The sequence below is a fragment of the Curtobacterium sp. MCBD17_030 genome (assembly GCF_003224255.1).
In the GTDB taxonomy this organism is placed as follows: domain Bacteria; phylum Actinomycetota; class Actinomycetes; order Actinomycetales; family Microbacteriaceae; genus Curtobacterium.
Genome location: NZ_QKLI01000017.1, coordinates 1 through 55,054, shown reverse-complemented (window position 1 = coordinate 55,054; position 55,054 = coordinate 1). Strand labels below are relative to the sequence as shown.

Annotated in this window: 62 protein-coding genes and 1 other RNA gene (1 of these 63 cut by a window edge); 39 read left to right on the top strand and 24 right to left on the bottom strand. The window is 70.6% G+C overall.

Features of this window, described 5'->3' with window-relative positions; all coding sequences use genetic code 11:
- From DEI89_RS13615 to DEI89_RS13565, 13 genes are all read left to right on the top strand, one after another.
- Positions 1-276, top strand: the 3' portion of a protein-coding gene (locus DEI89_RS13615; RefSeq protein ID WP_110904601.1) for a GNAT family N-acetyltransferase. Its footprint begins 204 nt before the window's first position; only the last 276 of its 480 coding nucleotides appear in the window; its start codon lies beyond the left edge, outside the window; it ends in the stop codon at positions 274-276.
- A 55-nt stretch (positions 277-331) separates the two neighbouring features.
- Positions 332-562 (top strand): hypothetical protein, encoded by a 231-nt coding sequence (locus DEI89_RS17425; protein ID WP_146236807.1) that lies wholly within the window; start codon positions 332-334, stop codon positions 560-562.
- Positions 555-884 (top strand): hypothetical protein, encoded by a 330-nt coding sequence (locus tag DEI89_RS13610; RefSeq protein WP_110904600.1) that lies wholly within the window; start codon positions 555-557, stop codon positions 882-884. Before DEI89_RS17425 ends, DEI89_RS13610 begins: the two co-directional genes overlap by 8 nt.
- A gap of 121 nt (positions 885-1,005) precedes the next feature.
- A complete protein-coding gene (locus tag DEI89_RS13605) occupies positions 1,006-1,503 on the top strand; it encodes a hypothetical protein (protein WP_110904599.1) in 498 nt (165 codons plus the stop codon).
- 117 nt (positions 1,504-1,620) lie between these two features.
- Positions 1,621-3,021 (top strand): hypothetical protein, encoded by a 1,401-nt coding sequence (locus tag DEI89_RS13600; protein ID WP_110904598.1) that lies wholly within the window; start codon positions 1,621-1,623, stop codon positions 3,019-3,021.
- Positions 3,022-3,388: 367 nt separating this feature from the next.
- On the top strand, positions 3,389-4,120 hold the full coding sequence (locus DEI89_RS13595) for a hypothetical protein (RefSeq protein ID WP_146236806.1): 732 nt from the start codon (positions 3,389-3,391) through the stop codon (positions 4,118-4,120).
- Positions 4,117-4,257: a hypothetical protein gene (locus tag DEI89_RS17810; protein WP_181421665.1), complete on the top strand. Its 141-nt coding sequence runs from the start codon at positions 4,117-4,119 to the stop codon at positions 4,255-4,257. Before DEI89_RS13595 ends, DEI89_RS17810 begins: the two co-directional genes overlap by 4 nt.
- A gap of 208 nt (positions 4,258-4,465) precedes the next feature.
- Positions 4,466-5,011: a hypothetical protein gene (locus DEI89_RS13590; RefSeq protein ID WP_110904596.1), complete on the top strand. Its 546-nt coding sequence runs from the start codon at positions 4,466-4,468 to the stop codon at positions 5,009-5,011.
- Positions 5,011-5,352: a hypothetical protein gene (locus DEI89_RS13585; RefSeq protein ID WP_110904595.1), complete on the top strand. Its 342-nt coding sequence runs from the start codon at positions 5,011-5,013 to the stop codon at positions 5,350-5,352. Before DEI89_RS13590 ends, DEI89_RS13585 begins: the two co-directional genes overlap by 1 nt.
- A gap of 151 nt (positions 5,353-5,503) precedes the next feature.
- Entirely contained in the window at positions 5,504-5,869 is a 366-nt protein-coding gene (locus tag DEI89_RS13580; RefSeq protein WP_110904594.1) for a hypothetical protein, read from the top strand.
- 41 nt (positions 5,870-5,910) lie between these two features.
- Positions 5,911-6,420, top strand: a complete 510-nt coding sequence (locus tag DEI89_RS13575; protein WP_110904593.1) for a hypothetical protein — start codon at positions 5,911-5,913, stop codon at positions 6,418-6,420.
- Between the two features lie 72 nt (positions 6,421-6,492).
- The gene (locus DEI89_RS13570; RefSeq protein ID WP_110904592.1) at positions 6,493-6,912 is read left to right on the top strand and encodes a hypothetical protein; all 420 of its coding nucleotides are present in this window, start codon (positions 6,493-6,495) and stop codon (positions 6,910-6,912) included.
- Positions 6,913-7,240: 328 nt separating this feature from the next.
- On the top strand, positions 7,241-7,753 hold the full coding sequence (locus DEI89_RS13565; RefSeq protein ID WP_110904591.1) for a DUF6998 domain-containing protein: 513 nt from the start codon (positions 7,241-7,243) through the stop codon (positions 7,751-7,753).
- Between the two features lie 18 nt (positions 7,754-7,771).
- Here the strand turns inward: DEI89_RS13565 and DEI89_RS13560 are convergent, their stop codons facing one another.
- Positions 7,772-8,527, bottom strand: coding sequence for a hypothetical protein (locus tag DEI89_RS13560; RefSeq protein WP_110904590.1), 756 nt, complete (start codon positions 8,525-8,527; stop codon positions 7,772-7,774).
- 406 nt (positions 8,528-8,933) lie between these two features.
- Here DEI89_RS13560 and DEI89_RS13555 point away from each other — a divergent pair, with 406 nt between their 5' ends.
- Entirely contained in the window at positions 8,934-9,281 is a 348-nt protein-coding gene (locus DEI89_RS13555) for a hypothetical protein (RefSeq protein WP_110904589.1), read from the top strand.
- Positions 9,282-9,339: 58 nt separating this feature from the next.
- On the opposite strand, the gene DEI89_RS13550 is transcribed toward DEI89_RS13555, so the two are convergent.
- From DEI89_RS13550 to DEI89_RS13540, 3 genes are all read right to left on the bottom strand, one after another.
- Positions 9,340-10,065, bottom strand: a complete 726-nt coding sequence (locus tag DEI89_RS13550) for a hypothetical protein (protein ID WP_110904588.1) — start codon at positions 10,063-10,065, stop codon at positions 9,340-9,342.
- Between the two features lie 325 nt (positions 10,066-10,390).
- Positions 10,391-11,443 (bottom strand): hypothetical protein, encoded by a 1,053-nt coding sequence (locus DEI89_RS13545; protein ID WP_146236805.1) that lies wholly within the window; start codon positions 11,441-11,443, stop codon positions 10,391-10,393.
- Between the two features lie 460 nt (positions 11,444-11,903).
- On the bottom strand, positions 11,904-12,590 hold the full coding sequence (locus DEI89_RS13540; RefSeq protein ID WP_110904586.1) for a hypothetical protein: 687 nt from the start codon (positions 12,588-12,590) through the stop codon (positions 11,904-11,906).
- Positions 12,591-13,402: 812 nt separating this feature from the next.
- On the opposite strand from DEI89_RS13540, the gene DEI89_RS13535 reads away from it, so the two are divergent.
- A complete protein-coding gene (locus tag DEI89_RS13535; RefSeq protein ID WP_110904585.1) occupies positions 13,403-13,900 on the top strand; it encodes a hypothetical protein in 498 nt (165 codons plus the stop codon).
- Positions 13,897-14,313, top strand: coding sequence for a hypothetical protein (locus DEI89_RS17420; RefSeq protein ID WP_146236804.1), 417 nt, complete (start codon positions 13,897-13,899; stop codon positions 14,311-14,313). Before DEI89_RS13535 ends, DEI89_RS17420 begins: the two co-directional genes overlap by 4 nt.
- Positions 14,314-14,371: 58 nt before the next feature.
- Here DEI89_RS17420 and DEI89_RS13525 read toward each other — a convergent pair whose 3' ends face one another.
- The 6 genes from DEI89_RS13525 to DEI89_RS13500 form a co-directional block, all read right to left on the bottom strand.
- Positions 14,372-14,938, bottom strand: a complete 567-nt coding sequence (locus tag DEI89_RS13525; RefSeq protein ID WP_181421664.1) for a DNA N-6-adenine-methyltransferase — start codon at positions 14,936-14,938, stop codon at positions 14,372-14,374.
- 456 nt (positions 14,939-15,394) lie between these two features.
- Positions 15,395-15,676 carry a hypothetical protein gene (locus DEI89_RS13520; protein WP_110904582.1) on the bottom strand — a complete coding sequence of 94 codons (282 nt, stop codon included), beginning with the start codon at positions 15,674-15,676 and terminating at the stop codon, positions 15,395-15,397.
- Positions 15,677-15,726: 50 nt separating this feature from the next.
- Entirely contained in the window at positions 15,727-16,278 is a 552-nt protein-coding gene (locus DEI89_RS13515) for a GNAT family N-acetyltransferase (RefSeq protein WP_181421663.1), read from the bottom strand.
- A 41-nt stretch (positions 16,279-16,319) separates the two neighbouring features.
- Positions 16,320-16,997, bottom strand: coding sequence for a DUF402 domain-containing protein (locus tag DEI89_RS13510; protein WP_146236802.1), 678 nt, complete (start codon positions 16,995-16,997; stop codon positions 16,320-16,322).
- Positions 16,998-17,128: 131 nt separating this feature from the next.
- Entirely contained in the window at positions 17,129-18,154 is a 1,026-nt protein-coding gene (locus tag DEI89_RS13505; protein WP_110904579.1) for an LLM class flavin-dependent oxidoreductase, read from the bottom strand.
- Between the two features lie 49 nt (positions 18,155-18,203).
- Positions 18,204-18,920, bottom strand: coding sequence for an alpha/beta fold hydrolase (locus DEI89_RS13500; RefSeq protein WP_110904578.1), 717 nt, complete (start codon positions 18,918-18,920; stop codon positions 18,204-18,206).
- Positions 18,921-19,083: 163 nt separating this feature from the next.
- Here DEI89_RS13500 and DEI89_RS13495 point away from each other — a divergent pair, with 163 nt between their 5' ends.
- A complete protein-coding gene (locus DEI89_RS13495) occupies positions 19,084-20,190 on the top strand; it encodes a fatty acid desaturase family protein (protein ID WP_375537602.1) in 1,107 nt (368 codons plus the stop codon).
- A gap of 117 nt (positions 20,191-20,307) precedes the next feature.
- Here the strand turns inward: DEI89_RS13495 and DEI89_RS13490 are convergent, their stop codons facing one another.
- Positions 20,308-20,691, bottom strand: a complete 384-nt coding sequence (locus DEI89_RS13490; protein ID WP_110904577.1) for a DUF2267 domain-containing protein — start codon at positions 20,689-20,691, stop codon at positions 20,308-20,310.
- Between the two features lie 238 nt (positions 20,692-20,929).
- Between DEI89_RS13490 and DEI89_RS13485 the strand changes: the two genes are divergently transcribed.
- Together DEI89_RS13485 and DEI89_RS17415 are read left to right on the top strand one after the other, a co-directional pair.
- On the top strand, positions 20,930-21,691 hold the full coding sequence (locus DEI89_RS13485; RefSeq protein WP_110904576.1) for an SDR family NAD(P)-dependent oxidoreductase: 762 nt from the start codon (positions 20,930-20,932) through the stop codon (positions 21,689-21,691).
- A gap of 227 nt (positions 21,692-21,918) precedes the next feature.
- Positions 21,919-22,104: a hypothetical protein gene (locus DEI89_RS17415; protein ID WP_146236801.1), complete on the top strand. Its 186-nt coding sequence runs from the start codon at positions 21,919-21,921 to the stop codon at positions 22,102-22,104.
- 7 nt (positions 22,105-22,111) lie between these two features.
- On the opposite strand, the gene DEI89_RS13475 is transcribed toward DEI89_RS17415, so the two are convergent.
- Both DEI89_RS13475 and DEI89_RS13470 read right to left on the bottom strand, forming a co-directional pair.
- Positions 22,112-23,371: an APC family permease gene (locus DEI89_RS13475; protein ID WP_110904574.1), complete on the bottom strand. Its 1,260-nt coding sequence runs from the start codon at positions 23,369-23,371 to the stop codon at positions 22,112-22,114.
- Positions 23,372-23,443: 72 nt separating this feature from the next.
- Complete coding sequence (locus tag DEI89_RS13470; RefSeq protein WP_110904573.1) at positions 23,444-23,905, bottom strand: BLUF domain-containing protein; 462 nt, start codon at positions 23,903-23,905, stop codon at positions 23,444-23,446.
- Between the two features lie 117 nt (positions 23,906-24,022).
- On the opposite strand from DEI89_RS13470, the gene DEI89_RS13465 reads away from it, so the two are divergent.
- Positions 24,023-26,089 carry an acyltransferase family protein gene (locus tag DEI89_RS13465; protein WP_110904572.1) on the top strand — a complete coding sequence of 689 codons (2,067 nt, stop codon included), beginning with the start codon at positions 24,023-24,025 and terminating at the stop codon, positions 26,087-26,089.
- Between the two features lie 59 nt (positions 26,090-26,148).
- Positions 26,149-27,108 carry an SDR family NAD(P)-dependent oxidoreductase gene (locus DEI89_RS13460; protein WP_110904571.1) on the top strand — a complete coding sequence of 320 codons (960 nt, stop codon included), beginning with the start codon at positions 26,149-26,151 and terminating at the stop codon, positions 27,106-27,108.
- A 155-nt stretch (positions 27,109-27,263) separates the two neighbouring features.
- On the opposite strand, the gene DEI89_RS13455 is transcribed toward DEI89_RS13460, so the two are convergent.
- The 3 genes from DEI89_RS13455 to DEI89_RS13445 are packed head-to-tail and all read right to left on the bottom strand — an operon-like array spanning position 27,264 to position 28,632.
- On the bottom strand, positions 27,264-27,689 hold the full coding sequence (locus DEI89_RS13455; protein WP_110904570.1) for a RidA family protein: 426 nt from the start codon (positions 27,687-27,689) through the stop codon (positions 27,264-27,266).
- The gene (locus DEI89_RS13450) at positions 27,686-28,123 is read right to left on the bottom strand and encodes an HIT family protein (protein ID WP_110904569.1); all 438 of its coding nucleotides are present in this window, start codon (positions 28,121-28,123) and stop codon (positions 27,686-27,688) included. Before DEI89_RS13450 ends, DEI89_RS13455 begins: the two co-directional genes overlap by 4 nt.
- Positions 28,120-28,632: a heme-degrading domain-containing protein gene (locus tag DEI89_RS13445; RefSeq protein ID WP_220033980.1), complete on the bottom strand. Its 513-nt coding sequence runs from the start codon at positions 28,630-28,632 to the stop codon at positions 28,120-28,122. The genes DEI89_RS13450 and DEI89_RS13445 overlap by 4 nt, the downstream gene beginning before the upstream one ends.
- Before the next feature lie 64 nt (positions 28,633-28,696).
- On the opposite strand from DEI89_RS13445, the gene DEI89_RS13440 reads away from it, so the two are divergent.
- The gene (locus DEI89_RS13440) at positions 28,697-30,181 is read left to right on the top strand and encodes a reverse transcriptase family protein (RefSeq protein ID WP_110904568.1); all 1,485 of its coding nucleotides are present in this window, start codon (positions 28,697-28,699) and stop codon (positions 30,179-30,181) included.
- Between the two features lie 49 nt (positions 30,182-30,230).
- Complete coding sequence (locus DEI89_RS13435; protein ID WP_110904567.1) at positions 30,231-30,482, top strand: DUF4287 domain-containing protein; 252 nt, start codon at positions 30,231-30,233, stop codon at positions 30,480-30,482.
- A gap of 18 nt (positions 30,483-30,500) precedes the next feature.
- Here the strand turns inward: DEI89_RS13435 and DEI89_RS18160 are convergent, their stop codons facing one another.
- Positions 30,501-31,469, bottom strand: coding sequence for an acetylxylan esterase (locus DEI89_RS18160; RefSeq protein WP_110904566.1), 969 nt, complete (start codon positions 31,467-31,469; stop codon positions 30,501-30,503).
- Positions 31,470-31,598: 129 nt separating this feature from the next.
- Here DEI89_RS18160 and DEI89_RS18155 point away from each other — a divergent pair, with 129 nt between their 5' ends.
- The 3 genes from DEI89_RS18155 to DEI89_RS13415 all read left to right on the top strand — a co-directional run bounded on the left by DEI89_RS18155 (position 31,599) and on the right by DEI89_RS13415 (position 33,874).
- Entirely contained in the window at positions 31,599-32,156 is a 558-nt protein-coding gene (locus DEI89_RS18155; RefSeq protein ID WP_110904565.1) for a hypothetical protein, read from the top strand.
- Positions 32,143-32,823: an RES family NAD+ phosphorylase gene (locus DEI89_RS13420; protein ID WP_110904564.1), complete on the top strand. Its 681-nt coding sequence runs from the start codon at positions 32,143-32,145 to the stop codon at positions 32,821-32,823. Before DEI89_RS18155 ends, DEI89_RS13420 begins: the two co-directional genes overlap by 14 nt.
- Positions 32,824-32,893: 70 nt before the next feature.
- Positions 32,894-33,874 carry a hypothetical protein gene (locus DEI89_RS13415; protein ID WP_110904563.1) on the top strand — a complete coding sequence of 327 codons (981 nt, stop codon included), beginning with the start codon at positions 32,894-32,896 and terminating at the stop codon, positions 33,872-33,874.
- Between the two features lie 33 nt (positions 33,875-33,907).
- On the opposite strand, the gene DEI89_RS13410 is transcribed toward DEI89_RS13415, so the two are convergent.
- Together DEI89_RS13410 and DEI89_RS13405 are read right to left on the bottom strand one after the other, a co-directional pair.
- On the bottom strand, positions 33,908-34,483 hold the full coding sequence (locus DEI89_RS13410; RefSeq protein WP_110904562.1) for a GIY-YIG nuclease family protein: 576 nt from the start codon (positions 34,481-34,483) through the stop codon (positions 33,908-33,910).
- A 37-nt stretch (positions 34,484-34,520) separates the two neighbouring features.
- Complete coding sequence (locus tag DEI89_RS13405; protein ID WP_110904561.1) at positions 34,521-35,366, bottom strand: siderophore-interacting protein; 846 nt, start codon at positions 35,364-35,366, stop codon at positions 34,521-34,523.
- Positions 35,367-35,442: 76 nt separating this feature from the next.
- Here DEI89_RS13405 and DEI89_RS13400 point away from each other — a divergent pair, with 76 nt between their 5' ends.
- From DEI89_RS13400 to DEI89_RS13365, 8 genes are all read left to right on the top strand, one after another.
- On the top strand, positions 35,443-36,111 hold the full coding sequence (locus DEI89_RS13400; protein WP_110904560.1) for a heme oxygenase (biliverdin-producing): 669 nt from the start codon (positions 35,443-35,445) through the stop codon (positions 36,109-36,111).
- A 110-nt stretch (positions 36,112-36,221) separates the two neighbouring features.
- Positions 36,222-38,879 (top strand): phosphoenolpyruvate carboxylase, encoded by a 2,658-nt coding sequence (locus DEI89_RS13395; protein ID WP_110904559.1) that lies wholly within the window; start codon positions 36,222-36,224, stop codon positions 38,877-38,879.
- A gap of 108 nt (positions 38,880-38,987) precedes the next feature.
- Positions 38,988-39,326 carry an STAS domain-containing protein gene (locus tag DEI89_RS13390; RefSeq protein WP_110904558.1) on the top strand — a complete coding sequence of 113 codons (339 nt, stop codon included), beginning with the start codon at positions 38,988-38,990 and terminating at the stop codon, positions 39,324-39,326.
- Entirely contained in the window at positions 39,317-39,745 is a 429-nt protein-coding gene (locus DEI89_RS13385) for an ATP-binding protein (RefSeq protein WP_110904557.1), read from the top strand. The genes DEI89_RS13390 and DEI89_RS13385 overlap by 10 nt, the downstream gene beginning before the upstream one ends.
- Positions 39,746-39,811: 66 nt before the next feature.
- Positions 39,812-40,771, top strand: coding sequence for a helix-turn-helix domain-containing protein (locus DEI89_RS13380; protein ID WP_181421662.1), 960 nt, complete (start codon positions 39,812-39,814; stop codon positions 40,769-40,771).
- Between the two features lie 131 nt (positions 40,772-40,902).
- Positions 40,903-42,024 (top strand): hypothetical protein, encoded by a 1,122-nt coding sequence (locus DEI89_RS13375; RefSeq protein WP_110904555.1) that lies wholly within the window; start codon positions 40,903-40,905, stop codon positions 42,022-42,024.
- A gap of 38 nt (positions 42,025-42,062) precedes the next feature.
- Entirely contained in the window at positions 42,063-42,896 is an 834-nt protein-coding gene (locus tag DEI89_RS13370; protein WP_110904554.1) for a Nif3-like dinuclear metal center hexameric protein, read from the top strand.
- Between the two features lie 2 nt (positions 42,897-42,898).
- On the top strand, positions 42,899-43,633 hold the full coding sequence (locus DEI89_RS13365) for a zinc ribbon domain-containing protein (protein WP_110904553.1): 735 nt from the start codon (positions 42,899-42,901) through the stop codon (positions 43,631-43,633).
- A gap of 336 nt (positions 43,634-43,969) precedes the next feature.
- Here the strand turns inward: DEI89_RS13365 and rnpB are convergent.
- The 3 genes from rnpB to map form a co-directional block, all read right to left on the bottom strand.
- Positions 43,970-44,326, bottom strand: an RNA gene (gene rnpB / locus DEI89_RS13360) — RNase P RNA component class A.
- A 77-nt stretch (positions 44,327-44,403) separates the two neighbouring features.
- Entirely contained in the window at positions 44,404-45,156 is a 753-nt protein-coding gene (gene ppgK, locus DEI89_RS13355) for a polyphosphate--glucose phosphotransferase (protein ID WP_110904552.1), read from the bottom strand.
- A 70-nt stretch (positions 45,157-45,226) separates the two neighbouring features.
- Positions 45,227-46,090, bottom strand: a complete 864-nt coding sequence (map, locus tag DEI89_RS13350) for a type I methionyl aminopeptidase (RefSeq protein ID WP_110904551.1) — start codon at positions 46,088-46,090, stop codon at positions 45,227-45,229.
- A 194-nt stretch (positions 46,091-46,284) separates the two neighbouring features.
- Between map and DEI89_RS13345 the strand changes: the two genes are divergently transcribed.
- Entirely contained in the window at positions 46,285-46,470 is a 186-nt protein-coding gene (locus tag DEI89_RS13345; protein ID WP_110904550.1) for an SPOR domain-containing protein, read from the top strand.
- Positions 46,471-46,476: 6 nt separating this feature from the next.
- On the opposite strand, the gene DEI89_RS13340 is transcribed toward DEI89_RS13345, so the two are convergent.
- Together DEI89_RS13340 and DEI89_RS13335 are read right to left on the bottom strand one after the other, a co-directional pair.
- Positions 46,477-46,710: a CDGSH iron-sulfur domain-containing protein gene (locus DEI89_RS13340; protein ID WP_258366038.1), complete on the bottom strand. Its 234-nt coding sequence runs from the start codon at positions 46,708-46,710 to the stop codon at positions 46,477-46,479.
- The gene (locus tag DEI89_RS13335) at positions 46,700-47,839 is read right to left on the bottom strand and encodes an iron-containing redox enzyme family protein (protein ID WP_258366039.1); all 1,140 of its coding nucleotides are present in this window, start codon (positions 47,837-47,839) and stop codon (positions 46,700-46,702) included. The genes DEI89_RS13340 and DEI89_RS13335 overlap by 11 nt, the downstream gene beginning before the upstream one ends.
- Before the next feature lie 232 nt (positions 47,840-48,071).
- Here DEI89_RS13335 and glnA point away from each other — a divergent pair, with 232 nt between their 5' ends.
- The 4 genes from glnA to DEI89_RS13315 form a co-directional block, all read left to right on the top strand.
- Positions 48,072-49,409: a type I glutamate--ammonia ligase gene (glnA, locus tag DEI89_RS13330; RefSeq protein ID WP_110904548.1), complete on the top strand. Its 1,338-nt coding sequence runs from the start codon at positions 48,072-48,074 to the stop codon at positions 49,407-49,409.
- Between the two features lie 36 nt (positions 49,410-49,445).
- Positions 49,446-52,430 carry a bifunctional [glutamine synthetase] adenylyltransferase/[glutamine synthetase]-adenylyl-L-tyrosine phosphorylase gene (locus DEI89_RS13325; protein WP_110904547.1) on the top strand — a complete coding sequence of 995 codons (2,985 nt, stop codon included), beginning with the start codon at positions 49,446-49,448 and terminating at the stop codon, positions 52,428-52,430.
- Between the two features lie 525 nt (positions 52,431-52,955).
- On the top strand, positions 52,956-54,539 hold the full coding sequence (locus tag DEI89_RS13320; protein WP_110904546.1) for a glycosyltransferase family 2 protein: 1,584 nt from the start codon (positions 52,956-52,958) through the stop codon (positions 54,537-54,539).
- Positions 54,532-55,054 (top strand): hypothetical protein (locus DEI89_RS13315; protein WP_181421661.1); only part of this gene is annotated, 523 nt, incomplete at its 3' end. The genes DEI89_RS13320 and DEI89_RS13315, both read left to right, overlap by 8 nt.

The following is a 55,054-nucleotide window of genomic DNA, read 5'->3' as shown; positions in this document are numbered from 1 at the left end:
GAAACCGTCGAGGTGCATCTCCTCGTCGTCGATGACACCGTCCACCGCTCCGGCATCGGCTCGTTCCTCCTCCAGGAAGCAGCCGACCGAGCACGGGGCGCCGGCGCGAAGATGCTCACCGTCCGTGTCCTCGGCGAAGGTCGAGGCCACCGCGGCTGGGTCGGCGTCCGCGCGTTCTACGAAGCGAACGGGTTCATCCCACTCGACGACACAGGCCCGACCGTCCTCCTCGCCAAGCACCTCCCCGACGTCGAGGACTGGGAAGACAGCGAGTAGGCGACGTCCGCGGATACCGACAGTGCCCTCGTCCCAACCCTCTGAGGAGTCCCTGATGCGTTTCCGCCAAGCCCGAAGCCTCGCACCGCGGTTGTCGAGTGCCACGCCGTGGGTGCTCATCGCCATGCTCGTCATCTCGCTTGTCATCGCGCTCGTCGTCCAGCCGGAGCATCACTCGCCGCTCGACTGGACCGCACGCGGCATGTTCGTGGCAGCCGTCATCGGTCAGCTGGCCATGATGGTCGACGACCTTGCCCGCCCCATGTCGAAGGAGCGCGATGCCTGACCTTCAGGACCTGCATGCCCGCTACGGCGCCGGCGACATCGACTACGCCGAACTCGCGAACCGTGAACGGGAGCACTTCGACGCGCAACCACCGATCGACGAGCACACGGCCTACAAGATGGGCACCCTCGTCATCGAGAAGGACCGCGATGTGTGGCGGAACGGCCGGACCCGCTGGTCCTGCACGGCAGAAGTCGACAACGAACGCGTGCACAACGTCGCCCGCCTGCCGCAGCACGCGATGATGCGTCAGTACGGCCCGCTGAAGGTCATCGGTGACAAGAACGGGTGGACGTACAAGACCATCCGCGGCCGCCGCTGACACTTGCAGTAACCGGTCGATGGGCTCTGGTTATCGGAAACGTCGTGCCGCCGCATCTGTCAGGATCGGCCCGCCGGAGACACTTCCCAGTGAAGGCCACCACATCACCAGGGGGAACACCATGCGCCGTCTCACCATCACCATCGCCGCCGCTCTGACAGTCGCCGCGACGCTCACCGGTTGCACCGCGAACGACGGCCCGACGGCGAGCCCGACCCCGACGTCGAAGCCGACCGCCACTGCGGCTGCGACCACGCCGACACCGACGGCGACTGCGTCTGAGACAGCGGTCGCCGACCCGAAGGCCGTGCAGCCGACGACTGCACCGGCTCCAGAACCGCCGGCCGCAGCCCCGACCAGTCCAGCAGCTGCACCGGCAGTGTCAGCGGTCGCACAGCACATCTACGACGAGTGCAACAAGGGCGCCGCGGACGCCGGCGTCACGCTGCAGCTCACCGCCAACCCCCACGGGTTCGACAGCAACGGCCGCTACGAGCTCCTCTACCCGTTCACGTTCAACGACGGCCACGATGACCCGTACGCCATCTACAACTGCGTCCTCTCCGACAACACCGTCAACTCGACCTTCATCGGTGGCGGGATGACCGACAGCCACTGACCCAGCTGAAGCGGCTGCCCGGTACCAACACCGCGGCGTAGAACCCTCCACACCAGAAGCGCCCTACCAACCAGGTGGGGCGCTTCGGCGTTCTTGGCCGCCGCATGTACCGGGACCGTGAGACGCATCTGGCGCAATGACCGTGCAGCGACCGACCCGCTGCTGGTCATCGCCGCGATCGCGGTGTCCCTCGTCCTCCTCGTCGGCGGGACGTTCACGGCCCGTGGCCTCATCGCGAACGCTCACCGGGTGAACGCGGTCAACGACCTCGAGCGGGTCGCCACCAGCGAAGCCGCGGCCGCCGCTGACACTGCAGGTGCGTTCTTCGACTACAGCTCGGAGAACCCTGCGGCAGTCACTCCGGTCGGGTTCACTGTCACCGCCGGTTCCACCGTGACCGCACGGTCCTGCACCACCGGGTGGATGGCGGTCGCCGTCGCCGCCGACGGACGCAAATGGGTTCGCACCTCCGCCTTGCCCGCTACCGCGGAAGCTCCCGCCTCGAGCTTGAAACTCCCGGACTGCTTCACCAGCAGCGACCTGCAACGGTTCCTCGCCGCACCCGGACTCCCGGCACCCGCTACCGGACAGTCCGTTGTCCTCGCCGGCAACACCACCGCCGGCTACACCGACGGGTACGGCGACCAGGCCCGTTTCAGCGGCCTCCACGGGTTGAACGCCGACCCGAACGGCACCATCTACGCGGCCGACTGCGGTAACAAAGCCGTCCGGAAGGTCACCACCGGAGGCGTCGTCACCACCATCGCATCCAGCACCGGCCTGAACCCTGCCGGCGACCCCGTCCCCACCCTCCCCAGCGGTGCATGCGTCCGCGGCACCGCAGCGACCACCGACCACGTCTACGCCGCCCAAGCAGCGTGGACCCTCTCAGACATCAGCGGCGGCACCATCCGCCCCATCACGCTGACGAACGTCCCCACCAGCACCAACGGCCTCCAACGCCTGGAACTACTCCCCAACGGCGACATCCTCACCGGCGTCTACAACGCCGTCGTCACCATCAACCCGACCACCGGGAAAGTCACCGTCCTCGCCGGCGCGACCGACAACACCGCCGGCTGCACCCCCGGCACTGGTGGCGCTGCCCGCTTCACCGGAATCACCCACGCAGTGCAAGCGCCAAACGGCAACATCTACGCCGCCGACACCGGATGCCGCGTCATCTGGCAAATCACCCCCGCCGGCACCGCCACCATCTACGCCGGCTCCACCACCGTCACCGGCTCAGCAGACGGACCCATCGCCTCAGCACGGTTCGCAAATCCCGCCTCGCTCGCCATCGCCACCGACGGCACGTTCTACATCAGCGACATCGCCGACCGCACCATCCGACGCATCAGCACCACCGGGACCGTCACCACCGTGTTCTCCGGCACCGACAACCAGGGCAAACTCGTCCGCGCCTCCGCCATCACCCTCAACCCGGCAACCGGAGACCTCATCGCCTCCAACGAAGACGCGAACGCCAACTCCGTCAACGTCATCTCCACCCACTGACCACTGCCAGCTTGCATTGGCCCGGCATGCTCACCGTCATCAGCCGCACCCGAACAGTCACGCACATCGCCGTGCCACATCTGTTCCGCGGTCGGAAGGCAAGTGGCACCGAACCCCGGCACTCCGACGCACCTCGTCGCGTACCCGAGGGCAACGGCGGTCGGCGAATAGCCACGCCAGTCGCATGTTTTTATGCAACAGCGGTTGCATAAAAACGTGCAAGCGGTTCGCCGCATGCTCGGGCACTGTGAACACTTCGCAGCACTCCGAAGCCCTCATCGACGAGCACATCCTCGAAGCTCCGGACGGGCGCCGCGTGCGGTTCATTTCCGCGCCAGCGTTCGCCTCTGAACGCACCTGGGCGGCCGTGCAGTCCCGCCTCCCTGAACGAGGAAGGGTTCTCGTCACAGCTGACGCGTACAAGGGCGACGATGAGCGAGGTGGAGCCGCGCACTTCGCGCACTGGCGGACGGTCGCCGAGGGGCGCGGCCTCGTGCGCCGTTCTGAGGCCGTCCGCCTGATGGGGGCAGTGCAGCTCGAGGTGGACGAGGAATCGTTCCGTCGAGCGTGGCGGTCACCCATGGGGCTACTCATCCGGGCGATCGGTGAGGTGGCGTACAGGTTCAAGGGAGTCTCGGTAGGTGCGCCGTTCGACAACGTCGAGGTCGCCCGGAACGCGGTCGACGCCTTGGCGAATGAACTCGCTGACCTTGCAGCGAGCGCTGACGACGACACGACGTTCATCACCGACCCGTACGCGTCAGGCTGGGCGCAACAGCAGCTCGAAGAGCGAGGCTTCACGGACGTGACCCCCGCGGTGGTGCAAGCCCCACGGAAGCGCGCCGTGGCACAAGAGCTGGACGAACTCGCTCGCACAGGCCGCACTCGGATGATGACCGAAGCGACGGTGCTGTTCGGCGGGGTGCTCCTCGTCCTTGCATTGCTGGCCGGCGCGAACGTTCCGGTGAGCATCGCAGTGTTCGCCAGTGCGATCTGCGCAGCGGGCGTGCTCGACCGAATCTTCACCCGGAGCGCCCGCCGACAGTGGCGCCTGGCGGAAGTGGCAATCCGTGACGAACTCGCCACGGCCGGCGTATGACCGACCGGACCCTCATCGGCTTCGCGTCGGAGCTCCGCGGCAACGAGTCGTACCTACTCGACGCCTCTCCTGTGTTCCGTGAGGACGGGACCCCATTCATCGCCGAGGGCGGCGGTACGCCACGGTCCGCCGCATAGCACCGGACGGACGAACACCCACCCCGCTGACTCACGAGTCTGACCGGCGGGTGGGCCCGTGGTGTCGCTATGGCAGCCCGGGCCGTCCGCGCAACGACTGGCGAGACGGCGTCCTTCACTGGCGTGACCCTCCAGCTGGTCGGGTGTCCCGAGTTCATGCTGCGACCCTCGGGGCGCCGTCCACCGAACCAACGACGAGGAGACCCAGATGAGCGCGTTCACTGTCGGCACTGTCGCGTCCCGGGACATCGGCCGCGGCGTGGAGGTGCTGCTCCGCTGCAACATCATCACCCCGGACTACGAGGATGGCGCCATCGGCTGGGTCACCAGCGATGAGGGGTTCGGTGGTCAGGTCATCCCCGACGACAAGTTCGGTGTCCATTTCCTCTTCGAACAGGACCGGGCCGCGACCCTCGTCTTCATCGGTGACGCAGGGACGACCACGACGACGGTCGGCGCGTTCCCAGACGTCCGCACCATCCGTGAGTCCTACGACGACGAGGACGAAGGGTATGACGCCGCTGACGCGCTGGTCGACGCGCGTCGGGACCTGTTCCGAGACGTCGTCGCTGACCAGCCTGTCGGCACAGTCCTCGTCATCGTCGACACCGAGTCCGGAGCGGCCACCGGTGCAGCACTTCGAATCGAGGACGGGTGGGTGTCAACGACGAACAGCTACGAGTTCACCTTCGACGACCCAGTGAACCCGACCATCCTCGCCGTCCCCGCCGAGTACGACGAGAGCATCGCCTGATGGTCGCAAACCACAACACCGTGCAGTCCATCATGGGGAAGCGGCCCCTCATCGTGCACCCGGACTGGCCCATCCCTGAGATGCCAGCACGGTTCACGGAGCGTGAGCTTGAGGACCTGCCTTGGGGGACGACGTTCATCGCTGTCGCCGGTGAGGATGAGGAAACCCGGCGGGAGATGGGGGAGGTGCGGCTCATCGTCGTACCCGTCATCGACTCGTCGGACCCCGACCCGTTCATCGACCAGTACGGCACCCGACTCCGCCTCACCGACATCGACGTCGCGAGCATTCGCGACGTCGCCGGCCCGCCGCCAGTCCGGCCGCTCGGGGGCTTCAGCTGATGGCGGACTGCCGGGAACGGTGGCTCATCCACGACGACGACGAGCTCGAGGACGACCCGTGCATGTGCGAGCGGGAAGCGAACCACATCAGCGTCCACATCTGTGGCGACTGCCACAGCGTCCTCGCTAGCACAGGAGAGGTCGTTCGCCAGTGACCCACCTTGAGCATGCCCTCACCCAGACCGCCGAAGTCTCCGCATACGTCGACCTCGGCGCCGACACCCGAACCCGGTTTGAGACGCTGCTCCACGCCATCATCACCGATGACGACTACACGCCGACAGTCACATCCGACGGGGACGGCTTCATCGTGCAGTGGAGGGCCGGCAGACGGTACCTCTACGTCGAGGTGTACTCCGACGGCGAATGGGCCCTGCTCGAAACCGCCGACGACGGCAGCATCACCATCAACGAAGCCGGCGACGGCCTCCCCAACCTTGACCGGGTCCGAGAACGCATCACCGCGCTCACCGACCACGTCACCGCGGTACTCGCTGCCCGAGACACACCACGATGACGGGGTCGCCGAACGGCCTGCGCCCACGCCATGATCAGCACGTGCATCCTTCCCGCCGCCGCCCGGTCGCCGCCCTCATCCTGGTCATCGCCGGAACCATCGCTCTCACAGGCTGCAGCAGCCACGAGGACGCCGAACCGAAGAACTACGGACACCAGTGGATGTCGCAGATGTCATCACAGCTTCCCAGCGACTTCGGCGGCGTAGGCGGCCGACTCGTCCTCGGAGACGACAACCCGAAGAAGGCAACCGCCAGCATCTCACTGCAGTACGACCTCGAGGGCCCGTACGACATCCTCGCCGTCTGCCGGTCAACAGAAACCGTGCACCTCACCATCCACGCATTCACCGCCACGAAAGACGGCAGCGGACAGTCCCTCGACACCAAGGAACGACTCGGCGAAGCCGACATCAACTGCGGCACCACCATGCGCATCCCTATCGATGTACCTCGGGGCCGCGACGGCATCACCCTCGACGCCTCCACCGATGACCGGTCCGAACGCACCCTGTTCGAGACGTCCGTTGTCACCCGCGGCTCGAAGGTGTAACGTGCAGGAGCTCCAGCGGCGACGGACACCAGCGACTCCACGTACGCTCAAGAGGCAAGCGAGGGGGACGCGATGCCGAACAGCTGGACGGCGGCCGTGGCGCTCGCCGCGGCGACACTGCTGACGGCGACGGGCTGCTCGTCATCGTTCTTCGCACCGATGGCAGATCCGGTCGGAACGTGGACGCTTTCACCAGATGGCGGCAGCACCATCGTGATGCGGGATGACCACACCTTCACCGCTGAGGGCGTCCCGCAGAGCGTCGCTTGCGTGCGGGTTCCCGTCGTGGACATCCCAGCCGGGTGCAGCACCGGCAGCCTGCCGGTGGGCTTCTCCGGCTCGTGGGACCTCGAGGAGGGGAACACCATCGTGGTCGTCTTCGAGACCGACAACAGATGGGTGATGAGCGGCATCCGCACCGGGAAGACCCTCGGCTTCTGGGTCGGCGACCGAGAACGACCCGACCCGACGTATAAGTACATCCACGACTGAGCCGCCCCGTGCTCCGACGGCACGCCCGCACCGCAGCCGCCAAACGCTGCAGAGTGCTCTGTCCGGGAGCTCCTCGCCAGCCACACCGCCACCCCTGATGAGCCGCTGGTGGCATGGCCCTGACACGGCCGCCATCACATCGTCCGCACCGCCCGCCCCACAGCATCGAGGGCTCGGGCGGTTCTCATCCCGAATCGTGTCGTGGTGGAACTCCCCGACTTACGCCGCCACCAAGATCGAGGCGGCGTTCGAGGACCTGCGGAGCGGCGCGTCAACCAAGACGCGCAAGCGGTGAAACAGCGTCAGCGCTTCCCCGTACCCTGACCGCATGCCCGCCCCGCAGCCGCCGTTCGATGCCGCTTCGATGTCGGTCCGGGAACTCCTCGCCTCCTACGTCGCCATCCTCGACGAGCTCGAGACCCGCCACATCATCCGCACCCGGAACTCACCGCTCGGCGACCTCGCTGAGACACTAGCGCAGCGGATGTACGGCGGGACGCTGCAGAAGAACTCCGGGAAGAGCTTCGACCTCCTCACCGAAGACGGCCAACGAGTTCAGGTGAAAGCCCGCGCCGTCATCCCCGGGAAACCCGCCGGCGCGTTCTCCGCACTCCGCACCTGGGACTTCGAACTCGGCCTGTTCATCCTCCTCGACGCGGCCACCTACGACATTCTCTGGGCCCGCGAACTCACCCCCGAGAGCGCGGAACCCCTCGGCTACAAGTACGGGTACACGAACTCCACAACCATCGCCGTACGAAGAGTCGCCACCGTCGGCAGGGACGTCACCGACGCTCTAACCGCCGCGTACGACCGCATCGACGAACCAGCCGACGAGTAAGCCAGCACGGGCCGACGGTCACCCGAGGGCTTCCCTCAAAGCTTCCGTGTCATGAGCGCCGGGAGGTCCGGCGTACCCGGACTGCTTGACGACGATGAGGTCTTGCCCCGACGGCAACGGGAACACGTGCGCGCTGCGCCCACCGGACCGCCACGAGACCTGTAACTCCCGGCCGGGAGCGGTACTCACCGCAGCTCCGGATGTGAGCCACGGAGCGCCGAACGCGAACACCTGCGCCACGTCGCATTCAGCCAAGGGCTCCCACACGAACTCCGCCAGAACCGCAGGTGTGGGGTGCATCGAGCCGGTCACCTTGATGCTGTGCCACGGGAACATTTCGACGTACAGCAGGTCCGCAGGTGTCACGTCGGCGGCGAGGAACCTGGACGCGAAGGCTGCCCGGCTCCGGTGGTAGCGATTCCGGCCGTGCGTCCCCTCCCACGCCTCTGACGTGTACGGCGCCGACGACACCCATTCGGTGTAGCCCACACGTCCGACGGCGTCGGTGAACACTCCGCCTTTGCCTTGGAACGTCAGGTCTGCCCCACCGGGATTCAGCCCCAACATGACCATGACCGGGTCCCGGCCAGTTGCGTACGGACCGATGAACGGCTCCGGCATAGCGTCAGCTTGCACCGCACCGTCGCCGCGCCCCGAGTACGCCGCCTGCCACTGTTGCAGCCGAACATCCAGCGGGGAGCTGTCCAACCAGCCGCGAACCGCTTCGTCCCAAAACGCTGTCACCCGCTGCCGCGCCGACACCCCATCACCCATACCCGGCAGCCTTCCACCACGGCGCACCGGATCGCACACCGCTTCGCCGGAGAAGACCGCCCCTAACGGACTCTGCGCATAGACAGTGGGTGCTGGACATCACAGACCAGAAGCGGCCGGCAGCAAGCCGCAGTGTCACACCCCACACGGTCAGCAGCCCCACGGGTGCGATAGTCGGACGGGCCTGCCTCAACGGGCTTATCGACACGCAGGAGGAAGCGGACGCGCTCACTGTGGTCCACGAACGGCTGCTGCGGATGATGATCGTCAATCGGCACCTCGCCTACATCAGCGGCGCACCCACCGGCCGGACTCCGACCAGGCGCCGCACTCCCGGCACGTCTTCGGCAGCGAGGCGCCGGACCCGGAGAACGTCGCGAACCTCCCTCACGAGACGCTGCTGCAGTTGGCTGCGTACATCGGCCGGCAGGACCGGAAGCACGCCATCATCGAAGGGTTCATCTGGGTCGACTCGTACGACCAGACCCTCGAGGAGCGAGAGTGCGACTGCGGCTGCCAGGACGACGAGGAGACCGACGTCGACATCTTCCGCCGCGACGCCGACGAGTTCTTGGTAAAGATCCGGGAGGAACACGAGTCGTTCATGCCCGGCTACATCGCCAGCGTCCGCGCGTTCATCGACTTCGACTTCCACCTCGACGTCCGCCGGAACGGCTACATCATGGGCCGTGACGCGGACAAGGTCCTCGCGTTCCTGCAGGAGGCGCATGCAGCCGGCGTCGTCTTCGCCTGAACCTGAGACGAGCAGTTCTCCCGCGACCTGCCAATTGGTGCGCTGTAAGTCTGAACTATCAACGACCCCAGGAGTTGATGCGCGCTGCAAACTCCCACGCCTGCCGCTCAAGGGGCGACGGGAACGGCACCACGATGGTTTCGTCGGGGGTAGCGATCGTGAGATACCGCTTGGACGTGTCCTTCTTCATGCCGGACCCGGCGACCGCACCAACAACAGCGCCCGTGCCTCCGACGAGCAGACCACCGACGAGCGCACCACCGAGCGTCCGCCCGGTCGAGGAGCGTTGCGATACCGTGCCGTCCACCGTCGCGGTTGCGCCTTCCATACGCCACCGGCGAGACCCGTGCGCGAGCTTGCTGCCCTCGAAGTAGTACCCCTGAAAGGCGCCGGCGGGTGCGATGAGACGGCGTTCCGGCTGGTTCTCGCTCTCTCGACGCGCTTGCTCCTTTTGCTCCTGACGCCACTGCACGTCGTCCGTGGTCAGGTCCGTAAAGGGGACACCCGTCGCGTTGGAAACCGCGTCCGCAAATGCCTCGCCGGAACCATCGCGGTTGAATCGGAACGTCAGCCCGTCCCGTCTCGGCTCGGGGGTGCGTGACCAGCCCTTAGCGCGCACACGGAGTTGGTGGTCCTCGTACTCGAGGTACTCCACCTTCGCCAGTGGTATCCGCACGCCCTTGGTCATCTTGGCGCCGCGGACGCTGAACGCAAACCTGAACTCGATGTGGTCATCGGTGAGGGTCGCGGTCCCGTCACGGCCTTTCAGTTCCATGGCGCTCATGCTGCCAAGGGGCAACGCCAGACGTCCAGCCCCAGAAGGGGCTCGGTGGCAGAACGAGGACAAGCGGCCCGCGCTCATTCAACGGGTGAAGCGGTCAGTGTCCGCTGCGCTTGGATCTCAGCTACCGATCGCAGACCTACGCCGTCGTCTCCTGGGTCGGCTACCACGATCTGCCGCATCCGGTCGGCGACCTCGGCTGAGTTCGGCGCTTGGACGGATTGCGTGGTCGGGAACTTGCCGAGTGGGACGGTGGCGATGCCGCGGAGGGCGTCGAGTTGGCGTTGGCGAAGCTGGCGTTCCTGCCTCGAAGCCATGTCGAGTCCCATTAGTCCGGGAGCTGGTGAATCAGGTCGTAGTAGACATCGGCCTGGAAGTGAATACGGCCGCGGACCTGGTTGGCGAGGTCGACCTCGTGGTAGCGGTGCATGAGAGTGGCTGCGGTGATGGTGTTGTCGGTGATGCCGCCGGCGGGGAAGTTCGAGGTGGCGAAGATGGTGTCGTCTTCGGGGACGGCGACGGTGAACTTCGGCCGCGCCGGTCCGTCTTTCGGAGGGACGGCGGATGTGAACCCGAGAGCAGCCATGTCGGGCATTGTGCGAGTGAACGCGACACGGGTTCGTCCTGACTCGACGTTGCCGTCCCGTCCGAGATACGGCAATCCCGGGAACGGGGTCATTGCTGCCCATGCGCCGGAGACGAGTGCTCCGGCGTCGATGAGGAGACGTGCTTGCTCTTCCACGGTGCCGGGGTGGTGCCAGCTGGTGGCGATGCCGCCGGGCCCGTTGTAGGTCATCGCCCAGTCGGCGAGAGCGAACATGTCCACCGCTTCCCAACCGATGTCGACGTGCCGGACTGCGTCGCCGAGGATGGTGAGCGCGTCACCGATCCGTCCGACGCTCATGCCTGTGCGGGCCGCGAGTTGGTCGATGCGGCCGCTCGCCACGGGAAGGGTGCGCGCGACAGCGAACACCGCGTACCGGTCGACGCCGCGCATCTGAAACGCGCGCTCGCCGGCGATCTGTCGGCCGTCCTCCCACACCTGTGAGCCGTTGACGAGCAGCACGTTCGGCGAGGCGCGGGCGATTTCGACCATCGTTCGTGGGGCGACGTATGAGGACTTGGGTACGAGCAGCAGTTCCGGCTCGTTGGGATCAACTTCGGGTTGACGGCGGAGGGATGCTGCCGGTGCCACGCGGGCGCGGCGACCGTCGGCGAGACGGACCGTGTCGAATGTCTCGACGGTGGCCGGGAGACCTGCGTGTTCGAGGGCGACGAGCGCGGGAGTGACGTCGACGGGCCAAGTGGACCATTGGCCCAGGTCAAGGATGTCCGTCCGCTGCTGAGCTCGACTCCACCATTCATCGTTCGTGTTGCTCATCAGATCCTCTTCGAAATCGGGGCGGGTCGCCGTGTTCCGCCCTGATATGCGCGGAGGAAGATGGTGTCTTCGATGCCGCCGCCAGCACCAACGACGAACCGCACCCCGTCATGCGACCCTGGCGATCACGCCCGACGAAGTTCCTGTCACGGACCGATGAAAGCCTCGGCTGTCCGCGCATAGGCGTCGTGCTGCCGATGTTCGGCCGCCGTGAGGAAAGGAACAGCTATGAAGATCGCTGCCGGAACCGTTGTGGCTGCGAGCAAGGACCATGGTGGGACGAGTCGGACGTTCGTGCCTGGCGGGTGCCGTGGAATCGTCACGAGTGGCGGAGGCTGGCCATTCCAAGTCCGCTGGGAGGGTCTCACGTATTCGCAGCCCGCGTATCGCGACGAGGTGATCTGACCCAGACGATCCCAGCTGGTGGGTCGGCTGATGCTGGTCGGCCGACCCACCACCGTCACACGGCTCGCGATCGATTCAGCGCTGCACCGAGGCGTCGCCCGTTCGCGTTGTCGGCTTCAAGCGACGCGGAAAAGTCCGCGACCCAGTTCTCGCCGTCCGGGCGCGGGATTCGCATCTCGTTCCCGACGTAGTACGTCGAGTCCGGAAGCGGGACGACGTTGATGATGTAGTACAGCGACTGTCGAGGGCAGCCGATTTCGTCGGCGAGCCAGCCAAGGCCCACGGTCGCCCGGGACTCCTGCCGGTGCCGCGGGAAGGGGCGCCGCCTGCGGCTGCGCCGCTCTTCGACGAACGCGCGTGCATCCTCGAGGGGGATCTGGATGGACCGCCCGATCCGACGCGCGGATGCAGGCAACGCGCCCTCTGCACTGAGTGCCCACACCCGGCGTGTTGTCACGTTGAGCTGGGCAGCGAGCCACTCAAGCCCGACCGTTTCAACATCCGGCGGGAACGGTTCTGTGTTCTGACCGAAGAACCGCTGCTTGTCCGCACGCCGCTCTGCGATGAGCACGTCCGCGTCCGCTCGGGGGATCCACAACTTCCCGTCGACCTTGAACGAGGACTCGGGGAGGATGCCTTTGGCGTTCCATGCGTACACGGTGCCCATGGTGACGTCGGCCGCTCCCGCGAGTTCTCGGAGTGACATTGCGCCGTTGGTGGTTGGCTGGTTGATGGTGGACATGTGTTCGCTTCCTCGTGGTGGACGGACAGGCTGTTTGCTGTCCACACACACCTATGCGGCGAAAATCTCGGAGTGACCAAGACGGGCTGAGCTGACCTGTGTTTCGGTTCCATCCCTCGACGGCGATGCTGGCGCGTTGCAGCCACCGTCGTCAGGGAGGCAGGGGGCTGATAAACCAACTCAGCACGGGCTCCGGACGTGCATCCTGGGTGCCCGACCGTCGTTCCGGACGGATGCTGCTTGCCCGTCACGCGCCACGAAAGTTGATGAAAAGCCGTTCTGACCTGGGCAGACCTTGCCCGGCTTCCTTGCGTACCCGGTGCGGGGGGGGGTACGGCTATAGACCCTTGGGGAGGTATATAGGTATGGGGATCTAGGGTCGAACTACTTCTTCTTCTTCTTCTTCTTCTATATCTACCAAATACATAAGTCTTCAAGTCAAGGGGTCTCCTACCCCTTCCGATCGGCTTGCTAGCGGCGATCTGCGGCGACTTGACGAGCCCGTTCGTTCGTCGAGCAGGGGCAAGTCGCCGCTTGCTCCATACTGCCCAGATCGCGCCGATCACCGGGAAAGTCGCGTCGACGCCGCGGTTCGCCGCATAGACGTGGGCGTGATGAACTCAGCCCCCGCGGCGCATTGGGACCATCGGTCTGCGGACCCACCGCGTGCGGAGGATCAACACGAGATCCGATGCCGTCGTCAGTCCGTCCGTACGCACTCTCGTCTTGCAGTCCGCGCATACACCTCTCGTGAACCGATCAGGACCAACCGAGGTGCCACGCGCGATGGCGCCGACAGCTATGGGCCTCGCATGAGCCGCTACCCCGAGGCCAAGCAGCACCTCGCGGCCGAGACTCTCTCCGTCCTGCAATCGGGCAGCGGTACGTGGCGAGCCATCTCGTGGGCGTGCCTGCGGTCGACCGTCGATGCACATTCGTCGTCGCTGCCCGCTGGCGAGCCGATGCTCATCGAGTACCGCAGCGGGCCTGACGAAGACGCGGAGGTCCGCGTTCGCGCGCAGGTCCTCACGCTGGGTCGCGGCGTCGGGCTGATCGTTGAGCTCGTCATCCCGCCGGAAGGGACTGGGGAGTACGCGCGCGTTGCGAAGCGGGATGCGCCCGACGAAGTCCGGCGCGTTCACATCCGCGCTGGTTGGACCGCGGTGGTCCGGGCAGCCGCTGAGGCCACCGCTCTCCTCGGCTGGGCAATGCCGGAAGATGGCCACCTGCTCGATGCGCTGTGGTCGCTGCAACAACCGCTCGACTACCTCGCCGACATTCGTGCGGGACGGCGTAGGCCGCCGTCGTGACCGCCGAGCCGTCAGCCCACACCCTCGTCCACATCAGCGGAGACTGGTTGCTGTTCAATGATCCGCGAGCCGCGCTGGTTCACCTGCTGCCGGGTGCCTCGAATAGCGTCGAGCTGATGGTTGCCGTCGCCCAGAGAGCACAGCACGCCGAACTGCAACACTGGGAGCGCGTGCATCGACGTCGTGGCACCGCGTCGATGACGGTAGAGGAGCTGGCCATCTACACAGCGCCGAAGGGCGAGCGGTTCGGATCCGACCTCCCCGAGCGGTGGGTCGGCAAGCCGGCGCTCTACCTCACCGTCGCGCAGCTGCACGGTGCCCCGTTACCGATGGGTTCGGTGGTGCGGGTGGGGCCGAACGTCGTGCAGATGCTCCTGATGCTGGAGCGCGCTGGCATCCTCGACGTGATGTGAGCGCGCGAAGAGGCCCTTGATGCGAAGTCGCATCGAGGGCCTCTGGGTCAGCCGGTGGTCAGCTCAGAACGGAGAAGCAGAGCCCGAGGTCGGCCTGGCGGAGCGCTCTCGCGGCTCGCTCTCCCCACGCCAGGAACATCGACCCCGCGCCAGGCGACCCCTGCGGCCGGCCCGTCCGGCCGTTGATGAACTTGATGCGGCCAGCGGTGAAGCAGACGACGTCGGCCGACGCCATCGCCTTGTGCGCCCACTTGGTGTCCGTTCGTGCGAAGACGAGTGCGATGCCATCGCCGTGTGCGGCCAGCTTCTCGAGCCATGTGTCCGTGTCGTCGTACGGCGGGTTCACCCAGCACATGCCGTGCCACGGGGAGGTCAGCCCGTCATCGTCGATGGTGAAGCAGCTCACGGCCGGGACGTTCGAGAGAGCGGAACCGGGGGAGCAGGGGTCGAGGTCGAACTCGACGCCCAGAGCGTTGAACACGGCGGCCGGGGTGTACCACTCGATGTTCGGGTTGTGCGGGCCCGACTCGTGCGTGAAACCGCGGCCACGACGAGAAGGTGCGGTCTCACCGTTCGACGTCTGAGCGCTGTGGGCCTTGATGGTGTGGGTGGTTGCGTTGGTCATGCACGCCCTATGCATGACCCGACGCCGCGGGATCTCCAATGAAGGAAAGCCCAGATCAAATCGGGTATCGTCGAGCTCCTGGCGCGGCCAATTCGTCGCGCGGACCTTCGCCGCCTTCGGCGCCGGCGCCGCGAGTCCTGGTGTGTGCGGTGGTGCTTCTGCGTGTCGGTGTGGTGTTGGTGAAGACGCGGACGCGGTGGCAACCAACCGCAAAGAACCGGACTTCAAACAGGTGCGATGCTTGCGGTTACTTGCCTACCGGTCCGGCTGCGCCCAGGGACAAGGACATTTACACCGTGGATGTCGTCGGTTCGATCCCGGCAGGGCCCACCGGAACGCGCGCTCGTCCTCCTCGGCCGCTTCACCTCTTCCGACGGCGACGTGATCGGAGAACAGTCTGTCGCCGGGGTCGCCGTGCCAGCGGTGCGGTGCAGGACGGGAACCGCGGATCGAGTTTCAGATGTGGCTCGCCAGGCGTGCGGCCTGCTCGCGGTCCTTCTGGTGCTCGCGGACGACGGCACTGACCGCGAGCCACGAGACCAGGGTGCTGAACGCCCCGACGAGCAGCGTCCCGCAGATGCTCGACATCCACACGATGGTCTGCGCGTTCGCGGCGATCGTCTCGAGGTCTCCGCCCGCTCTGGAGAAGATGACGAGCGCGCTCGCTCCCGTCCCGATCGCCCCGGCGAACATGATGATCGTCATCGCTGCGAGAGCTCCGCGCCAGCCGTTGTCCATGGCTCCGACCGTACTGGCCCTCGGACCGGAGATGCGAGCAGCACTCGGACTCAGACTCGCCCCTCTCCCGCGATGCGCGACCACACCGCCAGGTCCACCCGGCGGTCATCCGTGGACCCGGCGTTCCGCGCGACGCCCTCGCGAACGAACCCGGCGTGGGAGGCGACCCTCGCCGATGCCGAGTTCCCTGTCGCGATGCGGAGCTCGACACGCTCGAAGGAGTGGACGTCGAGCAACCACGACGAGAGCGCGCGCACCGCAGCGGATGCGTGACCCTGACCGCGGAATTCCGGCGCGAGCCAGTAGCCGATCTCGGCCGTGCAGGCGCGCCAGTCGACACGCTTCACGTCGATGCACCCGGCGAGGGAGCCCCCGACCCGGATGCAGCGGACCAGCCCGGCTCCGCTGGCACGGATCGATTCGGTGCTTTCGGTCGCCCACCGACCGGCGAGCTGCACCGGGTACGGGCGCGGGAGCGGCAACCACCGACGGATCTCGAGGTCCGCGACCGCTGCCGCGAGCGCCGGCCCGTCCGCCAGGCTGAACCCGGTCAACGCCGTCGTCGCGTCCACCGGGAGGACGGCGTCCGGGAGGCACGGCACCGCAGGCCGCGTCGGTTGCGTTGGGCGGGCCTCCAGTCTGCTCACCGGACCACGCTCCAGTCCGTCGGCAGTCCGGGACCCGGCCAGGCGGGATCAGGGACCCAGCCCGTCCAGTCGGCGTCGAACGGGAAGCGGCGCGCGCGTGCGACCGCGGTCGCGTCCTCGCCCGCCTGCTCGATCACGGCGCGCATGGTCTCGGGCCAATGGCCGGTCGAGGCGTAGAACGCGAACTCGTCCTCGTCCTTGTACCGGACGGACCAGGTACCGTCCGGATCGGTCGTGGCGACGACGTCGAGTGTCCAGTCCTGGCTGTCGAACCCGAGCGGCGTCCGGACCCAGGGCAGCTCGAGGTTGACGTACCAGTCCGGCAACCAGCCGGAACCGTCGTGCCAGCGCCAGACGGACCAGGGGGAGCCCTTCGGGTGCACGCGGACGACGGCCGCGCCCGTCCACCCGTCCTCGACGTACGAGCCGTCCCAGTCCGACGGCAGGACCAGGCGACCGTTCGGACCGCTGCCGACACCGGCGCGACGTCGGAGCGCCGAGCCGATGGGACTCGCGACCACGGCGAGGTCGTCGTCGTCGACCAGGACCCGGCCGGCAACCGCGAAGGCGACGGCGTCACCGCGGGCGCCGAAGTCGTGCACGCTCCGGAGGAGGACCGGGTCGCCCGAGGCGAACGGCTCGCTGCGACTGTCGGGACGGGCGCTGGTGTCCATGTCCCCGACCGTACTGGCCGTCGCACCGAGGAAGACGGATCGCACCGGCGCGAGGCGGGCGGGTCGGCGGCGCCCGGTGAGCCGCGGACCGTCGCGCTCGTCGGTCCCGCGCGACGGGCCTCCGTGTCAGGTCACCGGGCGTCCGTCGGGCTCCAGCCGAGTTCCGGGCCGAGCCGCTGCGCGATGTCGGTGATGATCTGGGCGGAGTCGTCCGGCTCGAGGTCGAACGGCAGCGCGAACGCGACTTCGGTGACCGCCTGGTACCCGGCATCGGCACGCAAGCGGTCCGCGATCTCCTCCGAGCTGCCCACGAGGTCCGCGGCGAAGAGCAGCCCTGCGGGCCCGATCGGGACCCCGACCCGCCCGGAACGCGAGTCGACGTACCGGCGGTAGCGCTCCTCCTGCTCGCGTGTCGCGCTGTCCGTGGGGATGACCACGAGCCCCTGGGAGATGCGGGCCGTGTGTGGAGCGGGGTGCGCGTCGAGGTACGCGTCGATCTGGGCCCGCTGGTTCGCGGCGAAGTCGGTGCCGACCTCGCTGCGGGTGACGCTCGACGTCAGCAGGTGGAAGCCGTTCTCGGCAGCCCAGACGGCCGACCGTGTGCTGCCCGTTCCGTACCAGAGCCGATCGACCAGTCCGGTGCTGAGGGGTTGCACCGTGCGCGAGAACTCCTCGATGCCGCGCCGCTCGACGGTGTCGGTGACGGGGTCTCCGCGGACCAGGTCGCGGAAGCGGAGGAGACGGTCGTGCCCGAGGTCCTCCTGGTCCGCAGTGTCGGGGTAGATCGCATCGCGGTAGAGGTCGTAGTTCATCGGTGGGCCGGCGGAGAACCCTGGGTTCAGGCGACCGCCGAGGAGCACGTCCACGGTGCCGAGGTCCTCGGCGAGCCGGAAGGGGTTCTCGGCACCGATCGGGGTGACTGCCGTGCCCAGCTCGATCCGCGACGTCCGCTGCGACGCGGCAGCCATCACCGCGACGGGGGAGGAGATGCCGTGCTGCAGGTGTCGATGCCGGAACCAGGCGCCGTCCAGTCCGAGTGCCTCGCCGCGCTCGACGACACGGAGGGTGTCCTCGATGCCCAGGGACGGGCGGGCGGGGTCGAACGAACCGATGGTCAGGAAGCCGACACGGTCCGGGGGAGTTCCGTCGAGGGGCATGCGCCGATCGTGTCAGACATCGAGGTGCCCGACCACGTCGCGGCGGTCGTCAGCGATCGAACACTTCCGGCAGCGCCGCCACGAACGCGTCGAAGTGGCTGTACCAGACGGAGTGCGCCGCCCCCGGGATGCTCCGCACCTTCACGCCCGACGACGCCAGGGCCGCCGCCGTCTCGTCGTCGACGTAGTGGCTCGGGTCGGCCCGGACGACGACCGAGCCCGGGCGCGGGGGCCACGAACCGCCCGGACCTGCCGCGATCGCCGCCGCCGTCGCCGGGTCGAACCGGGAGGCGGCGAGCGCCTCTACCTGACAGTCGCGCTCGCCGTAGTGCGGCTTGTCCGCGCGGAGCCGGTCCATCGTCCGGCTGTCCCGATCCGCTACGTACTCGGCCTGCGCCTCGGTCCGGTCGTGCCCACCGCGGGTGGCGAACGGCGCGTCGACGTACACCGCGAAGCCGGGATCGAACCGTCCGGTCGCGACGGCCGCGGCGAGCAGGAGGCCGCCGAACGAGTGCCCGAGCGTGACCGTCGGCCGGACGCCCAGCGTGTCGAGTGTCTGCGCCACCGATGCTGCGGCATCGAGCACGGTCATCGTCGGACAGCGTGGTGAGCGTCCGTGTCCCGGTAGGTCGAGTGCGGCCACCCGGACGCCGCGGTCGGCCAGGAGGCCCGTGATGCGCCACCAGCTCTCCGCCGAGCCCGTCATCCCGTGGAGGAGCACCACCGCCTCGGGTCCCGCTCCGGTGGTCTCGGCGTGCAGCAGCATCCCCACATCGAAGCACGGCCGGTGCGTTCAGCGGCGATTCACCATGAGTTCCGCATGGTGGCGGTGGATTCGCATCTTCGACCCATATCGTCATCGCAAGCGCGATTGCGTGAACTCCTGTGCGCTGGTCGAAGGGCCACGATGACGGAAGGTCGGTCCCTCGTTGACCACCACCCCAGTCCAGTCGGGCTACACCCGCACCCGTCCCGCGACGAACGGACGGGGCTCGAGCACATCGACGTACTCGGCGGTCCTGGCACAGGTGAAGGAGCACGACCTGCTCCGTCGCCGCACCGGGTTCTACTGGTCGCTGTTCGGGTCCTTGATCGGGACGCTCGCCCTCGCATGGGTGGCGTTCTCGTTCCTCGGCGAGTCGTGGTTCCAGCTCATCGTCGCCGGCGTCCTCGGGGTCCTGTTCACGCAGTTCGCCTTCTTGTCCCACGAGGCCGCGCACCGTCAGGTGTTCGCCTCGCAGCGGTGGAACGACCGGGCCGGCCGGTACGTCGGCACGTTCCTCGTCGGCCTGAGCTACTCGTGGTGGATGAACAAGCACACCCGTCACCACGGCAACCCGAACACGATCGGCAAGGACCCGGACATCGCGCCGGGCGTCATCGCCTTCATCCCCGAAGACGCTCCCGTCACCGGGTTGAAGGGCTTGTTCACCCGGTTCCAGGGATGGCTCTTCTTCCCGCTGCTCACGCTGGAGGGCATCAACCTGCACTGGTCCGCCGTCCGCGCTGTCGTGAGCGGCACCGGCACCACGGCGGACCGCCGGCACCGCGTCATCGAGGGCTCCCTGCTCGTCGCCCGGTTCGGCATCTACCTGACCGCCGTGTTCTGGTTCCTGCCGTTCGGGATGGCGTGTGCGTTCCTCGGGGTGCAGCTGGCCGTGTTCGGCGTGATGATGGGTGCCTCGTTCGCCCCGAACCACAAGGGCATGCCGACCATCGCCCACGACGCGAAGGTCGACTTCTTCTCCCGCCAGGTCCGCACGTCCCGCAACATCCGCGGCGGCTGGTGGGTGTCGTTCCTGATGGGCGGCCTGAACTACCAGGTCGAGCACCACCTGTTCCCCTCGATGCCCCGCCCCGCCCTCAAGCAGGCACGGCTCCTGGTCCGGGACCACTGCGACAGCCTCGACGTGCCCTACACCGAGACCACGCTGCTGCGCTCCTACGGCATCGTCGTCGCCTACCTGAACCGCGTCGGACTCGCTGCGCGAGACCCGTTCACCTGCCCGATGGTGTCGCAACTCCGGATCAGCTGACCAGGGGTCGGCCGCGAGGAGGCGGCCCGCGACCGGGCTGATCCCGTCCGTGGTCGGGGCGGGTGCTCGGCGCGTTCCCGGAGCCGCTCCAGGTCCGCGCGTCTCGCACGGCGCAGGTCAGGTCGACAGCCCGAACGCCGTCAGGTGGTCGTTCGGCAGCTGTGTCGTCAGGTTCTCCCACGTACCCTTGGGCACCGCTTCGTGCAGGACGTCGAACACCGCGCGGGCGCCCTCGCGGGCGGTAGACTCGTCGATGTCAGCCCGCCCGGCCACGCGCCGGACGAACTCGTCCGCGTCGAAACGTTCCGGCGCCTCGTCCACGCCGGTCAGGCAGTGCTGCAACTCATCCGGCAGCTCAGCGGCGACGGCGGCACCCTCGCCACCGCTCAGTCGCTCGGCGAGGGTGCTGAGGGTCGCATCGGTGAGCGGACGCGCCCGCGTCCGCACGTGGGTGATGTCCGCGCGCTGCGCGACCAGGTCGACGAACTGTCCGGTGTCCATCCGGGCCTCCTGAGATCGGTTGACCCACCACGTTCGTCGCACCTGCCCTGAGCCTCCCCCAGGTTGTAGCGTCGACGCGGGAGGCGGGACTCCCAGGAGCCCCGGACCACCGCGCGCGGTCCCCGGAGGTCGCACAGGCCGGGATTGGGCAGTCTGCGCGAGGATGGCTGCGGCGACGACGCCAGCCGCGCCTCCCGTCAGCACCGCCTCCGGCGGCCCGACCTGTGAAGGACACGCCATGCAGCCCACCACCCTGACCGGTTCCGTCGCCCTGGTGACCGCAGCCTCCCGTGGGATCGGACGGGCGATCGCGCTCGACCTGGCCACGAACGGTGCGGACGTCGCGCTCGGGGTCCGCGACACCGAGTCCGCCACTGAGCTCGCGGCGGAGATCAGCGCGATGGGCCGCCGGGTGACAGTCGTGGCGATGGACGTCACCGATCTGCCATCGTGTCGCCGGGCCGTCGACGACGTGATCGCCGACCTCGGGACCATCGACGTGCTCGTGAACAACGCCGGCGGCGGCATCGTCGAGGACGCGCTCGACGTCACCGAGGAACACTTCGACTCGGTGTGGGCGCTCACGACGAAGTCGACGTTCTTCGTCTCGCAGCACGTCGCCCGGCACATGCGGACCGCCGGCGGTGGGTCGATCGTGAACGTCGCCTCGCAGGCCGGGCTCGTCGCCCTGCCGGGGGAGTCGGTCTACTGCCTGAGCAAGGCCGCCGTGATCCACCTGACCAAGTGCCTGGCGGTCGAGTGGGGCCAGTACGGGATCCGGGTGAACGCGGTGGCGCCGACCTTCATCGAGACGGACGGCACCGCTCCCGCGCTGTCCGACGCGGCGTTCCGGACCGACACGGTCGAGCGCATCGCGGCACTCCACCGGATCGGGCAGCCGGAGGAGGTCGCCGCGGCGGTGACGTTCCTGGCCGGCGAGGGGGCCTCGCTCGTCACCGGGACCGCGCTGCCGATCGACGGAGGGTGGACGGCTCGCTGACGAGAGCGGGTGCGGAGACGTCCGAGCGGGCGCGTCGTCCCCACCGACTCCTGACACCGGTGCTCGGTCAGTGGCCGCTCCCTGCACACGCGCTCCTGTTCGGGTACGGCCATCCCATCGCCTTCGCGGCGGCCGCGGCGCTGCCGGCGGGGATCGAGGTGGCCGTCCGCGACGCCCCACGGGCACGGCTCCGACGCCTCCCAGGCGCGCGGGAGTCGGCTGTCCGCATGAGCGACAGCCACGAGGGAGCACCCATGGTCGACGGCGAACCCGTCACGGCCGAGCGTCTGCAGCACGACCTGTCCTTCGACTCGGACGCGATGCCCGAGGACGACCCGGGCACCGACGAGGACGCCCTCGTCGCCGACGCGGACCCCAGCGAGGAGGACGCCCAGGGATCGCAAGAACCCTGACGCAGCCTCAGCGGGGCCGGCGACGCTGCGCGATGAGACGCCCGGCTCGGTAGACGAGCCCGAGCGCGGTCACGACGACCCCGCCGACGATCGAGGGCCACGGCAACGCCGCCACCAGGACGACGCACCCAGCGGCACCGATGACGGCCAGGAGGCGCGGGTACCGCCGGTCCCGCCGCTCCTGTGTCAAGGCGGCCGCGTTCGCGACGAAGTAGTACAGCAGCACCCCGAAGGACGAGAACCCGATCGCCCCCCGCAGGTCGGTCACGGCGACGAGGACGCACACGACCAGACCGAGCACGAACTCGGCACGCGCCGGCACCGCCGTCCGCGGGTGCACGGCGGCGAACCACCCCGGCAGGTCCCGGTTCCGCGCCATCGCGAGGCTCGTCCGCCCGATGCCCGCGATCATCGCCAGGAGCGCCCCGAGGGCAGCAGCGGCGGCACCGACCTGCACGACGACGCCGGCCCACGGCTGCCCGGCCGTGGCGACGACGGACCGGAGGGGCGCGGCCGAGGCGGCCGTGCCTCCCGGCCCGAGGGCGTGCAGCGTGGCGAGCGCGACCAACGCGTAGACGACGAGCGCGATCCCGAGGGCGGTGGTGATCGCCCGGGGGATCGTGCGCGCCGGATCGACCACCTCTTCACCCAGGGTCGCGATGCGGGCGTACCCGGCGAAGGCGAAGAACAGGAAGCCGGCAGCCTGCAGGACCCCCAGCGGCGTCGCGGCGACGCCCGGGTCGTCCGCGGTCGGCCCGGAGTGCGCCAGCCCCAGGGCGACCACGACGGTCAGGGCGACGAGGGCGACCACGACGAGGACCCGGGTGAGGAACGCCGTCCGCGTGATGCCCAGCGTGTTGACCACGGTGAGGGACAGGACCACGGCGACCGCGACGGGCCGCTGCCAGGCCTCGGGCACCAGGTACACGGCGACCGTCATCGCCATCGCCGCCGAACTGGCGGTCTTGCCGATCACGAAGCCCCACCCGGCAGTGAAGCCGACCCAGGGTCCGAGGCGCTCCCGGCCGGAGACGTACGCACCGCCCGAGGTCGGGTACTGCGCCGCGAGCTGCGCCGACGACGTGGCGTTGCAGAACGCGATGACGCCCGCGACCAGCAGCGCGACGAGCACGCCGCTGCCGGCGACGGACGCCGCGGGGGCGAACGCCGCGAACACGCCCGCGCCGATCATGGAGCCGAGCCCGATCACGACGGCGTCCCGCAGCCGGAGACGCCGCGCGAGGGAGCCGGTCGTGGGAGCGGTCATCCGGCCATCCTGACCAGGTCAGGTGAACAGTGCGTGCTCCGTGTGCGGTGCAGCGGCCAGGCGGCCAGGCGGTCAGGCGGCGTGACGGCCGACCGACACCGACTCGAGCGGGGTGTCGCGCAGCTCCCGCCCACGGAACCAGCGCAGCAGCCAATCCGCCGGCGAACCCGACAGCCCGGCCGGCAGACCACCGCGGCGCTGCAGGAAGTCACTGAACCCCGGCTCGTCCCGGAGCTCCGCATCAGACGGGTTACCGAAGGCCATCGACCAGCCGTCGAAGCGGCGGGCGTCGATGTCCTCGCGGCTCAACGAACGGACGTCCCGGTGCCGCGGGTCACGCTGGATCGCGCCGAACCGGTCCTCGACACTCCAGGCCGGCCCCTCCAGGACCTGCATGAAGTGGCCGTCCTTGGCCACGAGCAGACCCGAGACACCGAGGGCGTCGTTCTTCAGACGCGCCTCACGCAGCAGGGCGACGAGCTGAGCGTCGGTGAGGTCGTCGGCGGCGACGGACATGTAGACGAGGGAGAGCATCGATCCACGATCCCCCGCATCCGCGGCACCGGTCAACCGCGGCCACTCCACGAGTCCGGATACCGCACCCGCCCCACGTCCCCTTCCGTTCACCCGGCGTCCCTACCGTCGCCCCTGATGCCGACGCAGCAGGCCCCCTTCCGCACCGACGTCCACGCCCTCCGCGCCGTGGCCGTCGTGCTCGTGCTCGTCTACCACCTCGACCTCGGCTGGCTCCGCGGCGGGTTCGTCGGCGTCGACGCCTTCTTCGTCGTCTCCGGCTTCCTCATCACCGGACAGCTCCTCCGCCAGCTCCGCGACACCGGACACATCGACCTCCCCGCGTTCTGGGCCCGACGGGCACGCCGACTCGCACCCGCCGCACTCCTCGTCCTCGCCGCCACCGCGACCGCCGCCGTGATACTCACCCCACGCCAGGACTGGCCCACCCTCGGTGCCCAGCTCGCCGCCAGCGCGCTCGCCGTCGAGAACTGGGCGCTCGCCGCTTCCAGCACCGACTACCTCGCCGCAGGGGACCCGTCCACGCCGTTCGAGCACTTCTGGTCCCTGGGCGTCGAGGAGCAGTTCACCCTCCTGTGGCCGCTGCTGCTCCTGGCGGTGTGGCGGGTGGTTCGACGACCAGGGTCCGGCGAGCGCGCCGTCCTCGTCACCGTCGTGGTCGTCGTCGCCGCGTCCCTCACCTGCTCGTCCGTCCTCACCACCACGGACCCGGCACCCGCGTACTTCTGGCCGCACACCCGGGCGTGGGAGTTCGGCGTCGGCGCGATCCTCGCCCTCGCTCCCGACGCCGCCCCCGGTGCCGTGCGTGGCCCGCGTATGCGGGCGGCCCTCGCCGTGACCGGGTGGCTCGGGCTCGTCGTCTGCGGCCTCCTCCTCACCCCCGCCGTCGTGTACCCGGGGACGGCTGCCGTCCTGCCCGTCGCCGCCACCGCCCTCGTCATCGCGGGACGGACCGAGACCGGCGTCCTCGGCCGGGCCACGCGCCTGGCACCCGTCCGCTGGCTCGGCCGGGTCTCGTACGCCCTGTACCTCTGGCACTGGCCGGTCGCCCTCCTGCTCCCACGGGCCCTCGACCTGCCCGCGCCGGCGCGTGTCGCCGTCACGGTCGTCCTCGCCGCGGGTCTGGCACACCTCACCACCGTGCTCGTCGAACGACCCGTCACGGCCGGGAGGCTCGCCCACCACCGACCGCGCGTCACCCTGGCCGTCGTGGCCGCTGCCACCGCCCTCGTGCTCGTCGTCCCGGCCGTCGGGTGGGGCACCCTCACCGGGCAGCTCCGGGAGGACCGTGCCCTCGCCACCGAACTCCGCACCGACAGCGACCGGTGCTGGGGTGCCGCTGCCATCGCGCCGGGGAGTGGGTGCGCGGTCGCCGGGGAGCCCGGACGCGGGACCACCCCGTCGACCATGACCGCCGCCTACGACGTGGACCCCACGTGGGACGACTGTCAGGCCGAGGCGACCGACGCCCGCAGCTGCGTCGTCGGCGTCCACGGCGGCACCCGGGTGGCGCTCATCGGCGACTCCCACGCACACCAGTGGTCCTCAGCCCTCATCGCCCTCGCCGAGCAGCGCGGATGGGAGCTGCACCTCATGGTGAAGGGCGGGTGCGAGTTCTCCCACGTCCGCTGGAGTGACGTCTCCGCCGCGGACGAACGACGCTGCGGCGTGTGGAACCGTGCCGTCGACCGGTCCCTCGCGGCCGCAGCGCCGTACACGCTCGTGTTCACGTCCGCTCGGGCCGACCTCCGGGGTGCACCGGAGGGGACGGACCCCGCGAGGAGCGCGGGTGACGGGTACCGAGCCTCCTGGCAGCCCCTCATCGACCGCGGAGCGAGGATCGTCGCGATCCCGGACACCCCGGCGGTCGGCAGCGGTGTGCAGCACTGCGTCGACGAACACCGCGTCGACCCCGGGTCCTGTCGGATCAGCACCGGGCGCGCGTTCGCTGCGGCGGACCGGCTCGTCGCCGTGGCGCGGACGACACCCGGGGCGGTCGTGACGGACATGACGCCGTCGTTCTGCGTGCAGGGGGCCTGCCCCGCGGTGATCGGCAACGTCCTCGTCTACCGCGACTCGCAGCACCTCACCCGCACGTACGTCACCACGCTCGTCGGAGCGCTCGGGCAGCGGACGGACGCGGCCCTCGGCGCCGCAGGTCCCGCAGGTCCCGCGGAGCGGTAGCACTGCGGTCGGGGGACAGCGTTGTGCTCGCCACCAGTGCGGGCGGGTAGTCAGGACGCATGGGTCATCGTTTCCGCGGCAAGGTCGTCGTCATCACCGGAGCATCGAGCGGCATCGGCCGGGCTGCTGCGCACGAGTTCGCCAAGCAGGGCGCCACGCTCGTCCTCGCTGCACGCGGGAAGGAGAGCCTGGAGGCCGCGGCCGCCGAGTGCCGCGCGCTCGGTGTCGAGGCCGTCGCGATCCCCACCGACGTCGCCGAGGAGCGGCAGGTCAACGACCTCGTCGCCACCGTCACCGCCCGCTTCGGTCGCATCGACGTGTTCGTCGGCAACGCGGCGCTCTTCGTGTACGGCCTGTTCGAGCAGACCCCGACCGAGGCGTTCAAGCGCGTCGTCGACACCAACCTGCACGGGCACGTCCACGCGGTCAAGGCCCTGCTGCCGCACTGGAAGCAGCGCGGCGAAGGCACCTACGTCCTCGTCGGCTCGATCCAGTCGCTGCTCTCCGCGCCGTACCAGTCGGCCTACGTGACGAGCAAGCACGCCGCCCTCGGGCTGATGGACGTCCTGGCCGACGAGCACCAGGGCACCGGCATCCGCTTCGGCGCGGTGCTGCCGTCGACGATCGACACCCCGATCTACCAGAACGGCGCGAACTACACCGACAAGGCCTCGCACCCGCTGCCGCCCACCGTCTCCGTGCAGCGGGCCGCCAAGGCCGTCGTCGCGCAGGCCGTGCACCCGAAGCGCAACCGCTACGTCGGCCGCCTCCAGGCGTCGTTCGTCGTCGCCGAGTTCATCGTGCCGTGGCTGTTCCACCGCATCACGACACCCGCGGTCGAGGTCTTCGCGCTCCGCGGCCACCAGGCACCGACGGACGGCAACCTCTACGCCCCGAACGACGCCGGCAACGCCACCGACGGCGGCTGGGTCGCGAAGCGCCGCCGTGTCACGCGCCCGCTCGTGTGGCTCGGCCTGGCCGGGCTCGTCACGCTCGTGGTCCGGCGCGGCCGCCGCTGACCCGATCGGACGGACGGGAGGCTCGAGACCAGCTGGTCCCGAACCTCCCGTCCGGTGTGGTCGTCGCGATCGTCGTGGTCCTCGGCGTCGTCGCCGTCCTGGCGAGCCGCCGTCGCTCGGTCCCCGCCGACGACTGAGCCTGGCCATCGGTTGCCTCAGGGCGCATCGACGACCGCGGCCACCGCCTCCACCTCGACCAGCTGGTCGTCGTACCCGAGGACGGTGACGCCGAGCAGCGTGCTGGGCACATCGTGCTCGCCGAACGCGTCGCGGACGACCCGCCAGGCGGCGACCAGGTCAGCCTGGCGGGACGATGCCACGAGCACACGAGTGCTGAGGACGTCGGTCATCCGTGCCCCGGCGTCGGCCAGTGCCTGCCGCAGGTTCGCGATGCACTGCTCGGCCTGGGCGGCGTGGTCACCCGGGGCCACCGTGGCGCCGCCCGCGTCGAGCGGACACGACCCGGCGAGGAACACGAGTCGGGCATGTGCCGGTGCGGTCGCCGCGGACGCGTACTCGGTCGGGCTCAGCGCGGCGGACCGGAGGAGCCGGACCACCGACGGCTGCTCGGCGTCCGTCACTCGAACATCTCCGCGAGCATCGCCGACGCGTCCCCGTCCACCACGTGGGCGGACCGCGCCTCCGGCCAGCGCAGCACCCCGTCGTCGGGCCACGACGGCACGACGTGGAAGTGCAGGTGCGGCACGCTCTGCCCGGCGTCGGCACCGGTCGCGCTGAGCACGACGACCCCGGTCGCGCCGAGCGCGGCGCGCATCGCCCTGCCGACCTGCTGGGCGAGCAACGTCGTCGCTCGGAGCGCGTCCGGGGACACGTCCAGCAGGCCCGTGGCGTGCTCCCGCGGGACGACCAGCGTGTGTCCGGGAGCGAGTTCCGATTCCGGCAGCGGCCGGAACGCGACGGCGTCCGGCTCGCGCTCGATCCAGGCCGTGCCCTGGTCGTCGTGCTCGATGAGGTGGCAGAAGACGCAGTCGTCCGGGAGGCCCGTCCCGGTCACAGGCGCTCGTCCCGTCGTGCGCGGTGCGCGCGCAGGGCCTCGACCACGAGGGCGTGGTCGTCGTGCATCTCCAGCCCGCTCACGCCGACGGCCCCGACGAGGTTGCCGCGGACGAACAGCGGGAACCCGCCGCCGGCGGCCTGGTACTGCCGGGGGTCGAGTGCCGCGGCCTCGTCGAAGGACGACCCGCCGAGCTCGTACTGCGTCCGCACCGCCAGGGTGGCGTGCGCGAAGTGCCGGACCACGCGGAACTTCCGGTCGAGCCAGGCGTCGTTGACCGCGGCGGACCCGGGTGTCGCGGCGTGGAACACCCGCTGCTCGCCGAAGGACACCGCGAAGCCGATGCCGAGCCCCCGCTCGAGCGCGGTCGCCCGCAGCCACGACCCCACCGCCCAGGCATCGTCGAGGTCGAACGCGTCGTGGTCGAGTTCACGCTCCTCGTCGAGCAGCACGGCGAGCTTCTCGTCGGTCGGCAGGTCGCGGTAGCGGGCTCCGGTGGTGTCGGGCATGGTGCTCCTCACAGGGACGGCGGTGTCGCTCGTCACGGTAGCGGCTTCCTCCTATGGTGGGCACGTGGAGTTCCCGGGGGAGGCGGACGGCGCGCGTGACGCGTCGACCTCTCCGGGGTCACCCCGGGGCACGCAGTACCAGCAGGACCACACGCCCCGAGAGGCTCGGCGCGCTCCGCGCGCGCGTCCTCACGGAGGCACCGACAGGTCCCCCGGGAACCCCACCTCCCTCGACGTCGTCGCCACCGCGCTGGCCGACGCCTTCCTCGCGGCCGACGGCTGGGACGCGGACCACCTGACCGCCGCCGGGTACGACGTCATCGGTGTGGAGCGCGCCTACGTGGGGCTCGCGGTCCGGGCGGCACTCGAGGCGTCCCCAAGGCCTCCCGTCGATGCGCCGCGCCGGCTGGCCGCGGTCCTGGCCGGGTCGCCGCCGCTGGTGCGCCTGCACGACTCGCGGCGCGACCGACGACCCGTCCGGGTGCTGCTCCGTCGCGCAGTCGCCGTCCAGGCGGTACCCAGCGTGTCGAGCCGCCTGCTGGTCGACACGCTGCCCGAGCTCGCGCGGGAACTCGACGTGACCGTCGGTCGGCTGCTCTGGCTCGCCGACACCCGCGGCTGGAACCGTCGGCCGGGCCCCTCCAGCCCGTTGCACCACCACCGTCACGAGTGGGTCCGCCGCCCCGGACGGACGCCGCGGCTGCTGGAGAAGCCGATGGACCTGCTCCGCCGGACGCAGCGCACCGTGCTCGACGAGTTGCTCGCGGTCCTGCCGGTGCACGACGCGGCACACGGGTTCGTGCCCGGGCGCAGCGTCGTCACGGGTGCCGCCGTGCACGTCGGGCAGCAGATCGTGGTGTCGGCGGACCTCACCACGTTCTTCGCGAGTGTGCGGGCACGGTCGGTGTACGGCGTGTTCCGGAGCGCCGGGTTCGCCGAACCGCTCGCTCACGTCCTCACCGGCCTCTGCACGCACCGGGTGCCGCCGCACGTCCTCACCGCGATGCCTCCCGGGGGCGATCCGGACGAGCGGGCGGCGCTCCGTCGGGTGCTCGCCGAGGCGCACCTGCCACAGGGCGCCCCGACCTCGCCGGCGTTGGCGAACACCGTGCTGCGACACCTCGATGCCCGACTTGCCGGATGGGCTGCGTCGGTCGGTGCCGCCTACACCCGGTACGCCGACGACCTGACGTTCAGCGGCGGGGCCGAGCTGGCGCGGCGACCGGAGGCGTTCCTCCGCGGGGTCGAGCGGATCGTCACCGACCAGGGGTACCGGCTCAACGCCCGGAAGACCCGGGTCCGACGCTCCGGTGTCCGCCAGTCGGTGACCGGCGTCGTCGTCAACGCGCGGACCGCACCGGTCCGCCGCGAGGTCGACCGGCTGCACGCGATCCTGCACAACTGCGTGGTGCACGGCTCGGCGTCGCAGGACCGTGGCGGGCACGCGGACTTCCGGGCGCACCTGCTCGGCCGGATCGGCTGGGTCGCCCAGGTGCACCCGGGTCGTGCGGTGCGGTTGCGCGAGGAGTTCGCTCGCATCGAGTGGTGAGCGGGACCGGGACCTGCCAACGGGCGCATCGGCTCCCTAGCGTGACGCCATGCGCGAGCACCGCGTCAGCGAACCGGCACCTCCGGCCGACGGCAGCAAGCCGAATGGCCCGGCGTCGTACTTCCCGAGCATCGCGACCACCTGCGGCCGACCCGTGCAGGAGTGGCTCGACCTGGCGGCCGACCGCCTGGACGACCACCGCCACATGGAGGTCCTCGACTGGCTCAAGACCGAGCACGGCATGGGGCACGGCCACGCGAACGCGGTCGTCGCATACGTCGAGCAGGCCCTCGCCCGCTGACGCCGCGCCCACCACTCGTCAGCCGAACAGCGCGCGCAGCCGGGGGAGCGTGTCGGCGTCCTCGTGCGGACCGCCGCCCTCGTGGCCGTTGTACTCCCAGACGGTGATCTCCTTCGGCCCCGCCCACGCGTTGTAGGCGGCGTACACGGTCGACGGCGGGCAGATCGGGTCCATCAGTGCGACCGAGAACCACGCCGGTGCGCTCGCGCGGGCCGCGTGCAGGACCCCGTCGAAGTAGGCGAGCGTCCCGAAGACCCGGTCGGTCGCGGTGCGGTGCGTCGCCAGGTAGTCGACGAGCTCGTGGTACGGGTACGCGTCGGTGATCTGCGTCGCGTGGCGGTGGTCACAGAGGAACGGCACCCGAGGGAACACCCCGGCGAGACCCTCGACCAGGCCGGCGACGGCGATCGCGAGGCCGCCGCCCTGGCTGCCCCCGAGGACCGCGATCCGGTCACTGTCGATCAGATCGAGGTCACGTGCGGCGTCGACGGCGCGGACGGCGTCGGTGGTGAGGCGCCGGTAGTAGTAGGTGTCGGGCGACTCGATGCCGCGCGTCATCACGCCGGGGATCGCGGGGCCGGTGCCGTCCGGGTCGGGCGTGTCGCCGATCGCCCAGCCCGAGCCCTGCCCGCGCGTGTCCATCAGCAGGTGTGCGACGCCGGCGGAGGCCCAGAGCAGTCGCTCGGTGGGGAGACCGCGGCCCCCGCCGTACCCGATGTACTCGACGACGGCGGGGAGTGGTGCGCCGGCACTGCTGCCGGCGGGGACGGTGAACCACGCGGCGATGCGCTGCCCGTCCCACCCGGCGAACGAGACGTCGTAGGTGTCGACGGTGGCCAGACCCGTGTCGACCCGGTCCGCCTGCACGGCGATCGGGTGCTCGCGTGCCGCGCTGAGAGTGCGTCGCCAGAAGTCGTCGAAGTCGTCCGGTTCGGCGACGCTGCCGCGGTACGAGGTGAGGTCGGGTCCGGTGATGTCGGTGTACACGTTCCGACCCTGGCACGAGGGCGCGCCGGACGGAAGACGGCCGCGGGGGACGTCGCCGTGACGAGCGGTTGACGCGGTTGTCGGTCTCCGAGTACCGTCGGGTTGACACGGTTGTCGAGAGGAGTCCTGATGGAATCGACACTGCACCGCACACGGGCCGCCGCCACTGCGGAGGAGCTCAGCCCGGCCGAGTCCGCGCTCCTGCGGGCGCTGACCGACCGGATCCGGCTCGGTGAGGCGGACGCCGCCCTCACCGACACGGCGGACGTCGACGCCCTGGCGGAGCGGATGTTGGCCGCCCTGCCGACCGTCAAGCACGAGGCCGACGCGCTGGTCGGTCCGTTCTACGACACCGCCTCGTTGGCGAACTGGCGGGGTGTCACCCGGCAGGCGATCCACAAGGCCACCCAGAAGCGCGACCTGATCGGGCTGAAGATCGGCGACGGCACCCGGGTCTTCCCCGCGTTCCAGTTCGGCCGCTCGGGCCAGCCGCTGCCGCACCTGCGGCAGGTGCTCGACCTGATCGACCGGGACGGCATCGACCCCTGGGGCAGTGCGCTCTGGCTCAACACCGTCGCGGACGAGTTCGGCGGGACGACGGCCGCCGAGGCGCTCCGTGACGGTCGGGTCGAACCGGTCCTGATCGCCGCCCGCCGAGCCGCGCACGCCTGGCATGCCGACGCCTGAGCGGGAACCGGCGCGGACAGACGTCGCCCAGCAGGGACCGGCGGACGACCTCGACCTCACGGACTTCCCGGCCACCGAGTCCCGCGGCACCACCTTCTACCGGGCCAAGCGGCACGACCGCGGCGCCTGGTGGTTCGCATCGACGCCGGCCGACGCCGACGGGGTGGACGGCGGTCGGTTCGACCTCGCCGACCCGCGCGGCACCTGCTACTGGGCGGACACGGTCGAGGTGGCCGTGCGGGAACGACTGGCGCACCACACGCTGCACACGAACACCGTGTTCGCCGCCCGGGCGCGCGAGATGGTCGTCGTTGCGGCGCGTGCCTCCCGGGGCCGACGGTTCGCCGATGTGACCGACCCGACGGCGGTCCGCTTCGGCGTCGGTGCCGAGCTGCAGACGATGGGCGACTACCGCGTGCCGCAGGCCTGGGCGCGGGCGTTCGACGCAGCCGGGTTCGCGGGAGTCCGCTCCAGCACCCGGTTCACCAGCGCCGCCGCGGCGAACGCGTGGGCGGTCTTCGGCGACGCGGGCGTCCCCCGGAAGCCGCGACCCGAGCGGGTGCACCGTGACGGCATCGCGGCCTGTCGGGAGTCCGGCATCCGGGTGCTCGAGGACGGCTCGCAGGCCGGGCCCGAGCGGTTCACGATCGTCCCGCCGCCGCGCTGACGGGACCTTGCGCCGACGCCCTGGCCGACTCGGTCCCGCTGCTGTCGGTGGCTCGTCCTACCGTGCGGTCGTGGCCGAACCAGTGGATGCGTGGTGGCGCCGGCGGCAGTGGTCGCGCGGTGTCCCGGTGCCGTACGCCGTGGGCGAGTTCCGTGCGGAGTGGGCGTCATGGCCCGTCCTGGTGCGGCAGTACCACCCCGACTGGAACGCCGGCGTCGTCCTCACCCAGATCCCGCCGGCCGCCGACGTCCTGCTGACGTGGGAGTGCGACGTCGGACACGTCTTCGTCGCCACCCCGGGCGAGCAGCGGTCTCGACCCGGCCGCGAGCGTCGCCGGTCGGTGTGGTGCCCGGAGTGCGCCGTGCTCGCCCAGCCGCAGCGCTGGCCGGTGCTGCCCGAGGACTGGCCGAGCGCCGTCCCGGTGCCGCAGCGAGCCGTCCGTTCCACCGGGCGCCAGACCCTCCCGGCCGCGCCCGCACGCGGCCTGCCCGGCGGAGCGGTCGCGTCGTCCCGGCGCACCAAGTCCCGCACGCGCACCGGCGGCACCGGCGTCCCCGGCCGCGGCACCCGGACGACCGCGCCCCGGACGATCTGTCCGAAGACCCCGCGGCTGCCGTCGGGGGAGTCGTTCGTCAGCCAGTGCGCACCGGCGCCGGCCTCAGCGGTCGAGGCGGAGCTCCGGGCCGGGCTGCGCGAGCGCCTCGACCTGACGTTCGAGCACACCGCGATCCGCCTCGACCGGCCCTTCCACGAGCACGTCGAGGTCTGGCCGGACATCATCCTGCCGGAACTCCGCGTCGCGATCGAGTACGACTCCACCGGTCGACACGGGCTCGAACACGTCGGCTCCCGCGAGGAGTCGGACCGCCGGAAGGACCGCGCCACCCGGGCCGTCGGGTGGGAGGTCGTCCGGATCCGCACCGGGCGCCTGCCCGTCCTGGGGCCGTGGGACCTGCAGGAGTCCGGGGTGTCCGGACGGACGATCGACCGGCTCGTCGACGTCCTGCGCGAGGTCCGCGGCCCGCTGTTCGTCGACGCCTACGCCCGCTGACGGCCGGCCGCGGCCGACACGGGCCGCCGACGCTCAGGACCGGAGCGCCAGCGCCTCGCTCATCCACCGCGTGTGCAGCGCCCACGGGTCGGGCACGCCGGCGGCGACGACGTCGACGTGCGCCAGGAGCTCCGGCGTCACGCGGAACCACTCCGTGCCCGGGTAGCGAGAGGCGGCGAACTCCGCGTGCCGCTGCCGTTCGAGGGTGCGGTCGCCGCGTTCGAACCCGAGCAGGTCCTGGTGGGCGATCCGGCCGAGCCGTTGCCGCGGGTTCGCCGTCGTCCCGATCTTGATCCGGTCGCCGGTGTCGTCGCGCATCCGTAGGTAGTACACGACGTCGACCCGTGGGGCGCCGAGCTCGCCGTCCGGCACGTCGCCGAAGCGCCACTCGCAGACGGCGCACACCGAGCCGGAGGGGAACCTGATCCCGATCCGTCCGCCGCAGACCAGGCACGGGCCGGGGAGGACGTCGTCCACCCCGACGTGCTCGGCCGCGAACTCGCCGACCAGCATGACGTGTCCGGTGCAGAGCGGCACCGGTGCGTCGGGGGAGCTGTCCGCCCCGCAGCCGGGGACGCAGCAGCGTGCGAGGCTCTCGGACCGGACCATGGGCGGAACGCTACCGACGGCCACCGACGACCCCGGGTCAGTCCGCGAAGACCACGCCGATCGGTTCGCGCTTCTCCTCCTGGAACCGGTCCTCGGCGCGGCCGAGCGCCCAGTACGCGGACAGCGACAGGTCGGCCTTCTCGAGACCCCAGTCGTCCTGCAGCACCCGCCGGATCCCCTTGATCGCGGCCCGCTCACCGTGCGCGAAGACGCTCACCGGCCGGGAGGCACGGGGCAGCTCGCGGGTCGCCGCCAGCAGCAGCGTGCCCGGCTCCGCAGCCGCCGCGTCGCGGTGCAGCCAGCGCAGCTCGACGCCGGCCGGGTGCACGAGCGGCAGCTCGTCGGCGGGGCCGGCCACCTCGACCAGGGCGACGCCCGTCGCGGTGGGGACCATGGCCTCCAGGGAGGCACCGATCGCGGGCAGGGCGCTGTCGTCACCGAGCAGCACGTGGGTGACCTGCGGGTCCTCCGAGGGGGCCCAGCCGCCGCCGGGGCCCGACAGGGCGATGCGGTCACCCGGCTGGGCCGCGGCGGCCCAGGGTCCGGCGAGCCCGTCGGTGCCGTGCACGACGAAGTCGACCGCGATGGTCCGGGCGACGGTGTCGACGGCGCGCACGGTGTAGGTACGGCGGGCCGGCAGGTCGGACTTCGCCATCGTCGCGCGGAGCACCTCGAGGTCGAACGGCGGTTGCAGGCCGGAGCCGGGCTTCGGGAGCATGAGCTTGACGTACTTGTCGGTGGTCGCCAGGCGGTCCGGGTCGGCGTGCTCGAGGAAGGCGTCGTACCCGGGGCCCCCGAGGTGGACGCGGACCATGTGCGGGCTGAGGCGCTCGGCGCGGTCGACGACCAGGACGTGCTGCGGGCGGTTCGGCTTGGGGCTCATCGGGGGACGAGCCTCCTTTCCTGGGTCTTCCTGCCGGGGGGTGACGACGGACACCTCGTGAGGTTAGCCTCACCTCATGAGCACGAACGTCGTCCCGTTCTCCGAGGCCCTGCGGGTCCGGACCCGGCGCTCGCACGGGGTCTCGGCCGGCCGCGGCTTCATGCACGACCTGGTCGAGGGGCGGTGCGACGTCGCCGACTACGCGACCCTCCTCGGGCAGTACGCTTTCGTGTACGACGCGCTCGAGTGCGCGGCCGACCGGATGGCGGACCACCCGGTCGCCGCCCCGTTCGTGACCAGCCGACTGACCCGCATGCCGGGCATCCGCGCCGACCTGGAGTACCTGGTCGGACCGGACTGGGACGAGCTGCTCACCCCGCTGCCGGCGACGACGGCGTACGTCCGACGGCTCAACGAGGTCGCGGCGACCTGGCCCGGCGGCTTCGTCGCTCACCACTACACCCGCTACCTCGGGGACCTGACGGGCGGCCACGCCCTCGGACGCCTGCTCGCCGACCAGTTCGGCTTCGAGACCAACGGCGTGCTGCTCTGGATCTTCGACCAGGTCGCCGACCCGGCCGCGTTCACCGACACCTACCGGGCGGAGCTCGACGCGGCCCCGTGGAGCGACGACGAGCGGGAGCGGGTGATCGCCGAGGTCGAGCTGGCGTACCGTCTCGACGCCGGGCTCCTCGCGGCCGTGGACCGGATGCGCCTCCCGTCCGCCCTGGCCGACCCGGCCTGAGCGACGGGCGCGTCCGACCGGGCCGTCCGGACGGTCGTCGTCACGTGGCGTCGGCGCCCGGTACGCTGCTGCCACGCCGGGACAGCCCGGACCGACCCGGGAAGGACGAGATGACGGCGATCGACGGTTCGACGCGCTTCGGACGCGCGCGTGACGACGTCAGCGGAGCGGTCGACAGTGACCTGCGCGCTGACGTGCGGTACCTCGGCAACCTGCTCGGACGGGTGCTCCGCGAGACCGGTGGCGACGACCTGCTGCGGGACGTCGAGGCGCTCCGCCAGGCGGTCATCGACGCGTACGAGGGCACCGATGAAGACGGCGCCACCCGCGCCGAAGCGGTCGTCTCCACGTTCTCCGCCGAGCGTGCGGAAGAGGTCGCCCGGGCCTTCACCTCGTACTTCCACCTGGTCAACCTCGCTGAGGAGCACCACCGGGTCCGGGTGCTCCGTGCCCGCGGTGACGACGGCGGCCAGCCGGGTGACTCGTTCCCCGCGACCTTCGTCGAGCTCGTCGAGCAGGTCGGCGCCGACGAAGCCGCTGCCCGTCTGGAAGGCCTGCGCTTCCACCCGGTCCTCACCGCGCACCCGACCGAGGCCCGCCGTCGTGCGGTGACCACGGGTGTCCGGCGCATCACCGACCTCATCGACGAGCGCGACCGCACGAAGAACGCGACCGCCCGTGCCGAGAACGAGCGTCGTCTCCTCGAGGAGATCGCGACGTTGCTCCGCACCTCCCCGCTCCGCACCACCCGGCCGACCCCGCTCGACGAGGTCCGCACCGCGATGAGCGTGTTCGACCAGACCCTGTTCGAGATCGTGCCGCAGGTGTACCGCCTGCTCGACGATCGCCTGCAGGGTGACGACGCCGGCCGCGCTCCGGTGCAGGCCCCGGCGTTCGTGCGCTTCGGCACCTGGATCGGTGGGGACCGCGACGGCAACCCGCACGTCACCGCCGACGTCACCCGCCAGGCCGCCGAGATCGCCGCAGAGCACATCCTGCTCGGGCTGGCCCGGGCCGCCACCCGCATCGGCAGCGCCCTGACGCTCGACTCCGACCACACCCCGGGAGACGCCGGGCTCACCGCGCTGGTCGCGGCGCAGGAGGCGCTCGACCCGGACGTCGCCGAGCGCATCGGCATCCGCGCCCCCACCGAGACCCACCGTCGGGCGCTGCTGTTCATCGCCGCCCGCATCGACGCCACCCGCCGCGACGATCGACCGCTGGCGTACGGCGGCCCGGACGAGTTGCTCGCCGACCTGCACGTGGTGCAGGCCTCGCTGACCGCCGCCGGGGCCCTGCGTGCCGCGAACGGCGAGCTGCAGAACCTGGTCTGGCAGGTCGAGACCTTCGGGTTCCACCTGGCCGAGCTCGAGATCCGCCAGCACTCCCAGGTGCACCGCACGGCCCTCGCCGAGATCCGCGCCGGGGGAGACCTGAGTGCGATGACCGAAGAGGTCCTCGCCGTCTTCCGCACCATCGCGGACCTGCAGCACCGCTACGGCGTCCGCTCGGCCAGCCGGTACATCGTCTCGTTCACCCAGTCCGCCGAGGACCTGGCGAACGTGCACGAGCTCGCCGTGGCCGCACTCGGGTCGGTCGAGGCCGCTCCGGTGCTCGACGTCATCCCGCTCTTCGAGACCTTCGCCGACCTGCACGCCAGCGTCGACATCCTCGACGAAGCCGTCCGCACCGAGCCGTTCCAGCGTCGTCTGGCCGCGACCGGGCACCGGCTCGAGGTCATGCTCGGCTACTCGGACTCATCGAAGGACGTCGGCCCGGTGTCGGCGAACCTGGCCCTGTACGACGCCCAGGCGCGGATCGCGTCCTGGGCGACTGAGCACGACGTCGAGCTGACGCTGTTCCACGGCCGCGGCGGATCGCTCGGTCGTGGCGGTGGTCCGGCGAACGAGGCCGTGCTCGCGCAGCCGCCCGGGTCGATCGACGGCCGCCTCAAGCTCACCGAGCAGGGTGAGGTGATCTTCGCCCAGTACGGCGACCAGGACATCGCCGCCCGGCACCTCGAGCAGATGGCCTCGGCCACGCTGTTCGCGTCGTCGCCGTCCAACGAGTCCCGTACCGCAGCCGCCGCCGAGCGCTTCGCCGACCTGGCGCAGCAGCTCGACGACGTCTCCCGTGCCGCCTTCTACGACCTCGTGAAGGCCGACGGCTTCGCACCGTGGTTCGCCCGTGTCACGCCGATGGAAGAACTCGGGCTCCTGCCGCTCGGGTCCCGTCCGGCCCGTCGTGGTCTCAGCGTCGAGTCGCTCGAGGACCTCCGGGCGATCCCGTGGGTGTTCTCGTGGACGCAGGCCCGCATCAACCTCGCCGGCTGGTACGGCTTGGGCTCCGCGCTCGAGGCGGTCGGTGACCTCGACCTGCTCCGCACGGCAGCCGCCGAGTGGCCGCTGTTCGCCGCGCTGGTCAAGAACGTCGAGATGTCGCTCGCGAAGACCGACGTGCAGATCGCGCGGCGGTACCTCGCGCTCGCGGACCGGGGCGACCTCGGCCAGAAGGTCCTGGACGAGATGCACCGGACCCGCTCCTGGGTGCTGCGGATCAGCGGCGCAGAGGACGTGCTCGAGGACCGGCCGGTGCTCGCGCGGGCCGTCCGCCTGCGCTCCCCGTACGTCGACGCGCTGTCGCACCTGCAGCTGCGGGCACTCCGGGCGATCCGTTCCTCCGGCAGTTCCGACACCACGGACGGCGACCACCGACTGCTCCTGCTGACGGTGAACGGCATCGCCGCCGGCCTGCAGAACACGGGGTGATCCCCCGGACCGGGGGCACGGACGCCAGCGCGTCCTGTTCCCCCGGTCGCCATGACCCGTTAGCCTCCGATGAGGCACGCGCAGACTCTCGAGGGGGCCCCACACACAATGGACATCGTCGTACACGAAGCCGGCACCGAAGCGGCGGTGCTGGAGTGCTCCGGACGCCTCAACATGGTGTCGGCACCCGCCTTCCGTGAGACCGTCGCGACGGTCATCGAGGGCGGTCGTCCTCGTGTCGCCGTCGAGCTGTCGCACGTGGAGTTCCTCGACTCCTCGGGCCTCGGAGCGCTCGTCGGTGCGCTGAAGACCGCCCGACAGGCCGGCGGTGACCTCCGGATCGCGGCACCGTCCGAGCAGGTCGCGATGGTGCTGAAGCTGTCGAACATCGACAAGATCCTCCGCAGCTACGCCGACGGCGACGAAGCCGTCCGCGAATGGGTCTGACCGGAGCCGTCGTGGGCGAGCACCGGTTGGACTTCGCGTCGCCGCCCGACGACGTCTCCTCGGTGCACGACTTCCTCAGCGACGTCTGGACGGCCGAGCCCGCCGTCAGCGTCGAGGACCGGATGGCCCTCGAACTCGCGATCATCGAGCTGGCGTCGAACGTGATCGAGCACGCCACCGCCGGCATCCCGCTCACGTGCTCGTTGACGCTCGCGGTCGCCAGCGACGGACTGGAGGCCCGGATCACCGACGACGGCCGCCCCGCGTCCGTCGACGTGGCCGGTGCCACCCTGCCGGACGACATGGCAGAGAGCGGTCGTGGCCTCGCCCTCGTGCAGATGGTCGTCGACGAACTGCGCTACGACCGACACGGCGACGAGAACCGCTGGACGGTCCGGAAGTCCACCCGCGCGGCGTGAGCCGCTTCCCGCGGCAGGTTCATCCAGATGCATGAAGTTGTCGCGGTGCGTGCCACCATTCCCGGGATGACCACCACCGTGGACCCCAGGACCGTCTTCGAGACGTCGGGTGCCGACCTCGATGCCGCCCGTGCGGTGTTCGAGCAGGCCTACGAGGCCTCCGGGTTCCTGCCCGAGCGGACCGAACGCGCCTTCGGGTACCGCTTCCGGACGGTCGGCGACCAGACGACGTCGTTCCGGTCGACCCGGTTCGACGCGCGCATGGTCGGCGAGGTCGATTCCGGCGACCAGGTCAGCGTGTCCTGGGTGACGGACGGCGGCGGCGTGCTGGACGTCGGTCGTGACGAGGTCGCCCTCGCGCCGGGACGGCCGGTGGTGTTCCCGACCGGGCGCCCCTACCGCTTCGAGCTGGCCGACGTGCGGCAGAGCGTGGTGCAGCTCGATCGGACCTTCCTCGAACGGATCGCGGCCGAGGCGTACGGCACCGAACCCGGCATCCTGGTCTTCGACCACACGGCAGCGCCCGGGGTCGAGGCCGTCCGTGCCTGGAACCACCAGGTGCAGGAGGCGTCCCAGATCGTGCTCGGCAAGGCCCCGGTGTCGGTGCTCGCCCTCGCCGACACGGCCCGCCGGACCGCCCTGGCGCTCCTGACCACCTTCCCGCACCGCATCACCGCCCGTCACGTCCCGCTGCCGTCCGGAGCCACGGGGCGTGTGCGGTCGGCCGTCGAGTACATGCACGCCGCCGCCCATATGCCGATCACCACGACCGACGTCGCCGAGCACGTCGGACTCAGCGTCCGCGGCCTGCAGCAGGCGTTCCAGCGGCAGATCGGCGTCGCACCGAACGCCCTGCTGCGGGGGATCCGCCTGGACCGGGTCCGCGACGAGCTGCGCGCCGGCACACCGACTGACACCACTGTGGCGAGCGTCGCCGTCCGGTGGGGTTTCGCGCACCTGGGTCGGTTCTCGGCGGCCTACGCCCGGCGCTTCCTGGAGTACCCCCGCGACACCCTGCACGGCTGACGCCGCGATCGGCCCCGCACTGTCCCCGGACACAACGACACGCCGCTCCGACCGGGGCGACATGCCACCGGATCCCGCGACACTCCGCCGATGTCCGCACCGATGGAGCGTGCGATATTCATACTCCTCACATGGAGACGCAGTCCGGAGCACGCACGCCCCTCGTGGACCCCTTCGGTCGCGAACTCGAGGAGTGGTTGCGCGACGCCCCGGCCACGCGGTCGCCGTACCTCGCAGACCTCGTCGTCCCCCCGGTGACGGGTCCGGTGCGCCGTCCCGTGCTGCCCCCGGTGCACGGGGAACAGCTGGCAGTCGACCTCCCCGAGCCCGAGGCCGAGGCCGAGACCGGTACCGAACCCGAGGTGGACGCCGAGCCCGCGGTCGCCGCCGAGCCCGCCGCCCCCACCACCTCGGGTGACGACCGCGCCTTCCGCCGCGACCGTGCCCGTCACGTGGCCGTCTGCGCCCCGTCCTTCCCGGAGCCGCCCGAGCGCTTCGCCCTCCGCTTCGACGACCTCGCCGTCGCGCTCGACGCCGCGAGTGGCCGGACCACCATCGAACGGATCGACCTGCTCGAGGACGAGGTCCGCGTCCGCGACGAGGACCTCGCTCGCCTCGCCGCCTGGGAGGCCGTCGTCGCCGACAGCACCGATGCGGAGGTCGAGGGTGCACGGGCCTTCGCTCGCGAGGTCTTCGCCGACCTGCTGGCCGACGCCGCACTCGAGGCCGACCGTCGTGAGCGAGCCGCCCTCCGCCGGGCCGCCACGTCGCCCGTGCGGCTCGGAGCCGTCCGCCCGCTCCTGCCGGCACCGCACCGCGCGGTTGCGGATCCGGTGACGGTCGACGTCCCGGCCGACGACCGACCGGACCACGGCATCCTGGCCACCGCCGGACCGCGGACCGCGGTCCGACCGGTGTCGAGCCTCCAGACCGTCTCGCCGTCCTCCCCGCCGGTCCCGGCGTCCGGTCGACCGACGCCACTGGTGCAGCCGGCCACCGGGCCGACCGTCATCGACCGCGAGGCGTTCGCCGCCGTGCTCCGCGCGCACACCGGCGAGCAGCCGGTCGTGTCCGTCGAGGTCCCGGTGGCCGCACCGGTCGCGGCACCGGAGACCACCGACGACACCGTCGCGACGGACGCCGCCGACGGCCCAGCCGACGGGGAGGCCCGTGCCGACGCGTCGTCCACCGTGCCGTCCGGCTGGTGGTCGCGTCTCGTCGCCCGTCTGCTGCACCTCGTCGGCCGTCGCTGACACCCGGGTGGAGGCCGCCGTCTCGGTACACTGACGGGATGCCGACGCTCCGAGAACTGCAGTCCGTCGTCGAGTCCCTGTGGCCGGCGGCCGGGGCGGAGTCCTGGGACTCCGTCGGCCTCGTCTCGGGCGACCCGGACGCTGTGGTCGAACACGTCCACCTGGCCGTCGACGCCGTGCCGGACACCGCACGCGAAGCCGTCGCTGCCGGGGCCGACCTGCTGCTGACGCACCACCCCCTGCTGCTGCGCGGTGTGACCACGATCGACGAGTCCACCTACAAGGGCTCGGTCCTCGCCACGCTCGTGCGCGGCGGCTGCGCGCTCCTCGCGGCACACACGAACGCCGACGTCGTCACCACCGGCACCTCCGCCGTGCTCGCGGACCGGATCGGCCTGCAGCAGCAGCGTCCGCTCGAACCCGCCGCCGACGGCGTGACCGGCATCGGCCGGGTCGGCGTCCTCGCCGAACCCGTGGCGCTCGGCGTCCTCGCCCGGCGGATCGTCGACGTCCTGCCCGCCACCGCGACCGGGGTCCGGGTGTCGGGGGAGTACGACCGTCCGGTCCGCAGCGTCGCCCTGTGTGCCGGTGCGGGCGACGCGTACCTCGGCAACCCCGAGGTGCGGGCGGCCGACGTCTACGTGACGAGCGACCTCCGGCACCACCCCGCCTCCGAGTTCCGCGAGCAGGCGATGGTGGCCGACGGGCCCGCGCTCATCGACACCTCGCACTGGGCGACCGAGTGGCTCTGGCTCGACGTCGCCGCCGAACAGCTGCGTGCCGCCACCGGGGTCCGCGTCACCGTGAGCGACCTCCGCACCGACCCGTGGGACTTCGCCGTCCTGCCATCCGCCCCCAACGAAGGAGCCTGACCATGAAGGCAGCACCCGAGGACCAGGCCATCTTGCTCGACGTCCAACGACTCGACAACGACATCACCCGGTTGGCACACCGGATCAGCTCCCTGCAGAAGGGTGAGCACCTCACCGAGCTCGGTACCCGGGCCGCCGGGCTGCGGAGCCAGCTCGCCGCGGCCACGGGCGACGTGGAGGACGCCGAGCGTGACCTCGCCCGCCTCGAGTCGGACACCGCCACCGCGCAGGCACGCATCGAGCGCGACACCACGCTGCTGCAGAACGTCGGCAGCGCGAAGGACGCCGCCGGGCTGCAGAACGAGCTCGACTCGCTGAACCGCCGGACGAACGACCTCGAGACGCAGGAGCTCGAGGTCATGGAGAAGCTCGACCAGCTGCGCGCCCGGGTCGGTGACATCGAGAAGCAGCTCGCCGACATCGACGCCGAGCGTGGACGCCTGATGGGGGTGCGCGACGACGGCATCGCCCGGTTCGAGAAGGACCGCGTCGCCGCGGTGCAGTCCCGCGCCGACGTGGCAGCCAAGGTGCCGGCGGACCTCCTCGCTCTGTACGAGCGCCAGCGGGCCCGGTACGGCTTCGGGGCGTCGTTGCTGCAGGGCGGCGTGTCGACGGCGTCCGGCGTGGCGCTGAACAACTCCGACCTGGCGTCGATCCGGGCCGCGGCGCCGGACGACGTCGTGCTCTGCCCGGACAGCGACGCGATCCTGGTGCGGACGGCTGAGTCCGGCCTGTAGGCGGCCAGCCGGCGCCGCTCGGTGTCGCTTGGTGTCGCCGAGACCCCGCCGTCTCCGCGAGGCGCCGCCGAAATCGGCGGCGTCTCGCGCGTTGCGCGGCGTCTCGCCGCGATGGCGGCGTCCTGGGGAGTGCCGGGCGGGAGGCGCGGTGCGGGTTGGCCGCGTGCCTCCCGTCCGCTGAGACGCGCACGTCTGCGCGAGACGCCGCCATCCGGGCGAGACGCCTCGGAATTCGGCGGCGTCTCACGCGTTGCGCGGCGTCTCGCGGCGACGGGGGCGTGGAATACGAAGCCCGGCACCTCGCGGTGCCGGGCTTCGTGCCGGTACGGTCCGGGGCGAACGGGCCGGCCGTACGCCGGGTTCTGTCCCGCCTCGCGGCGGTGACGGCCATCTCTCTCGGACCGACGTTGCCGTCGGCCTCCAGCGGTCTACCCGAGGACTCGGCGAGCAGCCTCAGCGTCCTCTGTCTGACCTTGCTCCGGGCGAGGTTTACCGAGCAGATCCGGTCACCCGGATCCCTGGTGGTCTCTTACACCACCGTTTCACCCTTACCGACGTCGCCGCCGGCGGTCTGTTCTCTGTGGCACTGTCTCGCGGATTGCTCCGGGTGGGTGTTACCCACCGCCCTGCTCTGTGGAGCCCGGACGTTCCTCGGCACTCCCGGGGGAGTGACGCGACCGTCTCACCGACCCGTTCGCTCCGACGAGTCTAGCGGCCCAGCTGGTCAGCCCGGATCAGCACCCCGACCCGGTCCCACACCCGCAGCCGGGTCAGCGGGTGCTGCGTGCTGCCAGGGTCGCCGCGCCGATGATGCCCGCGTTGTTGCGGAGCGTCGCGGGGATGATCTCCGCCTGCAGGTCGAGCAGCGGCAGGAACTCCTCGTACTGCTTCGACACGCCACCACCGACGACGAAGAGCTCGGGGGAGAGCAGTGCCTCGAGCCGCGAGTAGTACTTCTGCAGGCGCTTCGCCCAGTGCTTCCAGGACAGGTCGTCCCGCTCCTTGGCGGCGAAGGACGCCTTCGTCTCGTAGTCGACGCCCTCGATCTCCAGGTGGCCGAGCTCCGCGTTCACGATGAGCACGCCGTCGTTGATGAGGGCAGTGCCGATGCCGGTGCCCAGCGTCGTCATGATGACGAGTCCGTCGCGGCCCTTCGCGGCGCCGAACTGCTGCTCGGCGAACCCGGCGGCGTCGGCGTCGTTGACGAAGTGGATGGAGCGGCCGAGCTCCTTCTCGAACAGCGCCTCGGCCTCGAAGCCGATCCACTTCTTCGAGACGTTCGCCGCGGACATGGTCTTGCCATCGCGGACGATGGCCGGGAAGCAGACCCCGACCGGGACGTCCGAGGCGGGGGAGAGGTCGTCGAGGATCGACTTGGCGACCTCGACGATGTCGTTGGGCCGGCCGCCCTCGGGCGTGGCCTTCTTGATCCGGTCGGTGGTGAGTTCGCCGGTCGCCGTGTCGACGATCGCGCCCTTGATGCCTGTTCCGCCGATGTCGACGCCGACTGCGAGTGAGGTCATGGGGAGCGGTGCCTTCCGTAGGTGACGAGTGTGTCCGGCACGGTCCCGAGGCCGGGCGCGCCGCGGGTGGTCAGGAGACGGTGAGGAGTTCGGTGCCGCGTTCGGTCACGAGGAGCGTGTGCTCGAACTGCGCGGTCCAGGAGTGGTCACGGGTGGTGACGGTCCAGTCGTCGGCCCAGATGTCCGCGTCGATGCCACCGAGGGTCAGCATCGGCTCGACCGTGAAGACCATGCCGGGCTCGATCACGGTGTCGTAGCGGACGTCGTCCACGTGCGGGATGACGAGGCCGGAGTGGAAGGCCCGTCCGACGCCGTGCCCGGTGTAGTCGCGGACCACCCCGTAGCCGAAGCGCTTGGCGTACGACTCGATCGCGCGGCCGATGACGTTGACCTGGCGGCCGGGGGCGACGGCGCGGATGCCGCGGTGCATCGCCTCTTCGGTGCGGGTGACGAGGTCCTGCACCTCGGGCGCGGCCTGCCCGACCACGAAGGTCCGGTTGGTGTCACCGTGCATGCCGTCCTTGTACGCGGTGATGTCGATGTTCACGATGTCGCCGTCCTGCAGCACGGTGTCGTCGGGGATGCCGTGGCAGATCACCTCGTTGAGCGACGAGCAGAGCGACTTCGGGTACCCGCGGTAACCGAGGGTCGAGGGGTAGGCGCCGTGGCCGACGACGAACTCGTGGCCGATCCGGTCGAGTTCGTCGGTCGTGACGCCCGGGCGGATCGCCGCACCGACGGCGTCGATGGCCTGGGAGGCGATGCGACCGGCTGTGCGGATCCGCTCGACCTCGTCCGGCGTGTACGTGTCGCCGAGCCCGTGCTCATGGGGTTCGACCTTGCCGACGTACTCGGGTCGCTCGATGTCCTTCGGGACGGGCCGCTGCGGTGAGATGCGGCCGGCAGTCAGGTGTCCGTGTTCGTCCCGGGGCATGCGTTCCACTCTAGCGGCGTGTCGGGCCCGGCCGTCGCCTCCCGGCTGTGGGGCTCGTCTGCAGGCACACGGCACACGGCACACGGCACACGGCACGCGGCACGCGGCACGCGCCCGCCCGCCGGCTCACCGCCCGGCTCACGACCCGACCCTCTGCGCGGACGCCCCGGGTCCGCCCGGGTACGGTCGGGCCCATGACCGACGAGCGCATCGAATCCCAGTGGTGGTACAACGACAAGACCGGAGAGGTCGAGCAGGGCCCGAAGTCGACGAACCGGCACCACATCGGCCCCTTCCCGACCCGCGACGAGGCCGCACACGCGCTGGACCGGGTCCGGCAGAACAACGAGCGAGCCGACGCCGCGGACCAGGAGAGCTGACCGGCCTCAGGCCGTCGGCTCGGCGGGCGGCTCCGGTTCGGTCCGGAACCCGATGATCTTGTGCGTGCCGTCGCAGTAGGGCTTCAGCATCGACTTGCCGCACCGGCAGAGGGCGACCGTCCGGCGTCGCCGGGGCAGTTCCTGTCCGTCCGGACCGAGCACCGCGACGTCACCGCGCAGCAGGAACGGGCCGTCCGGGTACGCGACCACCGACGGCTCGTCCTCGCGCTCACGCGACACGGGAGGCACCGTCCGTCGACCGCATCGCCGTGACGTCGGTGCCGGGGGCATCCGCGTCGCCAGCGCTCCGGGACTCGCCGTCGAGGGGGAGCCGCAGGGAACTGCGTCCCTGCTCCCAGCTGGAGAGCAGCTGCGTCCCTGCCATGCCCTCGACGACGAGGCACGCGGCGGCGCCGAACATCACGTCGTCGAGCAGCGTCGGGTCGGCCTCGACCATCCCGCCGGCCAGGTCACGGCCGGCGATCTGCTCGTGCACCGCGTCGGCCTCCACGTGTTCGTCGAAGTACCACGTCGCGTCCTCGTCGAACCCGTTCCGCCGGAACCCGTCGCCGTAGAGCTTGCTCGGGATCGACGAGGTCATCTCGAACGCCGCCAGGTGCCCGACGATGGCTCCGCGGAGGCTCCGGTGGAGACCGAACATGCTCATCATGTTGAGCGCACCGAGCGTGATCGCCGGCAGGTGGTCGACGTAGGCCCCGTAGGAGTCGTCCAGGCTGGCGGCGCGCAGCGTCCTGGCGAAGATCGCCGAGTGCATGCGCTTCGGGCGTCCGCCGCCGTACTCGTCCGACTGGATCTCGACCAACGCGGCCTTGGCCCGACCCGACAGCCGCGGGATCGCCCAGCTGTGCGGGTCGGCCTCCTTCAGCGTGTACACGGTGCGCTGGACCAGGAACTCGCGGATCTGCGCGCGATCGGCCTTCCGGGCCACCCACCGGGACACGCTCGGTCCGCTGTCGGCGGCGGTCAGGGCGAACAGCGCCGCGGACACCGCCTCGGCGGTCGGCTCGGGGCGCTCGGGAACCGGGACGGCGGCGCGGACGGCGGCTTCGAGCGCGGTCTCGACGACCGCACGCGTGCCGAGCAGGTGGACGTCCCACTCCAGGGAGTCGTCGACGCCGGCGATGCCGCCGTAGTGGAGTTCGTAGAGGACGAACAGTGCGAGCTGCAGGTCGTCGTCGTTCAGGACGTCCTGGGAACGGGCGACGGCGGCGACGGCGACGTCACGGAGGGTCTCGTCCGGTGCGCCGGTGGTGAGTGCGGCGAGGACTGCGGTGCTGAGAGGTCCCCGTGGTGCCGGCACGGGCATCGGGGTCTGGGTGAGGACTTCGGCGGCGTCGAGGACGGCCATGTGGTGCTCCTTCGCAGGGTCGGTACGGTCCGAGCCTGGCCCAGGCGGCTGACAGGCCCGGCGCGAGAGGCCGCGGACCGCACCCGGTACACGCGTCGTCGTCGCCCTCGCGCCGTCCACAGCCCGCGCGCGCCCCGCCCACGAGGAGCCGCACGGGCACTAGCCTGTGTGCACGGCCGCGATGCGGCCCGGCGGGTCGCATCGCGGCTCGGTGAACACGGAAAGGTCGTGCATGGACAAGCAGACGGACTTCGTGCTCCGCACCATCGAGGAGCGCGGGATCAAGTTCATCCGGCTCTGGTTCACCGACGTGATCGGCACGTTGAAGTCGGTCGCCATCGCGCCGGCCGAGGTCGAGGGCGCGTTCGCCGAGGGCATCGGGTTCGACGGCTCCGCGATCGAGGGCCTGACCCGCTCGTACGAGGCCGACGTGCTCGCGCACCCGGACCCTTCGACGTTCCAGATCCTGCCCTGGCGGGGCGAGATCGACCCGACCGCGCGGATGTTCTGCGACATCACGACACCGGACGGGCAGCCGGCCGTGGCCGACCCCCGCAACGTCCTGAAGCGGACCCTGGCCCGGGCGAGCGACCGCGGGTTCACGTTCTACACGCACCCCGAGATCGAGTTCTACCTGCTCAAGGACCGCGACTGGAAGGACGGCGGCCCGAAGCCCGTCGACCAGGCCGGCTACTTCGACAACGTCCCCGGCGGCAGCGCGCACGACTTCCGTCGCCGCTCGGTCCGGATGCTCGAGGACCTCGGCATCTCGGTGGAGTTCAGCCACCACGAGGCCGGCCCGGGCCAGAACGAGATCGACCTCCGCTACGCCGACGCCCTGACCATGGCGGACAACATCATGACGTTCCGCACCGTCGTGAAAGAGGTCGCGATCGAGCAGGGCGTCTACGCGACGTTCATGCCGAAGCCGCTCTCCGGGCAGCCGGGATCAGGCATGCACACGCACGTGTCGCTCTTCGAGGGGGACCAGAACGCGTTCTACGAGCCCGGTGGCGAGTACCAGCTCTCGCGCACGGCCAAGCACTTCATCGCGGGTGTGCTGCGGCACGCGCCGGAGATCACCGCGGTCACGAACCAGTTCGTCAACTCCTACAAGCGTCTCTGGGGCGGCGATGAGGCCCCGTCCTTCGTGACGTGGGGCCACAACAACCGTTCGGCGCTCGTCCGCGTGCCGCTGTACAAGCCGAACAAGGGCCAGTCGGCGCGCATCGAGTACCGCGGGATCGACTCCGCAGCCAACCCGTACCTGGCGTACTCGCTGCTGCTCGCCGCGGGCCTGAAGGGCATCGAGGAGGGCTACGAGCTCCCGGCCGAGGCCGAGGACAACGTCTGGAGCCTGTCCGACTCGGAGCGCAAGGCGCTCGGCTACAGCCAGTTGCCGGCGAGCCTCGACCACGCCCTGTCGCTGATGGAGGACTCGGAGCTCGTCGCCGAGACCCTGGGGGAACAGGTCTTCAACTTCGTGCTCCTCAACAAGCGCCAGGAGTGGAAGCGGTACCGCGACCAGGTCACCCCGTTCGAGTTGGACACCAACCTCGGCATGCTCTGACTCCACGTCAGGACACACGACGGGAGCGCACGCCAGATGACCAGCCGGACCGAGACCTCGCGTTCCCAGCTGGCCCGGCTCGGGTTCGCCGACCTGTCCGGCTCGCTGGAGCGGATCGCCGCCCTGGAGGCCCGTCCCGGTTCGGATCTGCGCGTCCCGATCGCGGATGCCGAGTCGGTCTGGGCCGCCACGGCGGACCCGGACGGAGCGCTGCTCGCGCTCGAGCGGCTCATCGAGTCGGCTCCGGAGCAGTTGCGCCCGGTCCTGGCCGACCCCGGGGCGACCGAGCGCCTGGTTCGGCTGCTCGGTGCGTCCACCGGGCTCGCCGAGTTCCTGCAGCGCCGGCCGGACGAGCTCGCGCTGGTGCTCGATCCCGTCGCACCGCCGTGGTCCCAGGAGCGGTACACGGCCTCCCTCGACCAGGCGGTGGACGGGAGCTCGGGCGAGACCGCTCGCCGGCGACTCCGTGTCCGCTACCGCCGGCACCTGGCGCAGATCGCCCTGTTCGACGTCCTGCACCCGTCCCCGACCGAGGCGTTCCCGGACGTCGCCGCAGGCCTCGCCGATCTCGCCGGCGCTGCGCTCGACGCCGCCGTGACGGTCGCGCGTCGCGAGGTCCCGTTCCCCGTCGCGGACGTCGCCGCCACGCCGCTCGCGGTGATCGCGATGGGGAAGGCCGGGGCACGCGAGCTCAACTACGTCAGCGACGTCGACGTCATCTTCGTGACCGAGCCGACCGAGCCGACCGAGCCGTCCGAGGGGGACGACGCGCCCCGGATCAGCACCGACCGCGCGGTCCTCATCGCGACGCGGTTGGCGATCGCCGCGACCCACGTCATCACGGACCTCGCCGCGGAGCCCGCACTGTGGGAGGTCGATGCGAACCTCCGGCCGGAGGGCAAGGACGGCGCACTCGTCCGGACGCTCGAGTCGCACGTGGCGTACTACGAGCGCTGGGCGAAGGGGTGGGAGTTCCAGGCGCTGCTCAAGGCCCGGGCGATCGCCGGGTCGATGGACCTCGGCGAGCGCTACGTCGCCGCGGTGGAGCCCTTCGTGTGGCAGTCGTCGAAGCGTCCGGGGTTCGTGGAGTCGGTGCAGCGGATGCGGGAGCGGGTGACAGCGCACATCCCGGACGCCCAGGTCGACCGGCAGCTGAAGCTCGGCCCGGGCGGTCTGCGTGACGTCGAGTTCACCGTGCAGCTCCTGCAGCTCGTCCACGGACGTGACGACGAGTCCGTGCGCGTCCGCTCGACGCTCGAGGCGATGGACGCCCTGGCGGCCGCCGGGTACGTCGGACGGCCGGAGGCGGCGCGCTTCGGACCGGACTACGCCCTGCTCCGGGTCCTCGAACACCACATCCAGCTCCGGCGGCTGCAGCGCACCCACCTGATGCCGTCCGACGAGGACGAACTCCGGGTCCTCGCTCGCTCCACTCGCCTGGCGTCCTCGGCGTCGGCGCTGCAGGACCGTTGGCGATCGGTGAAGCTCGAGGTCCGCGGCCTGCACGAGCGGCTCTTCTACCGACCGATGCTCGCGGCGGTGGCGTCCACCGACGGCGAGATCGTCCTGACGAGCAGTCAGGTCAGCGACCGGCTCACCGCGATCGGGTTCCTCGATCCGGACGGGGCGGTCACCCACATCCGGGCACTGACGCAGGGGACGACCCGGCGGGCGGCGATCCAGCGGAACCTCCTGCCGGTCCTCCTGCGGTGGATGGCGGAGGGGCCCGCGCCGGACCGGGCGCTGCTGGCCTTCCGGCGACTCAGCGACACCCTGGGGGAGTCGAGCTGGTTCCTCCGGATGCTCCGGGACTCCTCGGGCGCCGCGCACAGCCTGACGACGGTGCTGAGCGAGTCGGCGTTCCTGTCCGGCCTCCTCGAACGCTTCCCCGAGGCCGTGGCCTGGTTGGACGAGCCGGACACTCTCCTCAAGCCCCGTCCGCTGCCGGCACTGCTGGCCGAGACGGGCGCGACGACCGCGCGACACGGGGACGCCGTGGACACGGCGGCCTCGCTCCTGCGCGGGGTCCGGCGGCGCGAGACGCTCCGGCTCGGCATGGCCGCCGTGCTCGGGCACCTGGACGTCGACGGGCTGGGTCCGGCGCTCAGCGACGTCACCGAGGCGACGCTGAGCGGTGCGCTCGACCTGGCACGACGTGACGCCCCGCAGGGTCTGGAGTTCGGGGTGATCGCGATGGGACGCTACGGCGGCCGCGAACTCGGGTTCGGCTCGGACGCCGACGTCCTCTTCGTCTACCGCTCGTCGACGGTGCCGAGCGAGGTCGCCGCGCGCGCGTCGCAGGTCATCGTGCGTGAACTGAACCGCCTGACCGAGGACGCCCTGCACCCCTTCGACCTCGACATCGACCTGCGGCCCGAGGGGAAGAACGGCCCCGTGGTGCGCTCGATCGACTCGTACGCGGCCTACTACGCCCGCTGGTCCCTGACGTGGGAGGCCCAGGCGCTCCTGCGCGCCCGCGGCGCTGTGGGCGACGCCCAGCTGCTCCGCGACTTCGAGCACCTCGCCGATCGGACCCGGTACCCCGCCGCGATCGAGGACCGGGAGGTCCGCGAGGTCCGGCGCATCAAGGCCCGGGTGGAGTCCGAACGACTGCCCCGCGGCGCCGATCCTGCGCGTCACCTGAAGCTCGGTCGCGGTTCGTTGAGCGACGTCGAGTGGTTCGTGCAGCTCCTCCAGCTGCAGCACGGCCACGAGCAGCCGTCACTCCGCACCACCTCGACGCTCGAGGCGCTGCAGGCGGCCACGGACGCCGGCTGGGTCGCGCCGGAGGACGCCGAGCGCCTGGCCGCAGCATGGCGGTTCGCGTCCCGGACCCGGAGCGCGCTCGTGCTGTGGTCGGGACGGACGACGGACGTGCTGCCGGTCGAGCGGACGCAGCTGGAGGGCATCGCGCGCCTGCTGGAGTACCCGCCGGGGTCGGCGTCGCAGCTCGAGGAGGACTACCTCGCCGTGACCCGGCGCTCCCGGCAGGTCTTCGAGCGCGAGTTCTACGGCGCCTGATCGTCGTCCCGCACGGAGCCCCCGGCAACGCGACACGCCCGGGGTGTTGCGAACCGGGGCAAGATGACGAGTTGTCAAAGACAATTTTCGACTCGAACCGTCCGTACCCCGTTGCACTGTGCACCGTACCCCGATCGGTACCGATGCTGAACCGTTGTCAGCGCACGACCAGGGTTTCGGAACACAAGAGCAGCGTCGACGGCGTCAGTCGACGACGACCGGCTGAACCGCCTTCTGATCCGGGGTTCTCTGCGGACCGAGGGTGAGCCTCCCGGCCGTGTCCGACGCTCCGCCCTCCGACGGCGGCCGTCGGACCGGTCCGCGCAACTGCTGTCAGCACCAGTGGGGACAAGAGTCGGTCCGGCGTGCGGTGGACCACTCTGTCCCCCGATCGACACCGCGGTCACCCCCACCCGAGGGGCACGTTTCAGGGGTTGTCTGCGATCTGTCTGAATGAGGACACCCGAACCGACCCCGATTTCCCGATGACGCGGAATCTCCCTTCGAACGTTGCAGCAGGGATCGATGTTCACCTTCATCCTCCAGATCCGGCAGATGGTCGACGGCCACCCCGAGTTCTACCTGTTCACCGTGTACTCACTGGTGATCTGGTTGCTCTGGTTGCTCAAAGTCGTCCTCTCCGCCCGGTACCGCCCCTTCACCGGCACGTACACCGGGACGACGAGCGTCGTCGTCCCCGTGGTGGACGAGCCGCTCGACCTGTTCCGTGACGTGATCGGCCGCATGGTCGAACAGCGTCCCGGCGAGATCATCGTCGTCATCAACGGCGCTCGGAACGAGGCGCTCGAAGCGGTGTGCGACGAGTTCGCCCCCCTCGTGCGCTGGACCCACACGCCGATCCCCGGCAAGCGCAACGCGGTCAAGGTCGGCACCGAGATGTCGAACGGCGACATCACCGTGCTCGTCGACTCGGACACGGTGTGGACGCCCGGCACGCTCGTCGAGCTGCTCAAGCCGTTCGCGGACGAGTCCGTGGGTGGCGTGACCACCCGCCAGCGCATCCTCGAGCCGACGCGCTCCTGGATCACCCGCTGGGCGGACTGGCTCGAGAACTCCCGTGCGCTGTACTCGATGCCGGCGCAGAGCGTCCTCGGACAGATCGGCTGCCTGCCCGGCCGCACGATCGCGTTCCGCCGGAGCATCCTGGTCCGCGTCATGGACAGGTTCATGCACGAGGAGTTCATGGGGGTCTTCCTCGAGGTCTCCGACGACCGGACCCTGACGAACCTGACGCTCAAGGAGGGGTACCGGACCGTCTACCAGTACACGTCGCTCGTGTACACGGACGCTCCGCTGCAGGTGAAGAAGCTGTTCAAGCAGCAACTCCGCTGGGCCCGTGGGTCGCAGTACAACACGCTGCGGATGCTGCCGTGGATGCTCGGCCACGCGCCGATCCTGGCCGTGTTCTTCCTGACCGACATCATCCTGCCGTTCATGCTCTTCGGCGTGATCGCCGGCTGGATCTACCGGGCGCTCACCGGGCAGGGGCAGAACCTCTACGAGGGCATCCTGCACCAGTACGGGTTCTCCACCGGCTTCGTCTACGTCGCCGGACTCATGGTGGTCTCGAGCGTGCTGAGCATGGCCATCCGGCAGATGCGGCACCTGGCCGAGAAGCCGTCGGACTTCTTCCGCCTGCCGATGTTCATCATCGTCTCCACGTTCTTCCTCATGCCGATCCGGCTCATCGGGTTCTTCCGCCTGGCGCACGCCAGCGGCTGGGGGACCCGGGCCGGTGCCTACGCCGGTGGGCCGATGGAGGAGGACCCGGCGCAGCCGCAGCTCTCGGGCACGACCGTGCCGATGAGCCCGGTGGACCGCGGACTGACCGACACGTCCGAGCGACCGAGCGAGCAGGCCGCCGTTGACCGCGCGTTCGACGAGCTCTTCGGACCCGACGCGACCACGGCCGCCACCGCGACCGTGCTCACCACTCGACGCGACGTCGCGACAGCGACAGCGACCACGACCGCCCGTGCACCGCACCGCGCGGCGAAGCCCGCACGTCGCCCACTCAACCCGTACGCATCGATCCCGTACTGCATCGGGATCGCGGTCTTCGCTCTGGAGGCGTTCCTCATTGTCTGATCTCGACCGCACCGACGGCACCTGGTGGGCGCCCTCAACCAAGCACGCCAAGCGCACCGCCCTCGGCATGGCGGCGATCGTCGCCGTCCTCGCACTGATCACCTGGTCCGTGTGGATCTCGCCCTCCGGGCCCGTCTCCACCGCCGTCAGCCGGGCGCTCGGCGTCCCGACCCAGCAGGAACCGGCAGCCGACGTCGACGCCCTGCAGGCGAAGCTCGCAGCCGCGCAGCAGCAGATCTGGAAGCTCGAGGGGAAGCTGCAGAGCACCTCGGCGCAGTCCGGTTCCCGCAGCGACCAGGTCACCCAGCTCAAGGCACAGATCGCGGACCTGCGGTCGCAGCTCGGGCACGCGCGTTCCGGAACGGCCTCCGGCCACGGACACGGTGCCGGTTCGGGAGGCTCGTCCTCCTCCGGCACGTCGATCACGGCGGGCAAGGGGGCCGGCTCGGGCGGGTCCTCGTCCGGCGGGTCGGGCCACGGCGGGTCGGGCCAGGGCCTGTCTCTTATACACATCT

Bases quoted from the DNA above. Each gene is read 5' to 3' on its own strand.
- DEI89_RS13585 (WP_110904595.1), top strand. From the start codon at position 5,011: ATGGTCGCAAACCACAACACCGTGCAGTCCATCATGGGGAAGCGGCCC.
- DEI89_RS13590 (WP_110904596.1), top strand. From the start codon at position 4,466: ATGAGCGCGTTCACTGTCGGCACTGTCGCGTCCCGGGACATCGGCCGC.
- DEI89_RS13540 (WP_110904586.1), bottom strand. From the start codon at position 12,590: ATGTCCACCATCAACCAGCCAACCACCAACGGCGCAATGTCACTCCGA.
- DEI89_RS13535 (WP_110904585.1), top strand. From the start codon at position 13,403: ATGAGCCGCTACCCCGAGGCCAAGCAGCACCTCGCGGCCGAGACTCTC.
- DEI89_RS13510 (WP_146236802.1), bottom strand. From the start codon at position 16,997: ATGGACACCAGCGCCCGTCCCGACAGTCGCAGCGAGCCGTTCGCCTCG.
- DEI89_RS13320 (WP_110904546.1), top strand. From the start codon at position 52,956: ATGTTCACCTTCATCCTCCAGATCCGGCAGATGGTCGACGGCCACCCC.
- DEI89_RS13460 (WP_110904571.1), top strand. From the start codon at position 26,149: ATGGGTCATCGTTTCCGCGGCAAGGTCGTCGTCATCACCGGAGCATCG.
- DEI89_RS13470 (WP_110904573.1), bottom strand. From the start codon at position 23,905: ATGCTCTCCCTCGTCTACATGTCCGTCGCCGCCGACGACCTCACCGAC.
- DEI89_RS13375 (WP_110904555.1), top strand. From the start codon at position 40,903: ATGGAGACGCAGTCCGGAGCACGCACGCCCCTCGTGGACCCCTTCGGT.
- DEI89_RS13385 (WP_110904557.1), top strand. From the start codon at position 39,317: ATGGGTCTGACCGGAGCCGTCGTGGGCGAGCACCGGTTGGACTTCGCG.
- DEI89_RS13565 (WP_110904591.1), top strand. From the start codon at position 7,241: ATGCCCGCCCCGCAGCCGCCGTTCGATGCCGCTTCGATGTCGGTCCGG.
- DEI89_RS13505 (WP_110904579.1), bottom strand. From the start codon at position 18,154: ATGCCCCTCGACGGAACTCCCCCGGACCGTGTCGGCTTCCTGACCATC.
- glnA (WP_110904548.1), top strand. From the start codon at position 48,072: ATGGACAAGCAGACGGACTTCGTGCTCCGCACCATCGAGGAGCGCGGG.
- DEI89_RS13405 (WP_110904561.1), bottom strand. From the start codon at position 35,366: ATGAGCCCCAAGCCGAACCGCCCGCAGCACGTCCTGGTCGTCGACCGC.
- DEI89_RS13395 (WP_110904559.1), top strand. From the start codon at position 36,222: ATGACGGCGATCGACGGTTCGACGCGCTTCGGACGCGCGCGTGACGAC.
- DEI89_RS13380 (WP_181421662.1), top strand. From the start codon at position 39,812: ATGACCACCACCGTGGACCCCAGGACCGTCTTCGAGACGTCGGGTGCC.
- DEI89_RS13520 (WP_110904582.1), bottom strand. From the start codon at position 15,676: ATGGACAACGGCTGGCGCGGAGCTCTCGCAGCGATGACGATCATCATG.
- DEI89_RS13525 (WP_181421664.1), bottom strand. From the start codon at position 14,938: ATGACCAACGCAACCACCCACACCATCAAGGCCCACAGCGCTCAGACG.
- DEI89_RS13370 (WP_110904554.1), top strand. From the start codon at position 42,063: ATGCCGACGCTCCGAGAACTGCAGTCCGTCGTCGAGTCCCTGTGGCCG.
- DEI89_RS17810 (WP_181421665.1), top strand. From the start codon at position 4,117: ATGACCGACCGGACCCTCATCGGCTTCGCGTCGGAGCTCCGCGGCAAC.
- DEI89_RS13610 (WP_110904600.1), top strand. From the start codon at position 555: ATGCCTGACCTTCAGGACCTGCATGCCCGCTACGGCGCCGGCGACATC.
- DEI89_RS13475 (WP_110904574.1), bottom strand. From the start codon at position 23,371: ATGACCGCTCCCACGACCGGCTCCCTCGCGCGGCGTCTCCGGCTGCGG.
- DEI89_RS13420 (WP_110904564.1), top strand. From the start codon at position 32,143: ATGCCGACGCCTGAGCGGGAACCGGCGCGGACAGACGTCGCCCAGCAG.
- DEI89_RS13605 (WP_110904599.1), top strand. From the start codon at position 1,006: ATGCGCCGTCTCACCATCACCATCGCCGCCGCTCTGACAGTCGCCGCG.
- ppgK (WP_110904552.1), bottom strand. From the start codon at position 45,156: ATGACCTCACTCGCAGTCGGCGTCGACATCGGCGGAACAGGCATCAAG.
- DEI89_RS18155 (WP_110904565.1), top strand. From the start codon at position 31,599: ATGGAATCGACACTGCACCGCACACGGGCCGCCGCCACTGCGGAGGAG.
- map (WP_110904551.1), bottom strand. From the start codon at position 46,090: ATGCCCCGGGACGAACACGGACACCTGACTGCCGGCCGCATCTCACCG.
- DEI89_RS13490 (WP_110904577.1), bottom strand. From the start codon at position 20,691: ATGGACACCGGACAGTTCGTCGACCTGGTCGCGCAGCGCGCGGACATC.
- DEI89_RS17415 (WP_146236801.1), top strand. From the start codon at position 21,919: ATGAGCGACAGCCACGAGGGAGCACCCATGGTCGACGGCGAACCCGTC.
- DEI89_RS13570 (WP_110904592.1), top strand. From the start codon at position 6,493: ATGCCGAACAGCTGGACGGCGGCCGTGGCGCTCGCCGCGGCGACACTG.
- DEI89_RS13560 (WP_110904590.1), bottom strand. From the start codon at position 8,527: ATGGGTGATGGGGTGTCGGCGCGGCAGCGGGTGACAGCGTTTTGGGAC.
- DEI89_RS13435 (WP_110904567.1), top strand. From the start codon at position 30,231: ATGCGCGAGCACCGCGTCAGCGAACCGGCACCTCCGGCCGACGGCAGC.
- DEI89_RS13500 (WP_110904578.1), bottom strand. From the start codon at position 18,920: ATGCTGCTGCACGCCGAGACCACCGGAGCGGGACCCGAGGCGGTGGTG.
- DEI89_RS13485 (WP_110904576.1), top strand. From the start codon at position 20,930: ATGCAGCCCACCACCCTGACCGGTTCCGTCGCCCTGGTGACCGCAGCC.
- DEI89_RS13390 (WP_110904558.1), top strand. From the start codon at position 38,988: ATGGACATCGTCGTACACGAAGCCGGCACCGAAGCGGCGGTGCTGGAG.
- DEI89_RS13365 (WP_110904553.1), top strand. From the start codon at position 42,899: ATGAAGGCAGCACCCGAGGACCAGGCCATCTTGCTCGACGTCCAACGA.
- DEI89_RS13545 (WP_146236805.1), bottom strand. From the start codon at position 11,443: ATGAGCAACACGAACGATGAATGGTGGAGTCGAGCTCAGCAGCGGACG.
- DEI89_RS13410 (WP_110904562.1), bottom strand. From the start codon at position 34,483: ATGGTCCGGTCCGAGAGCCTCGCACGCTGCTGCGTCCCCGGCTGCGGG.
- DEI89_RS13400 (WP_110904560.1), top strand. From the start codon at position 35,443: ATGAGCACGAACGTCGTCCCGTTCTCCGAGGCCCTGCGGGTCCGGACC.
- DEI89_RS13465 (WP_110904572.1), top strand. From the start codon at position 24,023: ATGCCGACGCAGCAGGCCCCCTTCCGCACCGACGTCCACGCCCTCCGC.
- DEI89_RS13325 (WP_110904547.1), top strand. From the start codon at position 49,446: ATGACCAGCCGGACCGAGACCTCGCGTTCCCAGCTGGCCCGGCTCGGG.
- DEI89_RS13345 (WP_110904550.1), top strand. From the start codon at position 46,285: ATGACCGACGAGCGCATCGAATCCCAGTGGTGGTACAACGACAAGACC.
- DEI89_RS13335 (WP_258366039.1), bottom strand. From the start codon at position 47,839: ATGGCCGTCCTCGACGCCGCCGAAGTCCTCACCCAGACCCCGATGCCC.
- DEI89_RS13445 (WP_220033980.1), bottom strand. From the start codon at position 28,632: ATGCCCGACACCACCGGAGCCCGCTACCGCGACCTGCCGACCGACGAG.
- DEI89_RS17425 (WP_146236807.1), top strand. From the start codon at position 332: ATGCGTTTCCGCCAAGCCCGAAGCCTCGCACCGCGGTTGTCGAGTGCC.
- DEI89_RS13550 (WP_110904588.1), bottom strand. From the start codon at position 10,065: ATGAGCGCCATGGAACTGAAAGGCCGTGACGGGACCGCGACCCTCACC.